This is a genomic window from Lewinella sp. (assembly GCF_050633125.1).
In the GTDB taxonomy this organism is placed as follows: Bacteria; Bacteroidota; Bacteroidia; order Chitinophagales; family Saprospiraceae; genus Lewinella.
Genome location: NZ_JBOEFX010000020.1, coordinates 1 through 57,671 on the forward strand (window position 1 = coordinate 1; position 57,671 = coordinate 57,671).

A 57,671-nucleotide genomic window follows, 5' to 3' on the forward strand; every position below is an offset into this window, starting at 1 on the left:
TGACCTCTTGCATGCCATGCAAAAAAGTACTTGATAACTTTTTGATTATCAATAATTTAAGGCTGAAGATTTCTTTACTGATTAAAGATTCTTTGCCATGATTAACATCTATTTGAGACTCGACATCTCCGTAAAGCTCAAGAATGGAAGCCACCCAATCGTCCTTATGGTCACCTGGGGAAGCAATGTAAGACGCAAAAGACTGAAAGGATTCTCTTGTAAAAAAGAATCCTGGGACTTTGAAGATCACTGTTTTCTCCACTCTGAGCGCAAAAACGAACTCCTGAAGGCCTACGAAAAGAAAGCGTGGAGAATTGCGGATTATCTGGACGAATGGGACTACAAACACTTTGTGAAAGAGTTGAACCGTTCAGAAGAACAGAAGGAACCTACATATAAAAAGCTGTTCGCATACCTTAGAGAACTGGAAAAATACTACTTCGAGAATGATCAAGTGGCTTATGCCAACGACTTTAAAGGACTCACCTCATTCTTGGAAAAGTGCTTTACCAGGGATATGCGATTGCAAGACTTTGGTGATCGTGAGCTAAATACTATCCTCAAGAAATTGGATGAGAGAGAAATCAAAGGATGGAACTATCTCAAGACACTAAAGACAGCCTTGTGTGAGGCGATGCAAAACGGATTCCTCAAACCAGAGGAGTGCCCAATAAAGACACAGTACTCACCAAGGGGCTATAATATCAATAAGCGTCACGCCAAGTCTTCATCTAAGATCAAAAAGAATAGAATCAAGGATATGACTGAGGAAGAAAAAGAAATGGTCGTAGACTTCTACCACACCGCTGATATTCCACCTACCCAAAAGAAACATCTCGCCTACTGGGTGTTGGGGTACAAGTTATTTGGAGTAAACTTCATCGACATTGCTCATCTCAAATGGGAAGATATCAACAATCAGTACTGGAAGTATAAAAGATCAAAAACGGGTGTCGGTAGTGCTAGCGGAAAGCCCGTACCTAAAGAAGCGATGGGAATCCTTAGAGAATACGACACGGGGGGTAAGTACATCCTCGATGTTCTCAATGGTTATGATGATAGTGCGGAACGCATCCACACCAGACTCCGTAACTACAGAGCAAACATGAGGCGAACGTTTAGAAACCTCTCCAAGCGCATCAATTTCACTGACGATAGATATATCACTTGGTATACGACAAGGTACACTTCCATCACTCTGACCATTGAAAAAGGTGTTGATCTTAATGTGGTCAAGACCTTAGCGGACCACTCTTCGATCAAGACGACTTCAAAGTATGTGGGTATCGTGAGGGATAGGGATAGGTTGAAGGAGGCTATGGATTTGTTGTAGCACCATGAACAATAACGTGTCTCTTGCCTGTTAAGTATATTGGCTCTTTGTAACTTTGGTTGTTAATCTATAAATGGATTGCTAAAATCTAATCACCGGTATTGTGACTTACTTCTAAACTCTACTATATGGCCTTAGAACAAGCCCATCAAGGCTATTATTATCAAGACATTCTTTCTGCTTATTTAGTAGCTGAAGCTTTGGCAAACGGTAAGGATGAAAATAAATTTTTCTTTGATCAAAAGAAAACACCTAAAGGACAGGAAGATAAATTTGATGACATTTCTATAGAGACCGCAGGGCAATTTCAAAACTTTCAAGTCAAGTATAGTAATAATCAAAGCAACCATATATTCACTAAAAGCGATATTTCATCATCTGCTCAATATGACCTAGCACTTCATGACTTGTATAGATCATGGGTGCATTTACATCAATCTAGTAGTGAATTCAGGTTGTGTCTCGCCTGGGATCACCCTAAACCCAATGATAAAGTCAACAAAGTTCTTGTCACTTGTGATCCATCCCTGTCTCTTATTTCAGGCACAACCTGTTTTAAGGTGTCGATAGATAAGTTATGGGATAGAAAAAAGGGCATACCTACATCTTGGAAGGCATTAAGGAAAGCCGCTATTACAATCAATAGAAATGATTTTGAGATATTTCTCAATGATTTAATTATTGAGATAGGCTATCCCAAGTCTTCACTTTTACAAAGCGAGTTTTCAGGGCTTGAGAGCCTTTTATTCTCCGCTGTCAGAAAAATAGGGATAGGAACATATCCAAATGATCATCTCTCTGTCGATCATGTCGTACACAAACTTTGTAATCTCACACGCCACTATAGATCAACACGTCAAAATAAACCCATTTCAGTACTTGAACTAGCAAAGCAAGTAGGGATAGTTCTCACAAATGGGGCTATTGAGCAAAACTTTCCAGTAGAGTATGCAATGTTGGTGGAAACACCTGATCGCATTGAAGCAGTTTTAAATGCAATTCAATCGCAGAAAGGGGTAATAGTAAAAGCTGAGCCAGGGGCTGGAAAATCTTGGTTTATTTCCAATCTAGAAAAACACTATCGCAAACACCACCAAGAAACTACAGTTGTCAAACACTATTGCTACACGGAACTAGGTGATCCTCTACAATTAAGAAGAGTTACAGTCAATGCAATGTATGGTAGTCTAATTGATCAGTTAGTAATGACTGATGAAGAATTAAGAGGTTACAAAACGATGAGGTGGGGGTCCAACTTTGATGAATTAAATCGTTTACTCAAAAACATAAGCAGGCCAACGCTCATAATAATTGATGGAATTGACCATATCTGGAGAGTGTATCAGAGAAATAGAGGGGGACTGACTGAAGATGAAACTTCTATTCTTAAAGCATTAGCTATTCTTGATTTAACAAATAAAAATGTACAACTTTTAGTGGTTTCCCAGCCAATCCAAGAACTTGAATCTCTGAGTGATTTTGTATCAGTTGAGCTTCCACGTATTTCTAAGGCTTTTGTTCAAGCATTGTTAACGAAACATGCAATCTCTGATGTACAGCACGAAGAAACCTCACTTTCTCATTTGATTCATGAGAAGAGCCAGGGTAATGCTCTTTATACAAAGTATTTAGTTGATGAAGCAATTAAGCATCAAGGCAAAAACACTCTGCAATGGTTATTTTCATTGCCAGAATACACATATAATTTAGAAGCCTACTATAACTACTTATACGCCCAAATAGAAGAAGGAAAGAGTGTTCCATATGCGCTATGCGGAGCTGCATTTTTTCTTTCTTCTCAAGATTTAAAAGAGATCACGGGTTGGGGAGATATTGTCAATGATCAGATTGCTATGCTTCGTCCTGTTCTCAGGTATGCAGCACCGTATGGTGGATATATGATCTATCACGAAAGTTTTAAACGCTTTATCGTTGAGAAGCTAAAGGAACAAGGAGCAGATACAGAAAAAATAATGTACAGTCCTCTTATTCAGTGGTTAGAAACTAAGGACTTCTTTGAGTCCAAAAAAGCTTATGCACATCTTCTAAAACTCTATTTTGAAGTAGAAGATTATGCTGTAATATCAGATTTCATTAACGAAGATTTTATTACAAAATCGTTAATCAATACTCAGCCTTTTTCTTTGGTAACGTCAAACTTTAAACTCCTCTCCAAGAGTTTAGCAATAAGTAGCACCTTTCAAAAAGCAATCATAATCAATGAGTTATCAAAAGTAATATGGGAGCTTGAAAATCATGCTGGCTATCTCAATTACCTAATTGCTGTAAAAGACTTAAAAGGTAGACAAGCAATGTATTCTCTCTTATCATACGACACCCAACAACTTGCCTCTCAATCTGATATTCAGAATATTTTAATTGAGGAGGCATATGCTGGTGAGACTGATATACCGTGGTCTCTTGTTCCTAATAAGGGTAGTATTCCTAAAGAAAAGTGGATGTATACGATTGTGAAGGCATTGAGTATTGGTGACTATAAAACACTTGAACACTACTACCAGACTACCTCGGAAAAACCGGAATACAGTAGTTTTCATGAATCCTTATTAGAAGAGTTTCAGAAGTGGATCTACCATTTTGGAGATGAATGGGTAGATCATGTTCCCTCCTACCTAAAATATCTCGAAAGGAGAATCGAAAATCCTGTAAACCCTTTAGAAGTAGTAAAGAAGATATTAAAGACAGAACATTTTCATCATAGCGAAAATTGGAAAGAAACCTTATTTCAACTTCGTTTGGGGATAAGGCAATGTAAAGAAGAAAAAAGTGATGAACTCATCAATGAAGTTATTGACCAATTAAGCAATCGCAACTGGTTCTTTAATTGGCTAATATACATGGTGAAAACGGTCGCTATAAAAGAAAACGAGTCTTATAGTGACGACGAAGTTCAAGAGGCATTCAGCTATCTTGTTAGAGATTTAGCCCCCTTCAAAGGAACGCCCCGTACCTGTGATCTCTTCGGACAGATAGCATTTATCCGTGATACCTTCAGAAGAGGCTTAGATTTGTGCTTAACGGATAAAAGTAAATCAATCTGCATACAGCTTTTAGAAAAGGTTACAGAAACCACAACCTCAATACAAAGAAGTTACTCTGGCCCATTGACTGTAGAAGCATTCTTAGAAATTGCGCAAGAATACCTTCCAGGAGATAAAGCTTTACTGAAGTATGAAGATTATTATGATCCTCTCGGCTCCAGAAGAGTCTACTCAGACCTTACGACGATTGCTTTTAATTATTGTAGGGTACTAACAAGAAACAAACGCATAGAAGAAGCAGAAGAAGCTTTTCTACAAGGAATAGAATACCTTACTGCTTATGGTTACAGAAAAGATCGCACACTGAGTGAGTTACTATATCCTTCGACTCCTTATCAGAAACAATATGGCACACTGAGTCCAACATGGTTTTTTGAGCTGTATAAATTATCAATGACTGTCACAAGTCATACTGATGGAAAATCAACACAAAGTTATCCAATTGAATGGTTCAATGAATTCGTAAAAGTATATCCAAAAGAAGGACTATCCTTTTTAATAGCAGAAACTTTAGAGTCTCCGGTTGCGAATTATCATCAAGAAACACAACTATATGACCTATTAAAAGACTGTGACGAAATGTTTGACGCTACCTCGTGGTTTTTACTGGTTAGAACTATCCCTATAGCCTCTAGCGAGACTATATTACACCTGGCATTAGACAAAATACATAAAATTGATCAATCTATTAAAGATACTTATCTAAATTGGGTCAAGACACTTCCAGAGCTTGCCGGAGTTGAAAGGCATGCTAAGTTTTCAAAAAGCATTGTAGAACGTTATAAAGAAGTTTTTGAAATTGAACTGGCAGAAAAGATCAATGCAGAAGAAGAAAAAGAAGAATCTTTAACTACGCCCCCAGAAGCAGATAATGATATTGTCGAACCTTTTCCTACAGAAAGCTTTCATGATGCTTTAGCATACTTAGAAAAGGAAAACTATAATTCAGAACAAGTTGAACGCATAAAAAAACTGTTAACTACATTATCTACTGAGGAGAGGAAACAGCTAATCCGTTCACTAGCATCAAGAAATGTTTCAAGAAGTAATAAAGATAAGGACCGCTGGTTAGAAAACCTTTTCGAGCATGGAACTGAAGATTGGATATACCTTCGTGTAACGCTTTTCGTGTATTTTACTGATGGATGGTTTCAAGGATTACATGAGGAAGAATATCTACAAGAAGCATATGATTTTAATCAAGAGAAAACGATTTCATATCTCAATGAGATTGTTGGAATTTATGTAAGTGATGGCAGAACTCAATCTATAGCAAAGAATCTTATTACTTCACTCGCAAACATAGGCGCAAAGGAGTCAATAGTACAGCCTTTGTTATTCTTGATAAAAAAAATTGTAACAAAGCGTCTTCCTGACACTGCAATAATTGAAGTGAAAGAGTCTCTGTATACAGGTCTTTTGTCATTCAGTCAATCCGAATTGGTAGTTGCACTTCTAATTTCCAGGTTTAAAACTCTTACTACAATAAAAACACAAAGTGTTATTTATGGATTGATATTTTTTTCAATTTATAAAAAGGAGTCTTTGCTCAAGCCAATAGAATGGGCTTTTAAGAATAATGCCTTTCTTCTTCCAATTCACAGAGCATTCCTTTTGCAAATTATGCTTGAAAATTTTGATCTATCAGAACTTCCCGACTCTCTTCTTGGAACTCTTATTAATATGTATCCAACTGGATATTTTTTGGAAGACAGAATCATTTATGACCTTCTTGATGGGAAACTAAAAAAAGAAAATGCACCAAATGTAATTGAATATCCTGCGGACCCGATAGATCATGTTTTTTTGTCTCACTACAATCCAAAATATACACTACTGAGAAAAGTAGGAATTTCTGAGAAAGGAGTGACAAATGCATTTAGGTATAAAAGAGATGAAATAATTGAAGAATACGGCGATCACTACTACGATAGAGTGGCTAAAGTGATGCCATATCTTGTACCTAATGCCGATGCAATCTATAGCATCGTAAATAGAAAATTTTACGATGAACTTTGGAGAGTCGCTGATTTATATTGCGAACCTTTCTTTTCTGGATTTCATTTTCTTTCGACGGAAACATCACTAATGGTATCCTCTCACGCACCAAGACCAAAAGAAGTGCCTAACCTCTCATCATTTGAAGAGGATTTTAGCGTTGTAAACGCTATTGAATCTGCTTTTACAAACAAATGGATCACTATAGCATCAATTGAAGAACAAATAACTGGAGAGAAGTATAGAGAAAAGGAATGTTACTCTACTATAACTTGTTATTGGTCTGGAGAATGTAAACCTGACAAGGAGACTTTCTTATACTCATTGACACCCATGACTGAAAGAGGGTTTGCTACGAAAAACCCTGTAATAAAGGATCAAATTGTATCCTATCTCAAAGTGACAGATTTCTTTGAGCAGGCTACACTTGTCTTCCTTTCTCCTTTCGTCCTAAGTTCACTGTCATTAAAAATAGATAACTCATTACACAATGGATTATGTTCTAAAAATGAGAAAGGTGAGAAAATCGTAATATTCAAAACGTGGAAAGAGAAGTATACTGGGAGTATTAGCAATGGAAATGAACACCCTTTCATTTCTGGTTGCTGTATACAGATTAGAGCCGATTACTATGAGAAACTCTTGAACTTATACCCTGAACCAATCTGGTACGTTAAAAAGAAAGCTTCGTTTAGACTCTAGATTAATGATCACATTATTTTCTTTCTTTAGCCATAATTTCATGGATGAAGGTTGAAGCAAAGCTTATCCAAACATTTAATTTAATAGAGCAAGTCAGGAGTTACAAAAAAGAAAGAATTAAATGCAACCAGAGCACACCACTCTCTCAATCTCTTGGAGGCATTGCCCAATGGTCAACTTTTCTGTGTCTATCACCATCTTGTTACTAGTAAAATCAATTTCTTTGAACACTTTGAAAGATTTCTCATAATAGCCAGTAATATAGGCACTACTTTTCTCTTTATGAGCCAGTTCCTTTCTGGTCGAGAGCCTCTGAAACACTGTCTCTAAAGGTGGTCGAAGTAAAATCATTTGTATACCATACTCCTCTACTCCTACAAACATGTCTTTTAAGAAAATGGACAGTAAATCGCGGGGAATGCCATCCTCCATTGAGTCAAGAATTGTATTTACTGGTCCTCTGTCAAAGATAGCCGTTTTGTTCATCGACCTCACTTCATGATCTAGTGCCAAGCTCAATCTAGCAACTCTATAGCTAAGTTTTGCTAGGGGAGAACACTGAATCCCATTCTTCCGATCTATCTCAAATAAATCGCCATAATAACGTGGTGAGTACTTGTTCAAAAGCTGAACATCTTGCTTGTACTTTGCGGACAATAGATTACTGAGTCCCGCCGATAATGTTGTTTTACCAGAGCCGTCAACACCTTCGATAAAAATTATTTTTTTCATATATTCCCTTATTGACTCAGTGTATTAACAAAAGAGAAAATGAAGCCTACTTACTTGATAGTTAATTTTTCCTACTTTTTTCAGTAGTTATTCTAATCGGATATATTTATGCTACTCTTTTAGATCTCTACCAAGAAAATGAGTATAATCCAAACAGTCACTACCGATCAATGAAAAACATTTGCATTAGTTATTCGAGACCAGCCAGATGAAAGAGGGGTAGGCATGCCAGAAAGGTATCGATTAGAACCCATAAAAGAGGCTGATACTTCAGAAAGGGTAGATCCCAATAATGAACATGACCTTAGCAAGGTTCTATAAGCTCAGCCACCCCCTCTTCTTTCACATCAAACAATGTCGATTGTGCCATACGTATCCATACCAAAGACTCTATCTAACTGGCTTCGCACAACAGCTTGGATGTCGGTAATTGCACTACTCCTGTTATGCACAGCAATATAAAATTGATCTGGCGGATACCGAGACACAACTTCGATTACTTCTCGAAGTCGAGTGCTAAAATAAATTTGCCTATCCATTGAGTCATAAACAATGAATTCTGTACTGTTCTGTAATTGATCTGAAGCAAAAGAATCAAGTGCCATTCTTTAATTATTGTGATGGTTAACGATTAATGTTTTTTTCTGAAACGCTTCTGTTTATCTTCCACTGCTATACCATACTCATGAACATAGTCATGTAGCAGACTGTGATACTCATCTAATTCATTCTGAAGTTCTAGCCTTATTTGCTCAATATTGCTACTAATTATCACAACCTTACGTTGCTTTTCTTCTCGATATGAATCTGGCTTTACCATATCTGAATTAGCAAAAAAGTCGATCACCTCTGTTTCTTGTTGAGTCATCTTTACTAAGCGCTCAATTGATTCTAATCTCCTCACGATAACGTCTTTCTTATCCTGAAGGTTCCTTGACTTTTTTCATATAGACATCTGGTATACTAATAGAGATAAAAGAGTAGCCTTTTATTACAAATAATGTGTTTATACTTTCTACAGAACAGATGGCATATCTCAAATCAGAATTTAATTATTCAGTCCTACAGACCGAGCTTTTTCTTCTTTTCCAGAAGCAGCCTCTCAGCATTATTATCGGCTTCAGCCGCTTGCTCCTTCTCTCGCTGTAAATTTGAGAGCTCCCTTTCCAAGGAAAGAACTTCATTATTAATGCTTTTAAGACGAGAGGTAGCACTCCTCTCTCTTATTTCAAGTACTTCTGCATCCTGTTTTTTTGTATAGTAATCATCAAGAAAACGCCTCCTCCGGTCCTCGAAACCGTAACTCTGTCGATACAAACGCTTGTTTGCTTCTAGATACTCTTTCTCTACTTCTATTTGGCTTCTGATTTTGTTTATATCAATCATAGACTCCTTTCTCTCAAGTCTGTCCCACTCATTTCCTAAATCCATGCTCTCTCTTTCTCTTCGTAACTCAAGAACACTCTCACGGATATCCAAGACAGTCTCTTTGCTTTGAAGAGAGTCATCTCGTAGGTCATACTCGTGAGAAAGGAGGTCATCCTTCTTTTTCCAGTACTCTTCTCTGTAGCGGTTCATGTTTTCTAACAGCCCCATCTCTCTACCAGAAAGCCTTACCTGCTCATCCTTTAATTGTCCCTTTTTGCTCTCTAAAACACTTTGCTCTTTGAGGATGGACATCTGTCCGTCTTGCAAGACTATTCTATGATCCAGAGACTGGATTTGTCGCTGCATCAGATGTATCTCTTGCATTTTATCTGCAATAGTTTGATCCAGATCGAACAGCTCTCTATGGTGACTAATACTATCTAAAGTTCTTTCGTTCTTATGAGTTAATTCACTAATCTCCATAGTATGCTGAAGGCGGTCTACCTCTTCCTCGTGAAGCCAGTCTTTTACGCGACCCTCATGTTGTAAGTTGTCTACTTCATTTTGATGAAGCATGTCTTTTACAGTCCCTTCGTGCTCCTTATAACTAAGTTTTTGACTCCAACCCTCCTCTTTCAGTTGCAACAAGGCCGTAACATTCTCTAGCTTTGTTTGAAAAAGCAAAAGAGTGTTATCCATCTTCTCGCGAAAGATTTTCATCATGGATTCTTGCTCTCTCTGGCTAAGGGAGACCTCTCTTTCTCTAGTCACCAACTCATGGTTATCCAAGTCTATTTCCCTCGCCTTCTTCTCTAACTCCTGCTCTTTCAGTTGCAGGTGGTAGAATAGTCTTGTATTGGTATTCATAAAGATATTTTTTATTCTTCGCAGATCGTTGTATGCCCTATTTAAAAGGGAATTCTTGTTTGATATACTCTGCTGCAATCTCCTTTGCCCGTCTCTCTATCTCTTCTCGATACTTTTGAGTAAAAAGGATAGCATACTCCTCTTCCATCCTGCTAGCCTTGAGCTCAGTAAGACGGACCTGTTGCAATAAAGCTTCTTCTTTCCTTGTGGCAGTATCTTTTAAAGCTTTAATCAACTGCTCATAACTATCCTCTAACTCCTTAAAGTTAGCTTTATACTTTTCCCCACTTTCTTCGGATTGTTGTTTCCCTTCCCTAATGAGTTGACTATTCCGATCTCTCAAACCCTGATTCTCCCTACGAAGTCTGCCGAGCTCCTCTCTCAGCTCATTATTGTCAATCTGAAAAGATTGATGCTGCTTCCTCATAATACCCCACTCCTCTTCCATTTTTTTAACATCCCTTTCTCTTTTTCTTACGTCTTCCCACGTTTTGTTAAAATGCTCACGATTTACCTTTGCCCAGAGTTCATCTAGAAGCTCATTTTGATCAAGCTTTTGGGAAAGCATTTTTACTTTTAAAACATTCTCAGGGTCAAATTTTAGAGCCTCGTTGTTACACTGTGAAAAGAGTTGGGACTTAAGATTCTTTTTGGCTGGGAGGTAGAAAGGGTTACTCTCCTTCTCTTTAGATGAGTAATTTCCAATATTTTGAATAACCTTATAGTTATGTCTAAGGTTAGCCACGGCTACTTGGAATAACTGGTAAAGTGCATTTAGGCTCTTAGTGTTTCCTTTATAGGTGTCGCTGTCCACACTCAAACCCTTACTCGATCGGGAAAAAGAGTCTTCTGTTCTTTTGATCCAAGTAGTAAGATGCAGACGTATTGACTCAGGGAGACCGTCTAGACTCACGCTTCTCATTTTTCCAATCACACCTTCATGTACAACATAATATTGATTGTCCATAGGGAACTACTTTTTGAGAACATTCGTTCTTGATACAAGTATAGAAAAAAATATATGTTTCGTACGAAACAAAAAAAAGAACTTTAATTTTGTGTCAAACTATTCACTAAAAAATGAATCTTCCTGGAAATTTTAACCCCAGTGCTGTTATTACAGAAAGTGAATTTTCCGAACTATTTGGCCAGTCTCAATACTTTGAGCTAGGACAAGTGACATCGCATGACACGGAAGATGTCATTAAGCTTGCAGACCTATGGGTTTCAAAGATGGATACCTTTATATACAAAGCACAAAGAAATAACGTTCCCCACTACCGTAAGGTTTTACTTCGTAAACGTGCATTTACCTATCATGAGTTCACGCTACTCTTCAAAGAGATACAAGAAGAAAAGTACAAAATTTACCCCATATTCCAATTTTTGAGAATTCCTTCATCGGATTATCTCACAGAGTTTCGCTTGGGCCTGGAGAGTACTCCTGAATGTTTTGTACAAGTTCTTTTGGAAGCCACTCGGGATTCGAACGGGGACGGCATTGGTTTTTTTTTACATAGGCTTAGAAATCGTATACCCGTAGGAGAACTCATGAGACACTGCTATATCAGCGGAGCAACGGGCTCAGGCAAGAGTGAACTTATGAGACTCCTCTTCTATAACTTGATAAAGAAAAGCCACAAAGGGAAAGGTAAGCAAGGAAAGTATTCACTTGTATTAATCGACCCTCATGGAGACCTTTCACAACAGGTTAAAAAACTTAAAACGCACATAAACAGCGATAGATTCATTTACTTTGAGCCGGAGCTCAAACCTGAATACTCGCCCGTAATAAACCCATTAGAAATTAATTCCTCTAACCCTCGCGCTGTCGTGACTTACGCACAGAATTTGGCGAAGGCAATAGAAGAAGCTGTAGGTGTTGATATGTCAGTCAATATGAGCGCATTACTAATCCCCTGCCTTTCTTTGCTACTCACAAGGAAAGGGTCTACACTCTTGGACCTCATAAGGCTCATGCAAGACGACCCAGCACTTATTAACGAAGGCTTAAAACTCCCTAATAATGCTCACAGGATGATATTCGCGAATTTTCGTGATAAGCATTATGCCAAGACGAAAACTAGCATCTTCACAAAGCTCCAATCTTTTCTCAATTATCCTGCATTCTACAATGCAACAATTGGTAAAAGCACAATCAATATAGGCAGAGCAATAAACTCTGGTAAAATAGTTGTCTTTAATCTTAGTCAACGCCTTTTTGGACCTGATGCCTCTCAAGCTTATGGTCGTTTTCTCATATCTATGATTAAAAGCCAGGTAACAATGAGAGGAGAATTCAGAAAACCGACATTTCTTTTCGTGGATGAATGCCAAAACTTCATATCACCTTCCATCAAAGACATCCTGGAACAGACTAGGAAATATGGGCTCCATATCATCATGGCTAATCAGTCAGTAGATAGATTAGGAGAAATTGAAAGTGTCGTACTCGGAAACACTTCGGTTAAGCTCGTTGGAAAAAACGATAGCATACAGACCATAAAAAAGATGAGTAGCATAACAGGAACAGATATCTCTGTGTTTCAGAAACTACGAAACTACCATTTCTACGTAAAAACCAGCTATAGCAAAGGACAAGTATTTAAAGTATCCGACGCTCTTCTGGTTGACAGTTCTCTTTCACTTTCATCTAGAGAGGAGAAAGAGCTAAACAAAAGAATGATTAGTAAGTACTACAGAAAAACAGTGAATGAAGCTCCACCTGATGAGACCGAAGTAAACAAGCCGAAATTTGACCTCTAACAAATAATAAAATGGTTACAGTACTCTCCCCTGGACAAACTTCAATCCTGAAAGCATTAGCTAGGTACAAGTTTTTAACAACCTCGCAAATGATCACTCTTCGCATCTCACAGCGTAAGAGCAATCTTTCCGTGATGTTGAAGCCACTAAAGGAGAGTAAAAGGGCGTTCATTGGTGAGATGAAGTTTGCCTTTGTGCCATCAAAAGGACGCCTAGAAAACTTCTATTACCTAAAACCTAAAGGTCTGAAGTTACTTCTGGAAAGTAATATAATGGAAGGACAAGAAGTAAGGATACCTAAGGGGAGGACCGTAATGTTTACTCAAGACTACTTCCATAGAAAATATACAATAGATTGCCATATCGCCTGCGACTTATCCGCGAAACAAGAAGGCATCCAGGTCCTCGAATTTGATAGATACTTTGACAAGACTGGAAACAATAGGACAGGAAAGAATCTTCAAGCAAGGACTAAAATTAAAATAGGTCGTGAATACCTTATTGCAGATGCTACTCTACTCCTCCAGAAAGGTGATGTTACTAGGCTATTTGCCTTTGAACTTTACAACGACAGGAACACCAAAAGAATAATCGCGCAACTCCAAAAACATCTAGAAGGAGTCAGAGACTCCTCTCTTTGCCGCAACTATAGCATTGAAAAGGGACATAGGGTCTTAGCGGTATTTAGTTATCCAGAAGTCATGAAGGCCGTAATGGAAAGAATAAAGAATCAAGATCTAAGTGACTTTATCCTCTTCTCTGGGCTAAAAGGTGCGACAAGCTACTTCTTCAAGAAGTGGAGTAACGCCCTTAATAAAGAGGTAGAAACCATCTAAGCAGGTTTTTAGAAGAGTAAATAAAGAGAAATGTTGGCCGTAAAAGCAGCAATCTCATTCCTACTTTAAAAAGGGTTAATAGCCTCCCCTCTTAGCCGCTTTGCTATAGAAAATAATCTTTACAGAACACCACCACCCTTACTCTCCCATAAACGAATCACTAGCAAAAAAAAAGGAGAACAAATGTTCTTGTAAAGAAAAGAGAAATAGTTAAGACTCCTCTACTCCCCTCTTTGCAGCTTTCTTAACTCTGCGGAGGGGAGACTAAAACTAGCCATTAAAAGTATTTTTTGAGACAGGAGCACTCCTCTACTCCCCCCACCCTAAGACAAAAAGGACACAATTAAGTGACAATTAAGAAAGAGAAAGAACAACAAACACTTTACACAGTACACGACTACTCAAACAAGCCATGCAGAAAACACTTAATTAACAGATTAAATAGATGAGAAAGGCGCTATTAATAGCTTTTTAATGAAAGAGTGAGCATTAATAAAGGGAGAATGAAGTGTTAATTAACAAAAAGCCTTGAATTATCAGACTTAATAAGGCATACTTAATTAAGGGAGGCAAAAAAGAGCAAATAAGTTGCTAATTGTGCCTTAATTGCGACATAGTCTGGTGTGTTAAAAAACACTATGCATAGCGCTTTTATTCTCCTGATAACCAAAGGTTGTTGTTTAATTTCTATTCATTTCTGATGATTCGTAGCAATGAGGCCATATTATTATTATCTACTTCTGCACCAACATTCTATAAGTGGGTAAAAAAGCTTTGAATTGATTTGGTAGTCAAAATTGACTCTAAAGGGAAGGCCAGCTATATAAGAGAGGAGGACCTCGAAGAAATGAGTGTAGCGATGGGTAAAACACTAGGAAATCAAAAAAGAGCTACATCTTCAAAAGAAAAAAGCAGAGTAGAGGAGCCCCCAAAAGAAAACCCAGACATTAAGCTCTTGAAAGAAATCAGCGAACTAAAAGTAGAAAAAACAACTTTGTCATCCAAAGTAGAGGAGTACTCAGGTTATGTTGAACTTTACAAACAGCAACTTGCTTCTCGTGAGAATAAAGTAGGTGAATTAGAACAAGAAAGGCAAAGTTTATATANNCATTAAGACTCAGGTGAGTAGAAGTACGTACCAGGTGCTTTTCTTCGCGATACTTGCCGTTACAATTATAACCTCAATTCTCATTGGATTTAATGTCATCCAGCTATGAGGTTAATTAATGATTAAAAAACGCCCTGAAATTGGCGTTTTCGCGCGAATGTGGTTGGGAAAGGCAGTGTTCTACTGCCTAAAAGGTAAATAGCCCTTTATTAAGTCTTTAAAACAAGTTTCTTGAAATGACAACAACACAAAAGTTAACCATTAGACTCTCTCTTATTGTTGTATTATTATTAGAAAACTTATGTTACTTATGTGACGAGTTTGGCCTTTATTGTTCAGGCTTTCCGGATCCAAAAGCACCATTTATAGGGCATAAAGCACCAAATTTAGGGTGGATAACTACATTTTCCTACCCCAAAAGCACCAAATTCAGGGTGTGGGAATTGGGATTAACGCCGGAAACAGGTGGTGCGAGCTTGTTTTTTTTGAAAGCTACATTATAAAGCGTCTGTAGTTTTAGTGTGTTGTTTATGGTGATGGCTAAGAAGAAGGCAATTGTGAAGAAGAGTAATCAATTAGTAAACGCTAGGTTTGACTTTACGGTCTTAGAGATAAGGCTTTTCACGTTGATGCTTTCACAGATCTCGCATGATGATGAAGATTTTGCTCTTTATAGAATTCCTATTCAGGAGTTCATTAAGACATTTAATATTAAGAACAAGAATATCTACAAGGAATTAGAAAGAACAACAGATAGTCTTATAAAAAAGATCATCAAAATACCAATAGAGGAGTGATGAGAGAAAAAGTTGTTTAAGACGTCTTTGGTTAATAGCTTCAAATACAATATAGATGGAACAGGAGTCATAGAGGCAACGTTTCATCCTGACCTAAAGCCATACCTCCTGCAACTGAAAAACAGATTCCTCATGTACGATATGAAACATGTGCTCAATATTAGTAGTAGTAATTCTATTCGTATGTATGAGTTACTAAAGGCGTTCGAGTGAATAGGGAAAAGAACATTCGATATAACTGATCTGAAGGAGATACTATGAGTCGAAGCAAAGTACAGTAACCGCTACTATAACTTCAAGAAAAGAATTATTCTACAAGCTCAAAAAGATTTGTCGGAGCATACTGATATCACTTTTACATTTAAAGAATCGAAAAAGCCAGGCACAAAAAAGGTTCAGAAAATAACTTTCTATATCACATCCAACAAGAGAAACTCTTGAGGTGAGGAAAAGTCAGTACCCGATGCTTCTCATGAAGGACTCTTTGAGAAGAGTAGTACTCCTGCTGCTGAGGTTCCTGTGTGGTTAAAAAGCTTAAAAAGGTATAAGTTCTCTCAGTCTGTCATTAATCATATAGCTAGTAGGTATGATGAAACGTACGTTACACAAACTATCAAGTTTTGTGAAAACTACTTCAAGAAGTCAGCGGTCCCTAACCCTGAAGGTTTTATTATCAAGGCATTGGAAAAAGAGTTCTACGCTGACCAAATAGAGGAGTGACAGAAAAAGGAAATAAAGAAGAAAAAAGAACAGGATCAATCTATTTCCAAAGAAGAGCATGAAAAGCTTTTCCACAATCACTTACAGCTCTTGGTAGAGAAAGCTCTCGCTGATCTTGCTTCTAATCAACACGCTGAACTTAAAAATGTCTTTTTGCGTAAAATGGAAGACAATAGCTTCTTTAAGACTGCACTTGATGCTTATGGTTTCGAGCACGCGCTTATCCAATGACAATGGAAGGTTTTTCTTCGTGAGGAATTATTGTCAGCGGAGGAGAGGAGTTTTGAGAAGTTTATGCACTCACAAAAAACTGAGTAATGTATCCTTATGTATAATTTATTGCGTTTTCTATGCATATCGTTACTATGTGTATAGTATTTAACTTTCTCTATGTATATAGAGCCATGCTCTCATTCAGTGAAATTGTAAAGAACTATAGCTTTGAAACAGTGCCTGTGCTTAAGCAGTTAGCAAAAACACATAGAGCACTAGGGGAACTTAAGTGAGTTTCTCAGACTATCCCCAATGATACAATTTTGATTTCTACGTTAGCCTTACAGGAAGCAAAAGAAAGCTCTGAGATTGAAAATATTATCACTACACAGGACGAACTATACCAAAGCAATGCTCAGAAAAAGAGGTTTGTTAGCCAACCAGCAAAAGAAGTGTACAACTATTCAGATGCTCTTTGGTACTGATATGAACATATCAAAAAGGGGAGTATCATAGCGACTAATGACATCATTGCGATACAGTCTATCATAGAGGAAAATGATTCAGGAATAAGAAAACAGCCGTGAACAGAGCTCAAGAATGATATAACAGGAGAAACGGTCTATATCCCACCTCAATCATACGAAGAGATACTATTTCTCATGAAGGAGCTGGAACAAGGAATGAATATCAATCATTGACTCGACCCTCTCATCTCTATGGCGTTGATCCATCATAACTTTGAAAGTATACATCCTTTTTATGATGCTAATGGCAGAGTAGGGCGTATTATTAACGTTCTCTATCTTGTAAAAGAAGGTCTTCTGGATAGCCCTATCTTGTATCTGAGCAGGAGTATTAATAGAAACAAGTCGGAATATTATAGGCTTCTTCAAGCAACTCGTGATCAAGGTGTGTGGGAGGAGCGAGTGATCTGGATGTTAGAAATGATAGAAGAAACATCAGTTCATACTACTACACTCATCAAATACATTAAAAGTCTTATGCTGAGCCAAAAGCATGAAATAAGAGAAAAGCTGCCAAAGGTGTATAGCCAGGATCTGCTCAACAATATTTTCAAGCACCCATACACTAAAATCCATTTTGTAATGGGAGATGTTTGATGTAGCCGTATAACGGCAACAAAGTACTTGGAGGAGCTTATCTCAATAGGAATCCTTCAAAAAATCAAGAATGGAAGAGAAAACTACTATGTTAACAGGGGGCTTTTTAACCTCCTTCAACAAATATCCTTATAGTACCTTGGTTTCTGCACTTCTCACTTTTCCGCTTGCTGTCGATACCAACTTCGTCACTGAGGGACAATTTGTTTAAAAAGCTCTATCGGTAAAAAACATTTTGTTCCTCCTGGCAATTAGTAGTACTTTTGGTGATTAAATAATCACACATAGTGAATACCAGTAGCATAAAGAAAATCATAGGAAAGCACTCTATCAATGGTCTTGAGAGTGGAATTATACGGCACTATCTCCAGCGGCGAGGCATCAGTGCTGAGGACTCTCACTTTTTGAGCTCCTATTTGGACCAGAGCGGTCATGATGAGAGTATTGAAAGTCATGAGCTTGATAAGCTAGGAATAGAGACAATCAAAGACCTTGAACACACTTTGGAGTTGCTTATTCCCAAAGAGGATCGAAAGCTCAACGGTGCTTTCTTTACACCTGACTATATTGTGGACCATATAATTGATGAGGTAGGGCCATCGGAAGACGATTTGTGTGCAGACTTAAGTTGTGGTTGTGGAGCGTTTCTATTGGGACTAGTGAGGTACTTCCAAAAAAAGTATCAGAAGACAATATTGGAGATTGTTTCAGAGAATGTTTTTGGTGCAGATATTCTTGAGTATAATATAAGACGGGCAAAATTGTTGTTGTCGATTTATGCTTTGGAAAATGGCGAGGTGCTGCGAGAGGAGGACTTCAATCTATTGCATATTGATTCGCTTAGGCACGTCTGGGAGAGGGAGTTCGATGTTGTGGTAGGTAACCCACCGTATGTAAAATATCAGGACCTAGACGATGAGAACAGGGAGTATCTCATTCATAACTGGAAGACAATTAAGGTTGGCACATTCAACATGTACTTCGCATTTTTCGAGTTAGGTTATCGTCTTTTGAAAGAGACAGGGAGGCTTGGTTATATTACACCGAATAATTACTTCACCTCATTAGCTGGAGAGTCTCTTCGTGTATTTTTTCAACAGCAAGAATGCATCTATAAGATTATTGATTTTAGTCATCACAAGGTTTTCGATGCCCAAACCTATACTACACTGACATTCATAAACAAAAAGAATAACAGAGAGATCCTTTTTGATAGGATAAATGGTAAATATAAACCAGAGGGTTTCTTGAAGAATGTAGATACTTCTCCGAATCCACTCAGCGCTTTATCGACAAAAAAATGGAGACTTCTCAAGTCGGAAGAGAGAAAGGTAATCCATGCTATTGAGAATGTGGGAACTCCGCTTTCAAGGCTCTTCAAGATTTATGTAGGAATAGCAACTCTCAAAGACCAACTCTTTTTCATCGACGGTAGCAGAGAAGAGGAGGGCTGTTATGTCAAAGATTTTGATGGAGTAGAGTATCACATAGAGAAGGACTCTACTCGTGCGATTTTCAAGATATCAGACTTCAAAAAAAGTAGTGACTTTGCTCAAAACCAGAGGAGAATTGTTTTCCCTTATAGAATCGTCAAGGGGAAGGGTGTTCCTCTTGAGGAAAGCGATATGGAGCGACTGTATCCCAAGACTCTAGCATATTTTCGTGTGGTCAGAGAGGAATTAAAGAAAAGAGAAAAGAAGGGCCAGAGTATAGACCCATTCTACATCTATGGGAGGTCACAAGGCTTGACCCGTACTGGAAAGAAGATTCTGACTCCCACATTCAGCCGCTATCCACGTTTTACTACCGTAGACGACGAGGAGGCTTTGTTTTGTAACGGCTACGGGCTTTTCTTCCAGGAACCAAGCGGTGGTCTGTTCGACCAGGAACCGATTACTAAGGTGGAGAATATTCAGGCTGTAGAAAAGATCCTCAATTCTTACCTGATGCATTACTATGTAAGCAAGACAAGTGTGTCAATCCAAGGTGGATACCCCTGCTACCAAAAAAACTTCATACAGAAGTTTTCTATACCATTCTTAGCGGCAAATGAGGTCTCTTTCCTCAACACCTGCACATCTCAGAAGGAAGTGAATGAGTTTCTGATCAAAAAATATGGCTTGGAATTAGATATTCCTGCGGATTACTACTTAGAGTATGAGGAAGTTGAATAATGTTGGAGCACACCCACCTCCTTTGTTCTCCGGTTCGTTAGGGAAACGTTCTTCGTAAGCATCAAGTAGCTTTCTAGAGAAGTTAGCCCAGTCTAGACCTTCGTAGGAGACTGTTGTGTTTGCGGGTAAGTAGCCGTCGTTTATTAGCTCTTGTGTGCTATGATATATCTTGGGAGGGTCTTGTCGGAAGTCAACGATGAGTAAGCACACTGATTCATATTTGTAGAGCTGCCCGTCTTCATCATCTCTGCTGTTGACCGCATGAAATGATTTTATGTATTTCTCCACCATATCGGTGCGCACACCCTTGAAAATACAGTGGTTGTTGTCAAATTCTTTGTCATCATATTCAGGTACTGCAATCATATATACCTCTCCTAGAACCATACGATTACACCTGTCGTGGAGGTTTTGCGCTTCTGAGGCAGTCCTTTCATACAGGGTGTCAAAGTTCTTCTGAATACTACTAATCTGGCTCCGAACATTGATAGAAATGGTCCGCTCAGTGTAATCGTACCCATAGGGATCTTCCTGGTCTAGGAGTAGTCCGTCGGTCATGATCTCTGGGGTTGGATTCATGTTTGGTACGATACAAATATCCTGATCTTTTTTTTTGAGCACTCCTGCGAGTTTCAGTTCAGGAGCGCGTTGTCCAAGTGCTGGGTGTATCTGGCTAGCATTTATTCCTTCCGAAATCATTTGGTGCTTCACTGCCTCGTGGATATTGAGAATAGGCCAAGAAGATCGTATCGCTGCTGTCTTTGCTTTTGAGCCGCCTTGTGCTACGGCGTTGTGTATAAGTTGTTTGAAATTTGTTACTGCCTGCTGTATCGTCATCTTTGTTGGGTTAGGGTTATGATACTCTATTTGGGTTAAGGTACGTAAAAATGATTGTTTTGTTTCGTACGATACAAGTTTCTAGATCTATCTAAACTTAGTTTTTATATTGGGAGAACTCTGTGTTGTTGCTTCTGTGTATAAACTTGTGTACATGCGATTCACCTTGTGAATGGTTATGTGATTACTAGTTTGTAGAGGTGTTTATCAACCATTTTCAATGAATACATTAGAACGTATAGAGAGAGCGTTGAAAAGGTCATTCTCACATACATGGATTTGTGATGGATGTGCTAGACACTAATACACTCATTGAGTGGTTTTTAGTTTGTAGGTATCGTGTATAATGGAAATAAAAGAACATCTCTTCACTCTTTTTGAAGAAATAAAGCATACAGAGGAAGGTGTTGAGTTCTGGTTAGGAAGAGAACTTATGGTAGTCATGTGATATAAAACTCGACAGAAGTTTTGAGACACAATAGAAAGAGCAAGATTGTCCTGTGAGAAGTGAGGTGGTATAGCAAGTGAGCACTTTTTACCGGCGCCGGTAAAAACCTCATGACCTCAGTGAGGGAGACCTAAAGAAGATTTTCTTCTTACGAGATACGCTTGTTACCTCATAGCACAGAACGGTGATCCCAGAAAAGAAGAAGTTGCTCAAGCGCAGAGATATTTTGCGACACAAACGAGAAGACAAGAACTGTATCAACAAAGAGTAAAGGAAAACAAGAGGTTAGTCGCGAGACAAAAACTTAAGGAGACAGAAGATAAAATTGAGGAGACGATTTATCAAAGAGGGATTTCTGAACCCAGAGAGTTTGCTACATTCAAAAACAAGAAGATTCAAGCGCTTTACCAAAGATCTGCTCGTGAACTCAAAGAACATAGGTGAATCCCCAGTCGTAGAGCACTTGCTGACTTCGATAGCGAAGTTGAGCTAAAGGCAAAAGATTTCATCTACGCTATGACTGACCACAATATTCAAGAAAAAAATATTGAAGGAAAAAGCTCACTAGAAGAGGAGCTGGTCCATAATGCAAAAGCAACAAGGAAGACCTTGTTGGAAAGGTGAATTATTCCAGAAGAGCTCCCACCGCAAGAGGATCTCAAGCAGATACAGAAGAGAAGAAAGTCAGAGAGAAAGAATCTAGAGGAAGACCAAGAGATGTTGGGGGAGTAGGCTGTTTCGTGTGAGTTGAATATCGTATTGGGGCCACTCAGTGAGTGACAAACAGGAGCTGAAACTCCTGTTCGGTGAAGGGCTAGTCTAAGCTATTGCCTCCATCAAGAACTAAGTTTCAGCTCGCTGAATTTGCAAGGCTCGAAGTGTCTGTCTCTTTCGATTCAGAATCACATCACACTCACTTGATTAAACTCATGTAAACTAAAACTGCCTCGTTCAGGGAAATCACCATCGACAAATCAAAAGAAAATACCATCCTCTGGATCAAACTCAGTTGCATACCACGTCCAATGACTTAGAACGTGGAAGAACTTAGCAACCACAAGGGGGTCTTTTTCGTTTTCTTGCGATCATACTCTCTCGAACTGGAGTAAAAGAGCTTTCGTGAGTAGCTTCATGGTAATGATGTATAAGAATAAAAAGACGGCACACTAGTGGCCGTGCATTGCAAAGATAGGGAGAAAAAATTGATGAAGTTAATGAGAAGTGCCTTGCGATGGTTGTTGTTATCTATAGTCTCATTCTAATTTACTCCATGCTAAAAGTCTATGACAGAAGAAATTCAAATCCTTATTTCGAAACTTCAACCCTTGGTAGATAGATGAAATATTTCAATTGATGAGGAAAAGATTCGTATTTCTTACCTCTGACTGAGGAACGGAGATAAGTCGTACAAATTAAGCGATCCAGAGGAGCAAGTAAGAGCAATTTATGTTGCAGAACTGGCAACCAAGTATCAGTATGATATGAAAAACATCTGACTGGAGGTGGAGATGCCTAAAAGGGTTCCTAATCAGCTTGCTGATCTTGTTATTTATGAGCCAGACAGCGACGAAAGATATTTTGTCATTGAATTTAAAAAATCAGACATATCAGATAACGAATTTGAGCAAGCTGTAAAGCAGTGAATTGGAAATGGAAGAGTACTAAAAGCACAATATTATGGAACCATTGCAGGTACAACAATGAGGTTTTTCGAAGAATCAAAAGACACCAAACTAGATGATGCTTTCTATTCTATCCCTGTCAAATACGGAAATCCTGAGACACGGAAATACACGAAATGATGACTTGTAGACTTGGAAGCTGTAACAATGGAGAATCTGGAAACAGCTCTCTCCAAAGCGCACCAGACAATCCGAAGGTGAGGGAAAAGAAATCCAGCAGAAGCTTTTGGTGAAGTTGCAAAAATAATTTTCATCAAAATAGCAGATGAAAAAAAATTGAGAAAAAGATGAGACCCATACGAATTTCAAAGAAAAAGAAACGAATCAACGAGTAAGCTCCAGATAAGAATAGATTCTATCTATGAAGAGGAAAGAAAAAAGGATCAGCAAGTATTTTCAGAAAAAATTAAGCTTGATGATAAAGAACTAGCTGCGGTAGTTGAACATCTTCAAAACCTTAACTTCAACAAAACAGATCTTGATGTAAAGGGTGAGGCATTCCAGAAATTTTTATGAAACTTTTTCAAAGGAGATTTTGGGCAGTATTTTACACCAAATCCAGCAACAATATTTTGTCTTGATCTCTTTGCCGACGAGATCAAGAATACAGACAAAGTACTCGACACTAGTTGCGGGAGTGGGTGATTCCTGCTCAAGGCCCTTGATGTTATGAGAGAAAAAGCAGAAGAATATTTTGATAAAGAAAGTACCGAATACTATAGATACCGGCATGATTTTGCTGAAAAATGATTGTTCGGGATAGAGATATCAGAATCTATCGCCAGAGTTGCCAAGATGAATATGATATTGCATGATGATGGTCATACCAACGTCATTAGTCATGATGGGTTAGAGCCAATCAGTGAAATGTGGAAGCTAAATCGTGAGTTTAAGGCAGACAACTTTGACTATATTTTCACTAACCCACCATTTGGTGCGGTGATCAAAAAAACAGAATCTGACTACTTGGAAAGCTTTGAGCTTGGGAAAAAATGATGACGTGTTAGAAATTCCCAAAAAACAGAGATCCTTTTTTTAGAAAGGATACGACAGTTTCTCAAACCGGAAGGGAAGACGGCCATTGTTCTGCCTGATGGGATACTTACCAATTCAAGTTTGCAATATGTGAGAGAGCGGATACTCGATCATTACAAGCTTATGTGAGTTGTTAGTCTACCACAAGATGCCTTCCGTTACTATGGTGCATGAGTCAAATCAAGTATTCTGATATTAGAAAAACGGTGAGAAACAAAGGAATCTGACTACAAGATATTTATGGCATCAGCAGATAAGATATGAGTAGATGCGTCAGGGAGACTATGCCATGATGATCTACCTCAGATTGCAGATCAATTTAAAAAATTCAAACAAGATCCTGTAAATTTTCAGTAGCCCCAGACGGTCAGGATCACTTGTTTACGATTGATCTGGGGCAGATAAAACTAAATAATTATAAGTTTGATGCAACATTGTATGTGAGTAAACATTTTCAATTAATACAAAGTATTTCAGAAAAAGCCTCAAAAAAACTAAAAGACTATATAATCAACATTTCTAGTTGAGCTACTCCAAAAAAAAGCAATACCATCCTGTATTCAAATGAAAAAGACTGAATACCTTTTTTAAGAGTCCAGAATATTACTGAAGAATGATTACACCTAGATGATGTGATTTACATATCAAAAGAAGTTCATGAATGACCCTTAGCAAGAAGTAAGGTAACTCCCTGATCTTTGCTTATTACAATCACTTGAAGATTATGAAGTTCGTGTGTTGTGCCAGAATGATTTGAAGGAAATATAAATCAACACTCAGTTGTTATGGATGTAGGCTGAAAAGAGACAGCAGAAATGCTTGCCACCTACCTAAATTCAAATGTCTGAGTAAAAATTATTGCCTCAAAAGCAACATGATGAACCCGCCCAGCATTAGATTACCAAGCGCTATATTCAATCCCAATTATTAAGAATACCGAAATAACTCAGATTATGGATACTGCACTTACTGCGAAGAAGCAAAAAGAATCTGAAGCCCAAGAATTACTAAATAGTATAGATGAGTATTTTATGCAGGAATTGGGGATTGAATATAAAGAAGCCGAGGAGAAAAAAGTGTTTGGAATACCATCAAGCCAACTTGAAACAGAAAATCTAAGTGTGTGATACTATAGCACATCTATATGAGATCTATGAATCAAGACAGTAAAATTATGAGTACTAGTAGATATCAACCCTAAAATAGAGGCAGTTATTTCTGATACTGTCCCTTATGTTGGATTACCTGATACTGATGATGGTCAGATTAAAAACATAGAAGAAAGGGCAAAATGAAAAGTTAATGGAAGTAGGTTAGCGAAAGTTAATGATATTCTTTTTGCTAGAATTGAACCAAGTATTTTTAATAAAAAATATATTTATATAGACGATCTTGAAAATCATGAATCAGTGTATGTTTCATGAGAGTTTCTGGTTCTCAGGACAAAAGGTGAAATAAATCAGAAATATCTTTATTATATACTGTTTAGAGATATTATATACTCACAATTTGCATGAATGACTACATGAAGCACCTGAAGGAGAAGGTTACCAACAAGTGCACTTGAAAACATTAAAGTTCCTCTACCCTCAACAGATGTACAAGACAGAATAGCCAATGAAATCGAATCACGCATGATGAGAGCAAAAGAACTCCAAAAAGAAGCAAAAAACATATATGAAAATGCAAAGCAAGAAGTAGAAAAAATTATTTTAGGATAGATTAGAGAAAATGAGATATATTCCTCAAGATTTTGATATTCATCGTGAATCAGACTCATCAGAAGTCAGTTTTTTAAGTATATTCGAATCATCAGCAGATCGAAAACAAATTATTTGTGATGCATATAATGTAAGTCATACATGAGATACTGAGTTTCAAGAACGAACGAAAGAACTAGTTGAAGATAAAAGTTACTTCTTACTACCCAGTGATGAAGAAATAGAAATCTTAAAAAATGGTGATTTGCTTGTGGAGTACACAATAGAGTTTATAGATGCCCTACAAAATGAAGATTTTAATGAGACAGAAACCACAGTAGATCGTTTTGTTGCTGATATGGTACAAAACACAAAATACACTCGATCGTTTGCAAACGGTATGTATCGAATGAACATGAAGTTTCTATATCAAGATATATATGATTTAGAAATACACCTAAGAAGCATACTCTCATATATATACATAAACGAATTTTATCCAGAACTAGAGACCTTTCACAAAAATTTAAAACAACCTCCGAGGGCACTCAAGCAATGAGAGAAAATGAGCTCTATAATAGAAAAGACAGCAGAAATTGGAGAGAATGTTTTTTTTAGATTTACTTTTAGCGACTATAGGATTATTCTAGAACCCAAAGATGTAAAGCTAAACGAGCTAGTTGACTTGATAAAATCGAAAGAAGGTTTTGATTCTATGAAAGAGTCTATTCTATGAAATACTATACAGCACGAAGGTTATAGAGACTTCATTGCAAGCATAAACGACGAACTTGAAGCAATTGAAAAGGTAAGGAATGCAATCATGCACTTTAGACGTCCTAGTAAAAAAGAAATGGAAAATTATATCCCATCTAGAGAAAGGCTTCTAAAGAAGATATCTTCCTTTGAATGAGGACCAGATTTATAAGATAAAAAAGACCCATGCTCTTCAAAAAGAACAAAACCACCTTATCCGAGATCAAAGAACTCAAGTTCGATCTTGAGAAGGATCTCCAAGAACTCGTCGAGGAAAATATTGATCAGGTGTTTTCTCTTCAGTTCGTAGCATCAGAATTTCAGCTCAATAGCCTGAGAATCGACACCTTGGCCTTTGACCAGGAGTCTAATGCTTTTGTTATAATAGAGTACAAAAGAGATAAGAGCTTTTCTGTTATTGATCAAGGCTATGCCTACCTATCATTGATGCTGAATAATAAAGCGGAGTTTATTCTTCTCTACCAGGAGAAAATTGGCAAGTTGATCAAGAAGGATGCAATCTCGTGGTCAGAGACCAAAGTGATATTTGTTGCCAACTCGTTTACCGCTCATCAGAGGCAAGCAATCAACTTCAAAGATTTGCCCATAGAACTCTGGGAAGCAAAGAGGTATACAGGTGATGTCTACTCATTCAGCCCAATTAAGGCAGGTAGGCACACAGAGTCAATTAAAACAATCTCGAAGGATGAGACAATCTCTAAGGTTTCAAAAGAAGTAAAAACCTACACGATAGAGGACCATGCTAAGCCCGGATGGAATAATTCCAGGGAACTCTATGAAGAGCTCAAAGAGCAGCTTCTAGATCTTGATGAGAGATTAGATGAGAATATAGTGAAGGCATATATCGGTTTTAAAATCGGAGCAAAAGTAGTTGTTGGTGTTAAGGTCCATAAGTCAAAGCTGGTTATAGAGTTTTTTAGAGTGAGACCGCAAGACCTTCAAGACCCAGAGGGACGCTTGAGGGAGATGAAGAATGCAATGAAGCACTACAATAAGTACGTTTCAATGATGGATGTTTCATCTAGTGATGATATCCAGTATGCGATGTTACTGGTAAGGCAACTTATCAAAAAGCTTTTTTCATAGTTAGGCTTGAGAATGAAGTGTATATTCTTGTTTAGAGATAAGATAGCCGCTTTTTAGTTTTCTAATCTTAGCAACATGTACTTAACCAAATCCCTCTTCGTCAACTTCACCACCTCACCACACCTCGCCCGACGAGCGATCCATGACAAAAAGTGAGTGTACCAACAGATACTCGATGCCAAATATGGTGCAATGGATGGCCTCGCTATCGGAGAAGAAGTAGAACAAGCTGCACTCAATCTTTTTTCTACCAAAGACATAACAACGGTGGACACGAGACAGCTAAATTTTGCTAATTGGCATCAGTCCTTCCATGACCAAACAATGAAACTCCTAGCAGAGGAGCCGGAAGTTCTCTACCAGCCTTGATTCGTCCACAATAAGTTGTTCGTAAAATCAGATTTTCTGGTCCTGAATGATGAATGAACCTATGATCTGTATGAGATAAAGGCCAAAAATAGCGTAAGGAAAAAGACTAAGGATGCACCGCTACTGGATGACATGCTTGCGGATATATCCTTTCAGCACTACGTTCTTTCTTATGTGTTGGGAGAGAAGTTTTCAGGGAGGTGCTATTTTCTCCATTTGAACAAAGAATATGTCAGACAAGGTGGTATCAACTATAGAGAGCTACTTATTACTGATGATGTGAGTGAAGAGCTGATGACTCATGATCACCTGGAAATGATGATTGAGGCATTGAAGGATATGTCTCCGATGGACAAAGAGACGTTAGACGAAAGATATCCTTATAACGGTGAAGATCATCTCACCTACTTTGGTGTACCGCAAGCAAAGTGATCCATTTGGAACATACCTCGTGTGTGGAGAAAGTTGCCTGACCTGTACGATGCAGGATTCAGGAATATAGATGACATTACTGATGAGGCGGTGATGGATTTGTACAATGCAAAGTGAGAACCGACAAAGATTTCGCAATATGTAGAGCTATGGAAGCAGGGTGAACAAACCATTGTTCACACACCCTCTGTTCGTCAACAGCTCAACGACCTACAATTCCCTCTCTACTTCTATGACTATGAAACTGTATCTGTTCCAGTACCTGTTTTTCAGTGAAGTTCACCACGGCAACAAGTAGTAGTACAGTACTCCTGTCATAAGATGGATGCTGCTGGCACTATCACCCATACAGAAGCGATAATACGCAATGGAGAAAACGACAATAGCCGTATCATAGAGCAACTAGTCAGTGACTTAGACCAATGAACAGGTGGAACGTATATCGTACGATACAAGTGATTTGAAAATAGTAGGAACAAGGAGCTTGCTATTCAATACCCAGAGTTTGCTGATGCACTAGAAGCAGTCAACGAAAACACCTTTGATCTGATGGAGGTGTTCTCCACTCTCAACTACTTTGATAGACGTTTCAATGGTTCTGCATCTATCAAAAAAGTCCTTCCTGTCCTGACTGATATAAGCTACGACAACCTCAATGTAGGCAATGGAGGAGTAGCAGCGTGACTTCTTGGAGATCTTGCCAAAGGAAAGCTAATAGAATCAGAAGAGCAGACTATCAAAGACTTACTTGAGTATTGTAAGCAGGACACTTGGGCGATGGTAGCACTTTATAAGAAGATACTAGAAAAGCTAGAGTAGAGATAAGGATGAAGACTATGCAAAACACTTAAGACCTCCTTAAGTGTTTTTTGTTTTCTAAGAATGTCATCACTGTCAAGCAGATCTGTAAGAAGTAAGATGATACGATCAAAATAAGAACGTTTGTTCTTGAAAATAAACATATAAATAATAGGCTCATGCGTCACCAAAAATAGAAGACGTATGAACAAAAAGACAAAAAACTCTCCCTTGCCGACACCAACAGAGGAGCAGTTTCAGGCCCTTAACAGAGCGTATCAGTATTTCAATAGCAAACTATTCGACGGCCTGCTGCCAGGGTGTATTCTTAACTTTTCACGGAAGAAAAACACTCATGGCTTCATGGCACCAGAAAGGTGGAGGAGAGTTGGAGAAGAGGAGTATTCTACTCATGAGATATCTCTAACACCCTTAACACTGTACCGAAAACCAATAGAGGTTTTTAGCACACTAGTGCATGAGCAAGTTCACTTGTGGCAATGGGAGTTTGGATCACCATCAAGGAATGGTTATCACAACACCGAGTGGGCAAACAAGATGGAACAAGTTGGCCTAATGCCTTCTTCTACTGGCAAGCCAGGAGGAAAACGAACTGGGCAAGGGATGACTCACTATATTATTCCTGGAGGGTTGTATGAGACCTACTTCAAGGAAATGCCACAAAAGTTTACTCTCCCTTTTGCTTCTTTGGAAGGCGACCTCTTTAAACGCCTTATCAGTGGAGGAGTAGAGGGTAAAGGAGAAACAGAAGACCCAAGGACAGCGCGGCTTAAAAAGCTCCGAACGACATCTAGACAGAAGACCAAGTATTCTTGTCCTTCTTGCAGCATCAATGTTTGGGGCAAGCCTAATATTCACCTTATTTGTGGTGGATGCGGAGTACCATTTAAGGTGGTAGAGTAAGTTAGAGGCGCACCGCTATGCTGGTGCGCTCATTTTTAGGTATACCTAAAAGAAGGCTATAGTTGTTTTTAATTGTCTTGTCCTAAACTAAGAAAGAGGCTATTCCTGTATCATTCGGCATTAAACGAGAGTTGCTCTTCATTCTCTAGCCTTTTTAGCACCCCATCCAAATCAATCCCATGATAATTATTAAGCTCAGGGTCTTCAGCTATGGCTATTTTTATCGGATAGTACAATTCGAGCCTTTCAAGCTTCTTATAAAGATCCTGCATCCTTTGCTTCATCTCATCAACTCAAATATATTGTCCACCAAGAATGTCGCTAGCGGCAGCATAGTTTCTTTCTTTCGTCTTCTCGACTAAGAATCACATCATTTTTGTCAGTCTTTCTGCTAACAATGCTACAAGCTTTGAAGTTTCGGTAGTCACTTCTGGACTATACAAACGGTCAATTAGCTGAATAATCTTTTTGTTTCTTTCTTGTGTAGGACTAGTATTAGCACTTTCGAATTCGTTCAATCCCATCCTGTTTTATATAAGGAGGCTAAAGAGCATCTAATGACTAATAATAGCTAGTGCATAAGCTTATTGCAAATACTAGAATAGAAATTATAAAGGTTGTGCTTTATCTATTGACTGTAATAGGATGAAAAAGTATTTCTTGCTATCTCTTACTGATGGAAAGATTTATCCTCAAGAGGCGATTGCACAGCTATCAGGGCACACCTGGAGGGTGATTGTCTGTAAGTAAAAAGAAAGGAGGAGCTATTGCTCCTCGATTGACCTAAAAGTGACAGTATCAAAAATTGCGTACTGGTGGTACCGCTTCTTGATGCTAATGGCCTTTTCTAGGCTATCAGTAGATGTTCCGATGTCTATGACAACAGTTCCATCGGGGTACGTTCGTCAGCCGATTGTGATGTTATCATAATACAACGAGTACAATCTTACTTGATCTGCCAACAAAGATAAGTTCCAATCAACATTGTCAGTAAATGCGACAACATACCTGTTGATGCGTTCGCCGTTGATTAGTTCTGTAAATCCTGTGAGATCAGCAGATCAAAGAATACTAGCAATCCTCCTTTCAAGGATATCCATTATATATTTGGATAAATAATAAAAAGTGCTTCAGTCAAAGCACTCTTTTATTACGCTCAAAGGATAGAAAAAGTTCGTACTCTTTACAAAAGAAGAGTATTCTAATAATAATAGAGGACTAGTATGGTTTAACTCCTCTACCCCGAGCAAAGAAATTTGAACAAAAAAAGAAAAAGAAGGAAAACTTTGTTGTGCAAGGTTGAAGGGGAGCGTGTTGTTTGTTTCTCCAGTTAAAGAATACTATTATTTTAAAGAAAAATAAAATAGTAGATGTATACAAGTACTATTTAAAAACACTTAATAATCAGTTAATTGTGACTTTCGTAGTTTATGATCAAAATTATGCTCTATTTTTTAGGGATAAAGCCTTAAAAGATTGAGGACAATGCTCCTCTTAGTTAACCACATCACTCTCAATGCACTTAAGAAATATTTTTTATTCCCAAAAAAAAGACCCTTGATCCAATTCAGGACCAAGAGTCATTTTTGCTACTTTTTGCCACAATCCTTTGCCACTTTTTGTATCTTAGTGCCAGTGATTCAGCCAAAAGCCTTGTGGAGAATACCGGAGTCGAACCGGTGACCTCTTGCATGCCATGCAAGCGCTCTAGCCAGCTGAGCTAATCCCCCCTTTCTCGTTAAATTATCGACGCTTTGTCGATAATGCGCTTAACGGGAGGCAAATATACGCTCTTCTTTGAAAAAGTACTATTTCTGTAAGAAAATTTATTTGGGGAGTAAAAACCGTTAGAGACAACACAAGAATATATTAACGTGGGCCAAACCTCACGCTAATTCTCACCACCCCATCAATTGCCTTAAAAAGGGAGTCAATTCAGCAGCAATCAGCGCATGTTCCTCCACGCTAGGGTGGGTATCACAACCACCCGTGTAAGATTTGGAGAAGAAGAATTTCGTTACCTTTTGATCGCCCTTCTCGTTTACTGCTGCTACAATACCCCGGAGATAATTTTGCAAAGTCTTGGTAAGGTGATCATCGGCCATCGGGCTGGTCAGGCAAATAATTTGAGCTTGAGGATGATGAGATCTTATGGTTTGAATGAATGACACATAAGCACTGCAAAAGGCCACGGAATCCTGGATGCCATCATTTTGCCCCAAGCAAATTGATACCACATCAGGTTGGTAATTGGCAAAATCCCAGTCTAGGCTGTCACCTCTCATATCAATATTGTCGTAAACTGGCGGCATCAATACATCCATTTCGCAACAGCTGCGGATCAGCCCTATCCCGGAAACAGAACTGAGGTGCCAGCTGGCCTCTAGGTTGCGAGCCGTTACACTGGCATAGCTGCTGTAGGCGCGGTGTTGGTCGTGCCATTTAGCCGTATGGCAAGGTATTTCTGATGCGTCAGCACTGGCTCCGCAGGTGATGGAGTTGCCAATAAATTCCATTTTTCGCTTAGGCTCAGCGGGCAAAGGCACCAGTTTTTTGCAAATAAGCCCTGCTATTGCCACCCAGCCAATATTGGCTTCCGTGTTTTTATACACTTGCAATTGATGGGGCCCGTTACCTAAATTGTCAAAAAACAAAGTGTCTCTTGCGGTTTTAGTTTGTCGACGGTATTCTACACCATCGATGACGATCTCTAGGTAGTTTTGATTACCCCATAGTTGCTGGTCTTCTACAATTATCCCACAACTTTTTCCTTTGAAAGCGGCTTCGATGTAGCTGGCAGGCTGGTAGAATTTGGGCAATCGCAGATCACTAAAATCAATGCGGCCAGTATATCTCAGCAAGGCATGATCCGCCGAAAAGAACGAAGTATTGGCTACAGCGTCCTTACTTGTTGCACAATTTGCCAAAACAAGGATAAGCCAACCTAACAAAATTACACTTGAAAAGAGCTTGTCGTTCATATGCTATTACTGCTTGATAATGACCAATGGCTGTAGCCCAACTTTTTGACCTTGCTGTACTCGTACCCAATACATCCCTGCTGGCAGGAGAGCAGGAAGGCGGAAAGCCTGGTTTTCTAAGGACAGTGATTTTAAGGACCTCCCTGCTTCGTCTAATAAATCTGCTTGAAGTGTAGCTGCTTCGATATTAGGAATGTCAAGGGAAATTTGACTTCCAGCTTTCGCTGGATTCGGGAAGACATCAAATGCTAAATTCTTTCTGACAGTTTTTGTGCCAACAGGCTCTCCTTCTGCTATAAAAGCAAGGTCCCACACGAATTGTGGCAAGGGGATGTACAATTTACTATTACTGGCCGTTGCTAGGTCGGTATACAACAGCGCTCCTGTTAGAGGTTCGAAAAAACTAACCGTATAGTTGGCTCCATTCGGGTAACCATCCATAACCAGTTCAGTCCCTACAGGTACAAACGAAGGTTCACCATTATTGGCTAAGTATTGATGATTGTAATCTTTGTTCAGAAGGTAGCCGGTAATAACAGATTTGTCTTGGGCTGAAAGGACATAGTCGTCTATTTGTGTTCCCAAATCACCAAAATTGTATGAAGCAATATTTATCCAGTCATCGCCTGTATTATCGACATTGATTTCGTGTGTGCCAGCCGGAACTACAATGGTATAGTCCGTGTCGGTTACCCCAGCTTGGTCCAGCACAATAACCCCGTCTAATCGAATGACTATCCGAGGGTTGGTGCTGAGTTCACTGCCCGTGCGAACGGTAAACTCACTGCCTTGAGGAAAGGTTACCGTGAAGGTTGGAGGGCTCCGGTAGATACCGTTCCAATTGCCGTAAAGAAAAAGGGCTAGTGCTGCATTGGCGGGTGATATTTCTCCATTTTCATCAATGGTGATCTCAGCGGTACCAATGGTTCCCCAGCCCAAGGTGGGGGCTATTGATAGTTCGGCAGGCGCTCCTTCAACATAGGCAGAGGTGGGCCGCATATTGGTTGCATCAAAGGGAATCAAATCGGCAACTTCAGCAACGCCAGTAAAATGATAATACAAATCGCGGGGATGGATATAGCTGTCCCACCACCAGCTCATGCCTGTACCCAAAGCACCACTAAATAGCCCACCCCAGATGGAATTATGCAGGTGTACGCCGTCGGGGTCCATATTTGTAAGGCTCCCACTTGCTCCCAGGCCAAATTCACCGTTCAGCGTTGGTTTATTAAAACTTGCCAGGAAATTCTGGTTAGCGGAAGATAAAGCCTTTTCAAGCTGTGGGACATTAAGGTAAAGGTGAGATTGGGTGAGATCGAAGTCAGGGTGCGACCACACATTTTCGTCGGTTGTGTCATCTCCGTAACTGGTGGTAACAATACGTTCTTGCGGATCAATTTCTTTTAAATAGGCCGCCATCTCAATATGCCAGTTTGCAATCGAATCTTTATAGAGCTCAAAATTGTCTGTCCACTTCACCTCATTAAAAAGCTCCCAGCAGAGGATGCTACGCGAGTAACCCCAGCGAGCTACGGTATAGCGATATCTGTTTTGGGTGACAGAACGAGCTTCCTCGTTTGTGAAGAAGTCAATGGTGTTTTGGCACATTCCTCCGTTGACAACATTATAGGGGCTATCGTTCCAGTTGGGGTTGACCTGGCTGGATACCGGGCCATGATGCTGTAGGGCCAGCATGACGGTGATGCCCCGCTCGGCACAGTAATCATAGAGCCAATCCTGGTAATAGCAGTTTGACTGCTTATACTTTCGCAATCCTTCAAAACCGTTCCCGTTTTCCCATTCGATGCCCAGGCCCCAATGGGCATGCCACAGGCGGATGAAATTTCCCCCGCCGTCTGCCAGGCCATCCAGCCAGCTTTTGTAGTTGGTGTAGGCATTGCTATTTTGCCAAGCCATGTTTTCACCTATTGGAATATACTGTTCTCCATCATCGTAAGAAAGGTAATTGGTAGAACTCGTGCGTACAAACCCGTGGTTTTGAGCCGACGAAACATTCTCTACCATGAATGTTTGGCTATCCGTTTGGCTGTTCCCCGTTGCATCCGCTATGGTGAGGTGAAAAGACCAGGTACCTGTTTCATCGGGTGCAAACCGTAGGCGGAATTCTCCAGCACCAATGGTGCTTAAACTACCGTTGCTTGTTTCCAATTCGTAATCCTGCATATAGAAGCCATCGACCGTAGTTGCGAGACCAGAAGGGGATACGAAAATGCCCTGTATGGCCACCTGCTCATAGTCGTAAGGGTTGTCATAAATAGCACTTACTTCCAACTTTAATTCAAACTTGTCGTAGAGCTCCACCACCGGAGAAAGTACCTCTACAAAGTGGATGGTTGGAGGTGGTGGAAGTAGGGGAGAGGCCACCGTTTTGGTGATTAAGGCTACACTACTCAATAATAGGAAAGAAAAATATTTTATTGTTTTCATTGGAAATGCTATAGGTAAATATTAATAGGTGGGTTCTGTCTAGTGTATTGTTCGGAATCCAGGATTGGGAAGGTACGAGAATAGGCAAAGATTCTACCTGCCTGTTTGCTGCAAATGTGAGGTGCGTGTGTAACGCTACCCTAGTTTTTGGGTGATATTGAAAAGAATACCCCCCTTATTTGTTCGGCAGGGCGCTCAATGGAAGAATGTTTTGAGTTTACCTTTGAACTCAGGATATCATTTTGATTACACCTCACTAAATAATAGTATTCATGGATATGAAACGTACAATCTACAGCCGACGCCACAGCTACAAGCTGCTGTTTGCGGTCTTGTTTATGGCTAGTAGTCTGAGCCTGAGTGCACAGCTACGAACCATTACAGGGACTGTGACATCAGACGATGGTGAACCACTTATTGGTGCGACCGTTTTAGCAGAAAACTCCACTAGCAGAGGTACTGTTACCGATGTTGATGGTCGCTTTTCGATTAGTGCAGATACAGGAGAAAAAATTCACTTTACCTATACAGGCTATCAGCCAGGGGTTCTTATGGTCACGACGGAAAGTACTTATGCAGTAGTGCTAGAAACGAATGCATCCTTACTTGATGCTGTCGTCGTTATTGGTTATGGTACAGCAAGGAAAGATGATCTTACCGGGGCTGTTTCTTCAGTATCTGGGGATGAACTCCGAAGTAGTGTCACTACCAATATTGATCAGGCCTTGCAAGGTAGAGTTGCCGGTGTACAGGTAACACAAAACTCTGGCCAACCAGGAGGGGCCGCCTCTATTCGTATTCGAGGCTCCAACTCAATTACGGGATCAAGTGAGCCACTTTATGTAATTGATGGTATACCGTTTCAGGGCGATGGAGCTTCGGTCTCCGGTTTCGACTGGGCTGGTGGTGCCAATGGCCAGAATAGAGTAAATCCGCTTTCTTCTATCAATCCTAATGATATTGTGAGAATTGAGGTGCTCAAAGATGCCTCTGCAACAGCCATATATGGTGCGCGTGCAGCCAATGGTGTTGTACTCATTACTACTCGTCGTGGGGAGAGTGGAGAGTCGAAAATATCTTACAATGGCTATTATGCTCAACAAACTTTACCGAATAAGCTTGAAATGATGGCCTTGCCTGATTATGCATCTTATCAGGTACAAATAGCTAATGACCTAGACCGTCAGGTCAATCAGCGTTACCTTGATCCTAGCCTTTTAGGGAATGGCACCAACTGGCAAGATGAGATATTTCGTGATGCAGGAATGCAAAGTCACCAGTTGTCTATTTCTGGTGGTAACGAGAATACCCAGTATGCTGTTTCTGGGGGATATTTTGGGCAAGACGGCATCATCGTTGGTTCTAACTTTGAACGATTGACAACCCGTGTCAACCTTGATACCAAGGTCAATGATTGGTTCAAAATAGGTGCCAGCCTTGCTTTCGCTGATACCGACGAGAAAATTACGCTTAATGATGGCGGAGACGGTGTGATTATGCAAGCACTGGTGATGCCTCCGGATGTTGCTGTAAGAGATATCAATGGGGAATTTGCCGGCCCTAGTAGCAACACTTCTGATATTAGCTACAACCCGGTTGGAGCAGCACTGCTACGAAACAATACGCTTAACCGTCAACGTTTGATGGCCAATGTATCTGGAAATATTCAGTTGATGAGCAACTTGGCTTTCCGTTCAGAAATTGGTTTCGATAACAATCACAGTCTCAACAAAGCCTTCCACCCTACCTACGACTGGGGCGTGTTAGAAAACAACGAAAACCAGCTTCGCCAGCGGGAAGAGAATAATTTCTTCTGGATTTGGAAAAACTACCTTACTCATGAAGCCAAGTTTGGTGAGAAGCACGGGTTGACGACAATGATCGGAACCGAAGCACAAAAATCGAACTGGGAAGGCACAACGATAACCAAGAAGCAATTTTCCAGCAACGATATTCAGGTGCTAAGCGAGGGCGACGATGAAACATCAAGTACCGATGGTTGGAAAGATGCCGCCTCCTTGGCTTCTTATTTTGGCCGCTTAAACTACTCTTTTGATAGCCGCTACCTGTTGACGTTCACACTTCGCGCCGACGGATCTTCTAAATTTGGGCCAAACAACAAATGGGGGTATTTCCCATCCGGTTCTTTTGCCTGGCGCGTGAGTAACGAAAAATTCTTGCAAAATGTAGAAGCTATCTATGACATGAAATTTCGTGTAGGCTATGGTGAAGTGGGCAACCAGGCCATCGCCAACTACCTTTATGGGTCTTCTCTGTTGACGGTTAATACGCCTTTTGGTACTGGTTACCGCCTGGAGAAAATCTCTAACCCTGATCTTAAGTGGGAAGCTACCAAGCAGTTTAATGCTGGTCTTGACTTGTCTTTATACCAGGGCCGTGTTGACTTTACGGTAGATGTTTACCAAAAGGAGACGACCGATATGCTGCTCCAGTTATCGATCCCCAGCTATTTGGGAGGAACCAACTACAATGATATCAGTGCTCCTTTTGCCAACGTAGGCAGCATGGAAAACAAAGGTTTCGACTTGTCACTTACCACTAGAAATATCGTTGGCAATAAGTTTAAGTGGACGACCAATCTTACTTATTCTCAAAACCGGAACAAGGTTTTGGGGCTAGATGAAGATTCCCGTATTTACTGGAGAAACCTCTACTGGTACAGTGAATTCCAAACAGCGACACGTACCGCTGTAGGCTCACCTGTTGGCATGTTTTATGGCTATGAGGTAGAAGGTTTGTTTGCTGATCAAAACGATATTCTTAACCACGCGGTTCAGGTTTCAGATGGGAATATTACCTCCGAAAACCCTAACGGCCGCAATTTGATGAACAAAACCCAAGGCGTTTGGGTAGGCGATGTGAAATACAAGGACCTCAATGGTGATGGTGTCATTGACGTCAATGATCAGCGTGTTATTGGTAATCCAAACCCTGATTTTACTTTTGGGTTTAACAACAACTTCAGCTATGGCCCTTTTGACCTGACCATTTACCTCAACGGAGCAATTGGAGGCGAAGTCCTCAATTACTCCAGGGTAATTATTGAAGGCCAAACCAGTGTATTTAACAACCAAGCTGCTACCGTAAAAGATCGTGCGCAGATTGGCTTGATTGACCCGGCAGGTGATGCTGATGATCCAGCAAATGTGTATCTGCTTAACCCTGGAACGGATATTCCACGACCAGCGACCAATGACAATAACCGGAACAACCGGATGTCGGATCGTTTCATCGAGGATGGCTCTTACATTCGTATCCAGAATGTTCGTTTCAGCTATACGCTTCCAAAGCGGTTGACGCAAAAATTCCATGTTGAGCATATGAAGTTCTACGTGAATGCTCAAAACCTATACACTTTCACTAATTATTCTGGCTACGATCCTGAGATTGGTTCTTTCAATCAGGACCCCTTGTTACAGAACGTTGATATGGGCCGTTACCCTTCTCCACGCCTGTACACCTTTGGGGTTGATGTAGACTTTTAGAGACCAATTGTTCAAATTTTAGCAGTCTCCTTAAGTGATAGGCTGACAAAATCAATATAAGATGAAACCATTATTTCGAAATATAATATTAACGCTGGCGGTCTTTGCGGTAGCAAGCTCATGCCAGAAAGAGTTCTTGGAAATTGAACCTGTTGATCGTCTTACCGCCGATGGCTTTTTCAAAAGTGAAGCGGAAATAAAAGCTGCAACAGCTGCTTTGTATGGTTATCCCTGGTTTGACTATAACGATAAGTTTGCCTGGTGTGCAGGTGATGCCATGGCCGGTGACTTATTACATACCTGGGACCAGGAAGGCCAGTTTTTCCTATTCTCTTTTAATTCTGGTAACGCTCACCTGTCCACTGGCTGGAAAGGGTTATTCAGGGTTGTTTCCTACGCCAATTCCATTATCAACGATATGCCTCGCGCAGCGGCAGGTAATGTAGATCAGCGTGTGATTGATGAAGCACTTGGTGAAGCTCGGTTTATCCGTGGAATGGTTTACTACCTTCTTGCTGAATATTGGGGAGAGGTGCCTATTGTTGAAAATTCAACAGCCATTGTGGTAAGCAATGATTTCTTCTTACCGAAGAATACACGTAGTAGTGTACACGAGTTTATTCGTCGTGATTTAGAATTTGCTTCTCAAAATTTGCCAGCATCAGGCACACCCGGAAGAGTGACAAAGTGGTCGGCATTAACCTTGTTGGCGAAACTACACTTGACTATCGCTTCAGATTTGAGCAACCCCAAATCGGCAGAAAATTTCGATTTGGCTAAGCAGTTTTCCCAAGAAGTTATTACTCAAAGTGGTTTGAACTTAATGCCGAATTACGCGGATATTTTCAAGTATGAAAATAACAATAATGAAGAATCATTATTCGCATTACAGTGGATGGAAGGTGCTTATGCACTGGGGAATAGCCGTCAGGCCAACTGGGCCCGAAGCAGCCTCATTACTGGAAACACAGAAGCCTGGGGGGGGGACAAAGGGATGACCTACGATTTCCTTCAGCAGGTAGAAGGAGGAGATAGGCGACAACCAGCTATTTACATGTCGCATGGTGACCATTATCCTGAAATTCGTACCCAAGATGGAGGCTATACCTATTCTATTGTTCATCGTGATCCTAATGATCCGAACACCATTTTGGAAAATGCAGCGCCTACCTTGAATAACTTGAAAAAGTACATTATTGGCAGTAGTGTTGATACCGACGGAGGTGTTTCTACCGGTCAGGCAACACGTATTAACAGCATTTTGGTACGCTTGGCAGAGGCTTATATGGTTTATGCCGAAGCTACCCTTGGTGGGCAAAATGTTACAACAGATCCTACGGCACTAGAGTATTTCAATGCTATTCGTACACGGGCAGGCTTGTTACCAAAGCAAAGCCTGACGTTCCTGGATATCATTAAGGAAAGAAGGATAGAGTTTGCCTTGGAGGGAATCAACTGGTTTGATATCAAGCGCTATTCTTACCGAAGTTCAAGTGAAGCGTTGGCCTACCTTAATGGTATGGAACGCGAGGTTACTTACTACCGTGACACGGGAGAAGGTGCTGCCGATGAAAACACTATAGAAGGTTATATTGAGAACCCTCCAAGTGTTCCTATTTCTATCAATGAATCACAATTTTGGTTACCCATTCCTTCTGCAGAGGTCGTATCTAACCCAATGTTAGGCCCTGATGAACCAGCAGTGGATTACGACTTCAATTAAAAGAGAGCAAAAAAAACCAGGCGGCGAGTTCTGATTACTTAACACCTGGCTTCTTCTTTCTCCATTTGGAAAGCAAAAAAGTCAACAATGAAAATTTTAAATAAATCAACCCTCTTATTTGCATTTTGTCTGATGCTGGTTGCCAACTTTACGACCTCCTGTTCAGAAGACGATATGCCTGGAGCGGTTACCGATGTTGGTAACCCTGAAATATTTTTTATTCGATCGACGGAACCCACCGCAGCTGATTCTCTCTTGACGGGAGCCTTTATGGGTGGGCTGATTGCAATTGTAGGTCAGGATTTACAGCATACTGTTGAAATCTGGTTCAACGATCAACCTGCATCATTGAACCCTGCCTACATTACATCAGAGACCATTCTGGTGAATGTACCTAGTAGTGTGCCCGTAGAAGTGAACGATAAAATGCGATTGGTTTTTGCCAATGGTCAAGAGCTGCTCTACGATTTTAAAATCAACGTTCCGTCTCCGATTGTTACCAAAATAAAGAGCGAATATGTAGCCACCGGGGACATGGCCATCTTGACGGGAGATTTCTTCTTTGAACCCGTAACGGTAACTTTTTCCGGAGGTGTTGAAGCACAGATTGCGAGCCTGGATAAAACACAGTTAGCAGTCATCGTTCCGGAAGGAGTGGAGCCTGGGCCGATTAGTATCAGCACTAATTTTGGCGTTGCTGTTTCTGATTTTCTTTTCCGAGACGACAGAAACGTGGCCTTGAACTATGACGACAGGGTTAGCCGTTCCTGGAATTCACCCATTGGTACCGATTTGGCTAATGGTGGTTTTGCACCATGTGATAATGGCTATACTTACTTTAAAATGCAAGGTGTAGGTGCCTGGCAGTGGGTGAATGAGCTTAACATGTTTTACGATGCAGCCGACGCAGAAACCGGACGTGGCAATATCCCCATTTTTCCAAGCACTGCAAGTGTCAATGATTGGGGGCTTCGTTTTGAAATCAATGTGGCTTTCGATTGGCGTGAAATTCCGCTGGAAATATTTTTCGGGGATTTTGCATCAGGCCCGGCTAATTGTGGCAGGGATGTTCCAGAACCTATGGTGCGCTGGAGCCCTTGGGAAGCTAATGGCCTCTTTGTGACTGATGGCTGGGAGACGGTAACCATTCCGTTGACAGCATTCAATATTGACAAAGATGGAAATCCGGCGGAATTGGACGACTTGTCTCCATATACCAATATGGGCATCATGTTCTTTGGTGATGCATCGAGTACACATGACGTGAATATGGCGATCGATAATGTACGTGTTGTCAAACTATAATTTTAACCAGACTTCTTTTCCTGTCGGATTCAGTCATTGCTTTGGCAGTACTCAAATCCGACAGGATTCCATCAGAATAAATAAAAATTATGAATAAATCATATAACCTGTCAGCACTGGTGTTGCTACTTGTGATGGCGTTGGGAATAAGCCTGTTTAATGGCTGTAAGAAGGACGATGATGAACCAGGTGATGCTAACCGTGTCGTGCTGAGCGCATTTGGCCCTTCACCTGCTTTGCGTGGTGGTGAACTAACGATTATTGGTAAAAACCTCGACCGTGTTTCAGCCGTGGTGTTACCAGAGAATGTAGATGTTACTTCGTTCACGACACATACGCCTACGTTAATAAAATTGACTATTCCGGAAGCTACCCAAGAAGGTAAAATTATCCTGGAATCTACGGATGGTGATATTATTTCTATTAGCGAATTGACCATCTCGGAGCCGATAGAGATTACCTCTTTTAGCCCGGAAACCGTTCGACCTGGCGATCTGGTGACCATTAATGGTGATTACCTGAACCTCATTACCAGCATTGTATTTGGTATAGATCAAGCCTTAGGTGATACTGCTTTTGTGAGCCAGTCTAAAGAGAAAATTGAGATTGTTGTACCAGAGATGGCACAAAGTGCGCCCCTGTTATTGCTGAGTCTGGCAGAAGGAGGAACCATGCCGATTGTTGTGGAAACAGAGACTCCATTACTCGTGACTACACCAGTAGCAACGTCAATGTCACCTAACCCGGTGAAGGCGGGTACATTGCTTACCATCACAGGAACGGACTTGGATTTGACGGAGAAAATTTTATTTCAAGGTGTTGATGATGTAACCGTTTTTGAAAGCCAAAGTGCGACTACTATTGAAGTGATGGTGCCTGACAATACCCATGATGGTACGGTTCATTTAGTACCTGCTTCATTGATACAAGTACCGATTGAAACAGAACTGGAGATGCTCGTGCCTCAGATTACTGGCTTTTCACCGAATCCTGCGAAAAATGGAACAGATATCACTGTTACAGGCCAAGACCTTGATCTCGTTGTGAGCGTTACTTTTGGTGGCGATCAATCGGGCTCCATTCAGGGCGGAGGCTCTGCTACCGAAATTACGGTTAACGTTCCTTTAGGTGCGACCGAAGCGGCCATTACTTTTACTACAAATGCAGACAAGAGCGTAGTTACCGGCAATGTACTAGCGCTTGTTGAGCCTCAAGCGGCAACCGTTAGTCCGGCGAGTGCTGCGTTTGGTGATGAAATTATTATCGAAGGTACCGATATGGACTTGGTTAGCAGCGTCATTTTTAGTGGTGATGTCCAGGTAGATGTGAATAGTGCTATGGCTAACATGGTTTCAGTAGATGTCCCAATCGGAGCAGTTTCGGGGCCATTGACATTAGTTATGCCAAATGGTACGATGATATTGCAAACAGTAGAACTGGAACTTCTGGTGACTACAAATGCGGTGATCACAAGTATGCCGGCAATGGCTGGCCCTGGCGATATGATTTCCATTGTAGGTACAGACCTTGATGAAATCAATGAGGTAATTTTCCCAGGTGATGTTACTGCTACTATGTTTGGGCAGAAGACGTCTACCTTGATTGAAGTTTTCATTCCTTTAGGAACTATGACTGGCGTTGGAAATATCAAGTTCATCACCTTTGAGGGGCAAGAATTCTTTTCTCCGGAAATTAATATTCAGGGCGTAGACCCTGTAGCTGACCCAAGTTTGGTCTTCTTTGATTTTGATGCCCTTGGCTCATGGTGGGGGGATACAGGAGCAGTTGAAAATGACCCTGCTTTATCTTTAGATGGCTCCAGTTATTACAGAGTCAATGCGTCACTTTCCGGTTGGACTGGGGCTTTCTGGCGGAATGGCTCTGATAATTTCCCTGGTGCAGCTATTGGTACCAATGTTGATGATTATGTTTTAAAATTTGATATCAATGTTTTAGAGCCGATTACTGGAGGGGTTTTCCATTGGCGATTAAAAGACGATGGTTCTGAAGGTTTTTGGCATCGTTGGGCGCCGTGGGCAGATTCGGGCTCTTTTAGTACCAATGGTTGGATTACTGTAACCATTCCTTTGAATGAGTTTACCGATGATTACGGATCGGGATCAACGACGATCGCTGACCTTAATAATATTACTTCTGACTTTGGCTTAGCCTTCAATGAAGGCGACTCTCAAGTGAATGTTTGTATTGATAATGTTCGCTTTGAACTTCAATAGAATTAATTAGCATACAAGTTAGGCATGAGTTGCTCTGGATTTTGATGATCATCAAAATTCGGGGTAACTCATGCCCTTGTCGCGCTGAATTATTCGGATAATCACTAAGGAACAGCACGAAAATAAAAAGCGATTTGGCTACGCCGCTACTTCGTGGTCGCTTCGCGTCTACATGCGTGGTTGTTTCCCGTGATAGTTGAATAAGTGCTTCATTTTAAGTGTTTTAACTGTTTGGAAAACTTGAGGAAAATCGCAGTTTATTTTCTGCGCAATACTAATATCATGAGACTGGTTTTTATTCTTTTAATGCTCATCGTCACCAATAGCTTATCGGGTAGTCCCGAGTGTGCAAAGTTGTTGGGTGACGAAAATGACTTCAAGTCAGTTAGCTTATCTGATCCTGATGCTACCCGACAAACGCGGGCACTTTATGCCAACTTGAAAAAGCTGTCAGTTGAGCACATCTTATTCGGCCACCAAGACGCTTTGGCTTATGGGGTGAATTGGAGGAAAGAATCATCAGCTATTCGTTCTGATATCAATGATGTTTGCGGCCAATTCCCTTCTGTTTTCGGATGGGATGTAAGCAAGCTCGGAACCACCGATTACAATATAGACAGCGTCTATTTCAATGATATGCGCAACTTGATTATCGAGGCTTATAAGATGGGAAGTATTAATACCATCAGCTGGCACGCAGATAATTTTGTTACACAGGGAGACTCATGGGATGTTGGCGAAAATGTAGTTGCAGCCATCTTGCCCGGCGGTGTCAAGCATGAAGCTTATAAAGCCAGGCTCGACCTATTAGCTGATTTTTTCAAAAGCCTCCATACAGGTTTTCTTTTCAAGCGTTATGTTCCGGTCGTTTTCAGGCCTTTTCATGAACATACCGGAGGTTGGTTTTGGTGGGGGCAGCCTCACTGTTCGCAAGAAGAATATAAAGCACTGTGGAAATTTACGGTTACCTATCTTCGAGATATCGGTAATGTGCACAATGTACTTTACTGTTATTCTCCCGATATTTTTACAGATAAACTCCACTACTTGGAGTGTTATCCGGGAGATAAATATGTAGACATTCTGGGCTTTGATGATTACCACGATGTAAACCCGCTCAACGACCCTTCTGAACTTACCCGACGGCTAAGAATACTGGTTGATATTGCTGATGAAAAAGACAAAGTAGCAGCATTTACGGAAACAGGGTTGGAGGCGATCCCCGAGGATAATTGGTGGACAGACCGCCTTTTACATTACATTACTGCCGACCCGGTGGCCAGCAGAATTGCCTGGGTGTTGGTTTGGCGAAACGCCCGCCCTACTCATCATTACGCACCTTACCCAGGGCATACCAGTGTGCCTAATTTTCTTGAATTCTGCCAAGACTCCATCATCATGATGGCAGACCAAACTCCTAAACTTTATAAAGCTAAACAAAGGGCTGCTGCACGAAAGAAACAACAAGCGCTCAACCCTTAAATTTTTCTATCTACTTCTCACAACCACTTTAATAAAGTTTCATGAAGTTATCTACCATTGACATAACCATTATTATTGCCTACTTGCTGGCAACTGTAGTCATCGGCTTAGTGCTAAAGAAGCAGGCAGAAAAAAACAAGCAAAGCTATCTGCTGGGAGGAAACTCCATTCCCTGGTATATGCTTGGTTTATCGAATGCCTCGGGGATGTTCGATATATCGGGCACGATGTGGCTAGTGACACTTTTGTTTGTATATGGCCTTAAAAGTGCTTTTATACCCTTCCTTTGGCCCGTTTTTAATCAAATTTTCCTAATGGTTTTCCTCTCCATCTGGCTGCGAAGGTCGAATGTAACAACGGGAGCAGAGTGGATCAATACACGGTTTGGTATAAAGCGAGGCGCTCAAATGTCGCATACTGTGGTCATTGTCTTTGCCATTATTATGGGCCTTGGTTATCTAGCTTATGGCTTTATCGGCATAGGGAAATTCGTAGAGATATTCGTTCCCTGGGAAGTGGTATCTGCTTATGTTCCTTTTGGTGTAAGTGCCGAGTATGTGCCACACTTTTACGGGATTATTTTCACGCTTTTTGCGGTTTTCTATTCCCTTTTGGGGGGGATGCTGAGTATCGTTTGGGCCGATGTGATGCAGTTTGCCTTAATGGCCATTTCCAGTATTGTGGTTGGCGTTATTGCCATGAATGCCTTGGCGGCTAACGAGCTACTGGTACCTGATGGATGGTTGACGCCCTTTTTTGGTAGCCACCTCGATCTGGATTGGTCGACGATTATACCGGAGGTCAATGAAAAGATTAAAAGTGATGGTTACAGTTTATTCTCCCTCTTCTTTATGATGATGATTTTTAAAGGGGTATTGGTCAGTTTAGCTGGCCCCGCTCCTAACTATGATATGCAGAAGATTCTGTCTACCAAATCTCCGCGTGAAGCCGCCTTAATGAGTGGATCGGTTAGCCTTATTTTGATGCCTATCCGCTATGTAATGATTGCTGGCTTTGGGGTGCTAGGTTTAATTTATTTCAATCGCCTGGATTTGATGGTGGGCGGCAATATTGACTTTGAACAAATTCTGCCTTCGGCCATCAGTGAGTTTATCCCAATAGGCTTTTTGGGTTTATTACTGGCGGGCTTGCTAGCGGCTTTTATGTCTACTTTTGCGGGCACGCTCAACGCTACCCAGGCTTACATTGTCAATGATATTTACCTCAAATACATCCGGCCTGATGCAGAGAATAGCCGCATTAAGTTTGTCAATTACGGCGCGGGATTAATCATGGTTGCTATCAGCATAGTGCTGGGTTTTTTCGCCAAGGATGTCAATGATCTTCTTCAATGGATTGTTTCCGGGCTTTATGGCAGTTATGTGGCCGCTAACTTACTCAAGTGGTACTGGTGGCGATTTAATGGCAATGGTTTCTTTTGGGGGATGATTGGCGGACTGGTGCCGGCACTTTCATTCCGGTTTATTTTCGATGGTGTATTAGATTTATACACGTTTCCGCTGATGTTGCTCATCTCTGTCATTGGTTGTGTGGCAGGTACTTACACTGCGCCAGCAACGGATGAAGAAACGTTAAAGAAGTTTTACAAAAATGTCAGACCATGGGGTTTTTGGAAGCCTATCCGTGAAAAAGTCATGGCGGAAGACCCCACTTTTGAACCCAACAAGGACTTGAAGAAGGACGCTTTCAATGTTGTGGTTGGGGTGATTTGGCAAACTTCACTAGTGATTTTTCCTATCTACCTTGTTTTGCTTCAGCTTGTACCAACGCTGATTGCGCTCGGCATTGCAGTTGTTTGCACGCTGATTCTCAAGAAGACTTGGTACGATAAATTGCCGGTGGATAGGATTTAAATTTTAAAATGAATTCCACTTTATAATGATAGCATTTGATCAAAAAATACGTCAACTTTTTGCTAGCCAAGCACAGCTGTTAAGCCGTGTCAATGAGCCTCTAGCGGATAGCAATGGGATTTACCAACGCTGGAAATACCCTGTTGTTACCGCCAGCCATGTGCCAGTTTATTGGCGATACGACCTTGACGAAAAGTCCAATCCTTTACTGCTGGAACGACAAGGGATTAACGCCACTTTTAACGCTGGCGCAATGCTGTGGAAGGGCAAGTTCCTGTTGGTGGTTCGGGTAGAAGGCAATGATCGTAAGTCGTTTTTTGCCATAGCTGAAAGCCCTAATGGTATAGATAACTTTCGCTTTTGGGATTATCCGGTCACGATGCCGGAAGTAGCAGACCCCGACACCAATGTGTATGATATGCGTTTGGTGCAGCATGAAGATGGTTGGATTTACGGCCTTTTTTGTTCAGAGCGTAAAGATTTGAGTAATCCGGATACTTCGGCGGCAGTAGCCAGTTGTGGTATTTCCCGCACCAAGGATTTGGTCAACTGGGAGCGTCTGCCGGATTTGATTAGCCATGCTGGTCAGCAGCGCAATGTGGTTTTACACCCGGAATTTGTGAGTGGTAAATACGCCCTTTATACGCGCCCGCAAGACGGATTTATTGAGGTAGGTGGTGGCGGCGGTATCGGCTGGGGACTGACCGACAGTATGGAACATGCCGAAGTGCCTCAGGAGACCATTGTCGATGGAAAAATCTATCATACCATCAAAGAATTGAAAAACGGGCAAGGGCCGGCACCTATCAAAACCAGTAAAGGATGGTTGCATTTAGCACACGGTGTAAGGAATACTGCTGCGGGCTTGCGCTACGTCTTGTATATGTTTATGACTAGCCTGGAGAAACCTTGGGAAGTAACCCATGCGCCAGCAGGCCATTTTATAGCACCAGCAGGCGAAGAACGCATTGGAGATGTGAGCAATGTTGTATTTAGCAATGGCTGGATAGCCAAGGATAACGGAGAAGTATTTATTTACTACGGTTCTTCCGATACCAGAATGCATGTGGCTACGACGACAGTAGACCGCCTGATTGACTATGTGTGCAATACACCCGAAGATGGCTTGCGTTCGGCAGCAAGTGTCAAAGAAAGGTGCAAGCTCATTAGCGGTAATTTGGAGATCATAAAGAGTTTGAGATTATGAACAAAGCACCCTCTTCTTTTGCATCGTTCAGTTCAATCAGCTTGCAACTCAAGGTAGAGTTTCAGGAAGAGCTATACCGTATTTTGAATTGGTGGATAAAGTATATGCCTGATCAAGAGTATGGTGGGTTTATTGGGCGGGTAGATGGATTTGGAAAGGCATTTCCTACAGCAGACAAGGGGGTTATCTTGAATACACGGTTGCTTTGGACATTTTCTACAGCTGCAGAATATACCAAGGATGTCATCCAGCGGAATATGGCGCACCGTGCGTATGAATACATTTGTACATTCTTTTGGGACGAGCTTGAAGGAGGTGTCTTTTGGATGCTCGACCACAAGGGGAATCCTATCGACGGGCAAAAACAAATTTATGCGCAAGCTTTTGCCATTTATGCCTTTTCTGCATATTACAAACTAACGGGCAACAAGGATGCTTTGGATAAAGCTACGGAGTTGTTTTGGCTCATCGAGCGATACAGTTTGGATACCACCAGCAATGGCTATTTAAGTGCTTTCGCACGAAACTGGACACCAATGAGTGATATTCGCCTCAGCGCAAAAGACGAAAATGAGGCGAAAATTATGAACACTCATTTACACGTTTTGGAGGCGTATGCCAGTTTTTACCAAGTACATCCGTTTATGGCGTTAGGCGATGCTCTCGAAAATTGCCTGGCTATTTTTGAAAAGAAGTTTTTTCAAAAAGAAAGTAGAAGTCTTCAGATATATTTTGATGAGAATTGGAATCCTAAGGGAGATCATATCTCTTATGGTCATAATATTGAGGCCAGTTGGCTACTACAGGAGGCTGCCGAGATACTTGGAAGAGCGGAAACTATCAAGCGTATAGCTCCTATTTGCAAGGTTATGGCAGAAGCGGTCTACGAAGAAGCGCTGGAAGGCAGTGGTGCTATCAACTACGAAGCGACCCCCGAGAGCGGTATTATCGATTATGATCGGCATTGGTGGGTGCAGGCAGAAGGGGTAATTGGTTTCTGGAACGCCTTTGAGTGTACCAATGACCCCGCTTATGTAGAGGCCAGTGTTAATGCCTGGACGTTTATCAAGCAGCAAATACTGGACAAGGATCAGGGAGAGTGGCATTGGCGGGTGGATAAGAAAGGGGAGGTTGTTTTCTCAGAAAACAAAGCTGGCCCGTGGAAAGCTCCCTATCATAATGTTCGAATGTGTATTGAAATGCTTAATCGCTTGGCCAGCTAATGCCAATCAGCTAACTTTAAAACCAATCAAGTTATCTAATGTCGCTAAATTTCCTTTGATGTCGCAACGTTTTTTGGGGCCGATAGCTGTACTTCTTGTATGTTTCCTATCGCCATTTTTCAGTTATGCTCAATATCATAAACACGACTTGCGTTTCACCAGGCTTACGGATGAAATAGGCTTTTTTAATACGGGTATCAATGATATTCTTGAAGATAGAAAAGGCTTCGTTTGGGTTGCTTCCTGGTCTGGATTAGCAAGACACGATGGCTATAAAGTTGAGCTGTTTCGGCAGCAGCCTGGTAATGTAAATGGCCTGAAAAGCAGTAAAATAACGACCCTTTTTGAGGACAGCAAAGGTAACCTATGGATAGGCAGTAGCTATACAGGGTTTTATCGCTTTGACAGGGAACGCGAGGCATTTGAGCAGTATGCCAACGACCCCAATGATATGAATAGCCTAAGCAATAATAATGTTTCGTCTATTATTGAAGACGAGGCTGGTATGCTTTGGATTGGTACCGAGCAGGGGCTCAATCGCTTTGATCCTACGACAAAGCAATTTCTACATTATAAGCATGACCCCAGTGACCGGCGTAGCCTGAGCCACAATTTTGTGTATTCTATTGCTCAAACAGCCGACGGTTCTCTGTGGGTGGGAACGGAAGAAGGGCTCAATCGCTTGGTTGAAAAGGATGGCAAGGAATATTTTGTCCAGTATGATTTAGCACCTCCTTCCTTGTCGAATGATATTTATTTGGCCCACAATTTTATCTATAGGCTCATACCTTCAGAATACCACCCGAATACGATTTGGGCATGTACAAGTGTCGGCTTAAAGAAGATTCAATTCAGTGAGGATTTTCAGGAAGGTATTGAAACAACGATCTATGATAACAATATCGACAGCTCTTCGGGGTTAAGCCATCCCCATGTTCGCGATTTGCTGGAGGAAAGTGCCGAGAGTATCTGGATCGCAACCATGAATGGTTTGAATAATTTGAATTTAAAAACAGGGGCCAATCGTCAATTTTGGGCACAACCTAATACACCTGATCAGCTGAGCAGTAATTTGATCCACTGCATATCTAGTGATAGGTTGGGGAATATTTGGCTGGGATTAGACAAAGGTGTTAATCGGATAAATTTAGCAGAGTCATGTTTTTATGGGGTCTATCTCCAATCATCAGAACAGGCCAACAATGGTAGCGTAAGTTCTCTTGTAAGGAATGAAGCAAAAGACGGACTGTGGGTTAGCACCAAGGGGGAGGGCTTATTCTATTTACCGCTTTTGCGAGGGAAGGAAGAGTATCAAATTGCACAGAATTATCGCTTTTCGGCGCAAAAAATGGGCGAACTATCTGATTTTATCTCTGAGCTATTGATCGATCAGCAAGGTTGGCTTTGGGTGGCAACCGATGGCGCTGGTGTTTTTAAGATCAAAGAAAATGCAATAGGTACTACCGGCCGATGGCTCACAAACTTTGAGCAATTCACCAAAAGTGATTACCTCCGTGACGATTATGTACAATCGATACTAGAAACACAAGATGGTAACATCTGGATTGGTTATTGGGACCAGAGCCTTACCAAATACTCGCCAACAGAAGGCACTTTTAAACATTTTGACACGAGTAAAGATTTATCGATCAATTTCAAAGAATACCCCATCGTTCACCTGGCGGAAGAAGTGAAAGACGATCATACTTTTTTGTGGGTAGGTACAAGGGGAGACGGTGTCTACAAGCTTCGTTATCAAGCAGAAAGTGAGGAGTTGGAGTTGATTGAGCATTTCAACTATAGTGATGCAAGAGAAGGAAGTATTAGCAATAATTTTATCAATGATCTCTTTATCGACTCTCAAGGGAAGATTTGGATAGGTACGGACAGTGGCCTCAACTTGCTAAAGTCAGATACTGACCAGTTTTCTGTCTTCTTTGAGGAACATGGATTGCAGAACAATACGATCCAGTCTATACTCGAAGACGAAAGCGGTAAAATATGGGTGAGCACGCATAAGGGGGTTTCCTCTCTTGCGTTTACAAAAGAAGGCTTGGAGGTCAAAAACTATGATCGTACGAATGGCTTGCTGGATAACTATTTCAATGACGAATCTGCTATTCTAACGCCCGATGGTTCTTTGGTTTACGGGGGGGTAAATGGCATCTCAATCATAGAACCCAGCCACATTTTTGCTGATACTTATGCACCGAAGATTTCCATATCAAGGCTCTTTTTATCCAACCAGTCTGTCCCGATTGGACCAATGAAAGATGGCCGGACAATTTTGGAAAAGAGTATTTCAGAAACCAGTCATTTGGTGCTTCGGCATAGCGATAATATGCTGTCCTTTGAGTATACAGGGCTTTATTTCGGAGCTTCTTCTAGTTTGAGCTATGCCTATAAGCTGGATGGATTCGATACTGATTGGGTCTATAAGGATGCTGCTTCCCGAACAGCACATTACACAAATTTGCCGCACGGTAATTACACTTTTTTAGTAAAAGTTGCCAGTAAAGAAGGAATATGGAGTGAGCCTGCCCAGATAGAGGTGACCATTACACCTCCTTTTTGGTTGACTTGGTGGGCTTATATCCTTTATGTACTGCTTTTTGCAGGGTTGGCCTACACTGTATATAGGACAATCAAACTGCGCTCGGACCTACAGCATAGCCTCTTGTTGGAACGATTGGAAAGTGATAAACTGAAAGAAATTAATCAGCTAAAGTTGCAATTTTTTACCAATATTTCTCATGAGTTGCGCACACCACTTACATTGATTATCAGTCCGTTGGAAGATTTGCTGGAAGGCTCTTTTGAGAATGCTGAACGGCATCGCTTATTTACGCGTATGCACTTCAATGCAAACCGGTTGCTGTCTATGATCAATCAGCTTTTGGATATTCGTAAGAGCGAAGCGGGCCTTTTGAAACTGAGGGTGACTCAAGGCAATATTGTCATCTTTGTTAGAGAGATATGGGATTCCTTTAGGAATTTGGCGACTCAGCGGAAAATAGATTTCAATTTTCATACAGAAGAACAGGAAATACTTGCCTGGTTTGATTATGATCAACTGGAAAAAGTCCTCTTTAATCTGCTTTCCAATGCGTTTAAGTTTACGCAGGATGGCGGCCGCATCAGCATAAATATTACGCAAGAGCACGCGAATGAAGAAATATGTATTAAAGTAGAAGACGAAGGCATAGGTATTCCCGAAAATCAAGTTGAGAACATCTTTGATCGCTTTTACCAGGTGGAGCAATCCCGAAAATGGGCTCGTAAAAGTGGTACGGGTATCGGGCTTTCGTTAGCTAAAACAATTATAGAAAAGCACAATGGGCGTATAACTGTTCAGAGTAAAGAAGAGGTAGGAACTGCTTTTTTTATTTTTCTGAAAACAGGAAGCACCCATTTTGCCCCTGCCGAAATTTTATCAGGAAGTGCATCTGATGAACTCGCCAGTACTTTTGTAGTGTCAGATATGGGAAGTGCTGAAGCTTCAATAGAGCCCGTTGAGGTAATAGAAAATGAGGTAGATTTCGATGATGAATTTCCTACAATCTTGATTGTGGAAGACAATGCTGACATCCGAAGCTACCTGAGGTCCAATCTCCAGGCCGATTATAATATCATAGAAGCAGCTGATGGTATAGAAGGTATGAACCTAGCACTGGCCAACCCCCCAACACTCATTCTTGCCGATATTGCTATGCCAAAAATGGATGGTATAGAGCTCTGTTCGGCCATAAAAACGAACCCCATAACCAGTCATATTCCTTTTGTGCTATTGACGGCCCGCACCTCTCTGGTATTTAAAATAGAGAGCTTGACCTATGGCGCGGACGACTACATCACCAAGCCGTTTAATATGAGGTTGCTATCGGCTCGGATCAAAAACCTAATTGATGGGAGAAAGGCATTACGGCAGCGTTATTCAAAATCAATAGACCTGCATCCTTCCGAAATAAGCGTCAATTCTTTGGATGATGAGCTGATCAGCCAACTCAAAAAAGTAATAGAAGACCACATTGATGACGGTGATTTTTCTGTCGATCAATTAGCTTCCTCTTTGAACATGAGCCGTATGCAACTTTATCGAAAGTTGAAAGCCATTATTGGCAAATCGCCCATCCAGCTTATTCGCGGATTTCGACTTCAACGAGCGGCACAATTACTCAAAACAGGCCAGTATAATGTTGCAGATGTAACCTACATGGTTGGCTATGTAGACCTTCGGTCGTTTCGGAAACAGTTTAAAAAAGAATTTGGGGTAAGCCCGTCAAGCTATCCGGAAGACGACGATTCCAATGACTTGGATTAATTATCTAAAAAGACAAATAAAATGAAAATCAACTTTTTCTTCCTGGCATTATTACTGTTTTGTGAACTGATGCCAATATCTGCCCAAACTGCTACTGTTGATATTACAGAGCGTGCCGATTGGTGGAATGTACAATGGATTGCCGATTACGAAGCAAGTGCTGATCTTACGCCATTGCCTTTTATAAAAGTAGAGGGAAACCACTTTGTTGACGAAAACGGAGCAACCGTTATTTTTCGCGGCTTATCAATCTCTGATCCGGATAAGATCGAGAAAGATGGCCACTGGGGAAAAGCTCATTTTGAAGCCATCAAAAGCTGGGGTGTCAACTTGGTTCGGCTACCTGTTCATCCGGTTTCCGTTCATCAACGTGGCTTGGAAAACTATATAAAACTGCTAGATGATGCCGTACGGTGGTGTACCGAATTGGGCATGTATGTGATCGTCGATTGGCACAGCATTGGCAACCTGAAAATGGAAATGTTTCAGCATCCGATGTATCGGACCACTAAAGCCGAGACCTATGAGTTTTGGAAGGTTATCGCTAGGCATTATAAAGGTGTACCTACCGTTGCTTTTTACGAAGTATACAATGAGCCTACCGTTTTTGATGGAACGTTGGGGCATTGCAGTTGGATGGAATGGAAAACCTTGGTAGAGGATATCATCGATATCATTTACGCTCACGACGAAGCCGTTATTCCATTGGTTGGCGGGTTTGACTGGGCCTATGATTTACGCGATATTCGTTTCAATCCTATCGCCCGGCCAGGGATTGCTTATGTGACCCACCCTTACCCAGGTAAATGTGACCCACCACGCGAAGCACACTGGGAAGAGCACTTTGGGTTTTTAGCCGAAGATTATCCCATTGTAGCTACCGAGCTGGGCTATTACTTTGAAGGAGAGCATCACTTGATCGAAGACGGTGAGTACCGAGAAGCCATCATGGCTTACTTTGCAGAAAAAGGCATCTCCTGGTGTGCTTGGGTTTTCGATCCCAATTGGCATCCACAACTCATCAAAAACTACCAATATGAGCCTACTCATTCCGGGGAGTTCTTTAGAGGGGTGATGCTGGAGTTGAATAAGTAGTAATATAAGTCGTCCCAAATTTTAGTCTTAGTCAAAATTTGGGACGACTTATGCTCAATGAATAATAAGCTGCCTTGTCTGCACTTGAGTATCCGTCTTCAAGACGAGTTCAAATATTCCCACCCCAAAATTTAGGGGAATGGCCATGTTGCGTTCTGTCATTTCTTTTTGAATGACTAGTTGCCCGTTAGGCGAATAAAGCAATATTTGTATAGGGCTTTCTGTCGTTTTTTCTAGCCTGAGAAGGTCAGTAGCTGGATTTGGATAAACCTTAACACCAATGGAAGCACCAGGGGAGGTAAGGTCAGTCGTTAGGTCGTTGCCGATTTTTATCACTTCCAAGTTGTTGTTTAGTGCTATGGTATCCACAATAACCTCATCGCCGCAGTCTATCGTTATCTTGTATTTTCCTTTAAAGCCGCGAAGGCCATAAGTTCCTTGATCGTTGGTGGCCCCCGACTGCTCGGTCCACCATTCGTCGAATACCATGTCAATGAAGGTTTGCCCGGCGGGTTTTATACTCCAGTCTTCGTAGAACATAGGGGCATTGTTATGCCAATGCGCACCGTCCCAAAATCCCCACATGAGGAAACCGTCGGTGCTGGGGTGGCTAAAAATAATGGTCAGGAAGTCGCGGAGGTAAGTCGCTGCCAAGTCGTCGCTGACAGCCTCGTTGGTGTCGTACTCTGTGATTTTTGCGGTTGTGCCAAAAGTAGTGTAGAAATCGTCCAAGATGCCATAAACATCATAGATAGAAGTAGGGAATCCTCCAATGTGAGCCTGGAAGCCAATGCCATCCAACTGCACACCGGCGTCTACTAATTCTTGTGCAAATTGCTTTTTAAGGTCGTAATTACCTCCACCAGTGTTGGCCTGACTGATTGTTACGTAGTCGTTGATGTAGGTTTTCGTATCAGGATCAAATTGCTCCAATTGATTGAAAATATCAACATAAATTTCTCTACCTGTCGGGTAGCCGGGTTGCCCTTGAAAGGCGTACTCCAAATCGCGATTGGTGGTAATTTCATTCAATACATCCCATTCCGGAATGTTGCCAGCAAGGCCGGGGTAGGTGGTTATTTCTTCAATATGGTCATTGAGTCGTTGCTGGATATAAGGGAGGTTGTTTTGGTTGGCTTCCAGATCAGGGGGGAGGTTGGACCAGCCTGGCCAAACAAGGTTGTGTCCTCTGAGTTTTATGTCTCTATCCACAAGCCATTGTACGGCATTCACTGTTTGGGCAGGCGTAGTGATCCAGTTTTGTTCCCAGCTAGGCCATTTTATTGCGTTTTCAAAAACAACACAATTGAAACCATGCCCTTCTCCATCCAAGTTGGTGAGTTTATCAGCGTAGGTATCATTATGGCTGTTGTTATTGGCAAATAGCCGTGTGACAATCGCAGAGCCAAAGCCATATTGATGCTGCAACATCTCTACGCTTATCTGAGCGCCCGAAATAGGGGTGCCATCTTCTTCTAGCACACGAATAGTAAGGTCTGCTTTCCGGAGGCTTTCAATACGGTCAGCAGCTTCCGACCGCCAGGGAGCATCCTCTTCCCAGCCACCATACTGGTCATTGTTTACTTGGTTGGGTAAGTCTTCTACCCCTACGGAAGTACCATAATCCAAAACAGCCATGCCTCCAACTTCGATGATCTGTTCCTGCCACGCCAGGTGCATACCAAAGTTTATATCACCGGGCTGATAGGTTTGTTCAGCATCAAAAGGAATGAAGTATTGGGTCCATTGGCCGGAAAGATCAAAGGTCAGGTAAACTTCCTTTTCATAAGTAGAGGAATTTTCAGCAAAGAGACTTACCTGTCCATCAGGCCCACTGTTACTTTGTGCCCGCAACCAAACAACCATGAGGGCTGAACTGCCAGCCTGTATCGTTTGTGTGTTTCCTATACTGTAACCAGCATCCCACTGGTTGGCTCCAGCAGCGTTAACTGTAATACTGGTCTTTTGTGAAAAAAACTGATCACTAATTGGGGATGTGTTTTCGCTAACATTTCCATAAGCAGAGGCAGCCGCTATGGTGCTAGCTTCAGTGTTAGGGATCGCCCAATTTCCAGAGGGAAGATTGTATTCACTTTGTAATTCTGCTTGTAAGTTTAAGTGGTAATCATCTTGCCCTTGTGTGATTGTTGAAAGAAAGAGCAGTGTGATTCCAAAAAGCAATGGGTGTCTCATGAGGTTCTCTTTTGTTGTAGTCTTCCAAGTCAGAATTCACAAATATTGGGCTGGCAGACTATAGGTTCTTTATTGAAGTGCGTAGTATCATTAAAGATAATTTAATTCTACGCGGATAAACCAAAATTACAGCGCAAGGCAGAGCGTGCAGTGTGGTGAAACGCCCAAATTAGGGGGGTGTTTGATACTAT

The 57,671-nt window shown here is 41.0% G+C and carries 30 protein-coding genes, 1 tRNA gene and 6 pseudogenes; 26 read left to right on the forward strand and 11 right to left on the reverse strand.

Annotated features, from left to right (window positions below):
* The first annotated feature begins 97 nt into the window (after window positions 1–97).
* Together ACRBG0_RS04970 and ACRBG0_RS04975 are read left to right on the forward strand one after the other, a co-directional pair.
* The gene (locus ACRBG0_RS04970; RefSeq protein ID WP_431485804.1) at window positions 98–1,333 is read left to right on the forward strand and encodes a tyrosine-type recombinase/integrase; all 1,236 of its coding nucleotides are present in this window, start codon (window positions 98–100) and stop codon (window positions 1,331–1,333) included.
* 128 nt (window positions 1,334–1,461) lie between these two features.
* Entirely contained in the window at window positions 1,462–7,095 is a 5,634-nt protein-coding gene (locus ACRBG0_RS04975; protein ID WP_431485805.1) for an ATP-binding protein, read from the forward strand.
* A 117-nt stretch (window positions 7,096–7,212) separates the two neighbouring features.
* Here ACRBG0_RS04975 and ACRBG0_RS04980 read toward each other — a convergent pair whose 3' ends face one another.
* From ACRBG0_RS04980 to ACRBG0_RS04995, 4 genes are all read right to left on the reverse strand, one after another.
* A complete protein-coding gene (locus ACRBG0_RS04980) occupies window positions 7,213–7,827 on the reverse strand; it encodes a hypothetical protein (protein WP_431485806.1) in 615 nt (204 codons plus the stop codon).
* A 631-nt stretch (window positions 7,828–8,458) separates the two neighbouring features.
* Window positions 8,459–8,731: a hypothetical protein gene (locus tag ACRBG0_RS04985; protein ID WP_431485807.1), complete on the reverse strand. Its 273-nt coding sequence runs from the start codon at window positions 8,729–8,731 to the stop codon at window positions 8,459–8,461.
* A gap of 158 nt (window positions 8,732–8,889) precedes the next feature.
* Window positions 8,890–10,062 carry a hypothetical protein gene (locus ACRBG0_RS04990; RefSeq protein WP_431485808.1) on the reverse strand — a complete coding sequence of 391 codons (1,173 nt, stop codon included), beginning with the start codon at window positions 10,060–10,062 and terminating at the stop codon, window positions 8,890–8,892.
* 37 nt (window positions 10,063–10,099) lie between these two features.
* Complete coding sequence (locus ACRBG0_RS04995; RefSeq protein ID WP_431485809.1) at window positions 10,100–11,029, reverse strand: hypothetical protein; 930 nt, start codon at window positions 11,027–11,029, stop codon at window positions 10,100–10,102.
* Between the two features lie 113 nt (window positions 11,030–11,142).
* Here ACRBG0_RS04995 and ACRBG0_RS05000 point away from each other — a divergent pair, with 113 nt between their 5' ends.
* The 7 genes and pseudogenes from ACRBG0_RS05000 to ACRBG0_RS05030 all read left to right on the forward strand — a co-directional run bounded on the left by ACRBG0_RS05000 (window position 11,143) and on the right by ACRBG0_RS05030 (window position 19,800).
* Entirely contained in the window at window positions 11,143–12,828 is a 1,686-nt protein-coding gene (locus ACRBG0_RS05000; protein WP_431485810.1) for a type IV secretory system conjugative DNA transfer family protein, read from the forward strand.
* Window positions 12,829–12,839: 11 nt separating this feature from the next.
* Entirely contained in the window at window positions 12,840–13,664 is an 825-nt protein-coding gene (locus tag ACRBG0_RS05005) for a hypothetical protein (protein WP_431485811.1), read from the forward strand.
* Window positions 13,665–15,008: 1,344 nt separating this feature from the next.
* Window positions 15,009–15,275, forward strand: coding sequence for a hypothetical protein (locus ACRBG0_RS05010; protein WP_431485812.1), 267 nt, complete (start codon window positions 15,009–15,011; stop codon window positions 15,273–15,275).
* A 33-nt stretch (window positions 15,276–15,308) separates the two neighbouring features.
* Window positions 15,309–15,782: pseudogene (locus ACRBG0_RS05015) on the forward strand (replication initiation protein).
* 69 nt (window positions 15,783–15,851) lie between these two features.
* Window positions 15,852–16,010: pseudogene (locus ACRBG0_RS05020) on the forward strand (replication initiation protein); the annotation flags it as partial.
* A gap of 683 nt (window positions 16,011–16,693) precedes the next feature.
* Window positions 16,694–17,761: pseudogene (locus ACRBG0_RS05025) on the forward strand (Fic family protein).
* 152 nt (window positions 17,762–17,913) lie between these two features.
* Entirely contained in the window at window positions 17,914–19,800 is a 1,887-nt protein-coding gene (locus tag ACRBG0_RS05030; protein WP_431485813.1) for an HsdM family class I SAM-dependent methyltransferase, read from the forward strand.
* On the opposite strand, the gene ACRBG0_RS05035 is transcribed toward ACRBG0_RS05030, so the two are convergent.
* Complete coding sequence (locus ACRBG0_RS05035) at window positions 19,777–20,637, reverse strand: hypothetical protein (protein ID WP_431485814.1); 861 nt, start codon at window positions 20,635–20,637, stop codon at window positions 19,777–19,779. The two genes, ACRBG0_RS05030 and ACRBG0_RS05035, sit on opposite strands and share 24 nt — an antisense overlap.
* Window positions 20,638–22,059: 1,422 nt before the next feature.
* Window positions 22,060–22,155, reverse strand: a pseudogene (locus tag ACRBG0_RS05040) (DUF2958 domain-containing protein); the annotation flags it as partial.
* 1,362 nt (window positions 22,156–23,517) lie between these two features.
* Here ACRBG0_RS05040 and ACRBG0_RS05045 point away from each other — a divergent pair.
* The 7 genes and pseudogenes from ACRBG0_RS05045 to ACRBG0_RS05075 all read left to right on the forward strand — a co-directional run bounded on the left by ACRBG0_RS05045 (window position 23,518) and on the right by ACRBG0_RS05075 (window position 29,888).
* Window positions 23,518–23,931: pseudogene (locus tag ACRBG0_RS05045) on the forward strand (HsdM family class I SAM-dependent methyltransferase).
* An 824-nt stretch (window positions 23,932–24,755) separates the two neighbouring features.
* Window positions 24,756–24,929, forward strand: a complete 174-nt coding sequence (locus tag ACRBG0_RS05050) for a hypothetical protein (RefSeq protein WP_431485815.1) — start codon at window positions 24,756–24,758, stop codon at window positions 24,927–24,929.
* Window positions 24,930–26,444: 1,515 nt separating this feature from the next.
* Window positions 26,445–27,365, forward strand: a complete 921-nt coding sequence (locus ACRBG0_RS05055) for a DUF5655 domain-containing protein (RefSeq protein WP_431485816.1) — start codon at window positions 26,445–26,447, stop codon at window positions 27,363–27,365.
* A gap of 156 nt (window positions 27,366–27,521) precedes the next feature.
* A complete protein-coding gene (locus ACRBG0_RS05060; protein WP_431485817.1) occupies window positions 27,522–27,734 on the forward strand; it encodes a hypothetical protein in 213 nt (70 codons plus the stop codon).
* 132 nt (window positions 27,735–27,866) lie between these two features.
* Window positions 27,867–28,166 (forward strand): hypothetical protein, encoded by a 300-nt coding sequence (locus ACRBG0_RS05065; protein WP_431485818.1) that lies wholly within the window; start codon window positions 27,867–27,869, stop codon window positions 28,164–28,166.
* Window positions 28,167–28,457: 291 nt separating this feature from the next.
* Window positions 28,458–28,850, forward strand: a pseudogene (locus ACRBG0_RS05070) (DUF2779 domain-containing protein); the annotation flags it as partial.
* 318 nt (window positions 28,851–29,168) lie between these two features.
* On the forward strand, window positions 29,169–29,888 hold the full coding sequence (locus ACRBG0_RS05075; protein ID WP_431485819.1) for a SprT-like domain-containing protein: 720 nt from the start codon (window positions 29,169–29,171) through the stop codon (window positions 29,886–29,888).
* A gap of 110 nt (window positions 29,889–29,998) precedes the next feature.
* On the opposite strand, the gene ACRBG0_RS05080 is transcribed toward ACRBG0_RS05075, so the two are convergent.
* The 4 genes from ACRBG0_RS05080 to ACRBG0_RS05095 all read right to left on the reverse strand — a co-directional run bounded on the left by ACRBG0_RS05080 (window position 29,999) and on the right by ACRBG0_RS05095 (window position 35,317).
* Window positions 29,999–30,172, reverse strand: a complete 174-nt coding sequence (locus ACRBG0_RS05080; RefSeq protein ID WP_431485820.1) for a hypothetical protein — start codon at window positions 30,170–30,172, stop codon at window positions 29,999–30,001.
* A 1,372-nt stretch (window positions 30,173–31,544) separates the two neighbouring features.
* A tRNA-Ala gene (locus tag ACRBG0_RS05085) sits at window positions 31,545–31,618 on the reverse strand.
* Between the two features lie 168 nt (window positions 31,619–31,786).
* Complete coding sequence (locus tag ACRBG0_RS05090; RefSeq protein WP_431485821.1) at window positions 31,787–32,869, reverse strand: SGNH/GDSL hydrolase family protein; 1,083 nt, start codon at window positions 32,867–32,869, stop codon at window positions 31,787–31,789.
* Between the two features lie 6 nt (window positions 32,870–32,875).
* Window positions 32,876–35,317 carry a DUF5060 domain-containing protein gene (locus ACRBG0_RS05095; RefSeq protein ID WP_431485822.1) on the reverse strand — a complete coding sequence of 814 codons (2,442 nt, stop codon included), beginning with the start codon at window positions 35,315–35,317 and terminating at the stop codon, window positions 32,876–32,878.
* A 278-nt stretch (window positions 35,318–35,595) separates the two neighbouring features.
* On the opposite strand from ACRBG0_RS05095, the gene ACRBG0_RS05100 reads away from it, so the two are divergent.
* The 10 genes from ACRBG0_RS05100 (at window position 35,596) to ACRBG0_RS05145 (ending at window position 55,287) form a co-directional block, all read left to right on the forward strand.
* On the forward strand, window positions 35,596–38,823 hold the full coding sequence (locus ACRBG0_RS05100; RefSeq protein ID WP_431485823.1) for a SusC/RagA family TonB-linked outer membrane protein: 3,228 nt from the start codon (window positions 35,596–35,598) through the stop codon (window positions 38,821–38,823).
* Window positions 38,824–38,884: 61 nt separating this feature from the next.
* Complete coding sequence (locus ACRBG0_RS05105; RefSeq protein ID WP_431485824.1) at window positions 38,885–40,546, forward strand: RagB/SusD family nutrient uptake outer membrane protein; 1,662 nt, start codon at window positions 38,885–38,887, stop codon at window positions 40,544–40,546.
* Between the two features lie 87 nt (window positions 40,547–40,633).
* Window positions 40,634–41,851, forward strand: coding sequence for a glycan-binding surface protein (locus tag ACRBG0_RS05110; RefSeq protein WP_431485825.1), 1,218 nt, complete (start codon window positions 40,634–40,636; stop codon window positions 41,849–41,851).
* A gap of 89 nt (window positions 41,852–41,940) precedes the next feature.
* A complete protein-coding gene (locus ACRBG0_RS05115; protein WP_431485826.1) occupies window positions 41,941–44,085 on the forward strand; it encodes a glycan-binding surface protein in 2,145 nt (714 codons plus the stop codon).
* Between the two features lie 282 nt (window positions 44,086–44,367).
* Complete coding sequence (locus ACRBG0_RS05120; RefSeq protein WP_431485827.1) at window positions 44,368–45,567, forward strand: glycoside hydrolase family 26 protein; 1,200 nt, start codon at window positions 44,368–44,370, stop codon at window positions 45,565–45,567.
* Between the two features lie 41 nt (window positions 45,568–45,608).
* Window positions 45,609–47,441 carry a sodium:solute symporter family protein gene (locus tag ACRBG0_RS05125; RefSeq protein WP_431485828.1) on the forward strand — a complete coding sequence of 611 codons (1,833 nt, stop codon included), beginning with the start codon at window positions 45,609–45,611 and terminating at the stop codon, window positions 47,439–47,441.
* Window positions 47,442–47,466: 25 nt separating this feature from the next.
* The gene (locus ACRBG0_RS05130) at window positions 47,467–48,648 is read left to right on the forward strand and encodes a glycoside hydrolase family 130 protein (protein WP_431485829.1); all 1,182 of its coding nucleotides are present in this window, start codon (window positions 47,467–47,469) and stop codon (window positions 48,646–48,648) included.
* Window positions 48,645–49,871 carry an AGE family epimerase/isomerase gene (locus ACRBG0_RS05135; protein WP_431485830.1) on the forward strand — a complete coding sequence of 409 codons (1,227 nt, stop codon included), beginning with the start codon at window positions 48,645–48,647 and terminating at the stop codon, window positions 49,869–49,871. Before ACRBG0_RS05130 ends, ACRBG0_RS05135 begins: the two co-directional genes overlap by 4 nt.
* Before the next feature lie 58 nt (window positions 49,872–49,929).
* Window positions 49,930–54,192, forward strand: a complete 4,263-nt coding sequence (locus ACRBG0_RS05140; RefSeq protein ID WP_431485831.1) for a hybrid sensor histidine kinase/response regulator transcription factor — start codon at window positions 49,930–49,932, stop codon at window positions 54,190–54,192.
* 21 nt (window positions 54,193–54,213) lie between these two features.
* Complete coding sequence (locus ACRBG0_RS05145; RefSeq protein ID WP_431485832.1) at window positions 54,214–55,287, forward strand: glycoside hydrolase family 5 protein; 1,074 nt, start codon at window positions 54,214–54,216, stop codon at window positions 55,285–55,287.
* Window positions 55,288–55,341: 54 nt separating this feature from the next.
* Here the strand turns inward: ACRBG0_RS05145 and ACRBG0_RS05150 are convergent, their stop codons facing one another.
* On the reverse strand, window positions 55,342–57,480 hold the full coding sequence (locus ACRBG0_RS05150) for an endo-1,4-beta-xylanase (RefSeq protein WP_431485833.1): 2,139 nt from the start codon (window positions 57,478–57,480) through the stop codon (window positions 55,342–55,344).
* Window positions 57,481–57,671: the final 191 nt, after the last annotated feature.

Coding starts and splice junctions, on each gene's coding strand:
- ACRBG0_RS04970 (WP_431485804.1), top strand. CDS start 98: ATGATTAACATCTATTTGAGACTCGACATCTCCGTAAAGCTCAAGAAT.
- ACRBG0_RS04975 (WP_431485805.1), top strand. CDS start 1,462: ATGGCCTTAGAACAAGCCCATCAAGGCTATTATTATCAAGACATTCTT.
- ACRBG0_RS04980 (WP_431485806.1), bottom strand. CDS start 7,827: ATGAAAAAAATAATTTTTATCGAAGGTGTTGACGGCTCTGGTAAAACA.
- ACRBG0_RS04990 (WP_431485808.1), bottom strand. CDS start 10,062: ATGAATACCAATACAAGACTATTCTACCACCTGCAACTGAAAGAGCAG.
- ACRBG0_RS04995 (WP_431485809.1), bottom strand. CDS start 11,029: ATGGACAATCAATATTATGTTGTACATGAAGGTGTGATTGGAAAAATG.
- ACRBG0_RS05000 (WP_431485810.1), top strand. CDS start 11,143: ATGAATCTTCCTGGAAATTTTAACCCCAGTGCTGTTATTACAGAAAGT.
- ACRBG0_RS05005 (WP_431485811.1), top strand. CDS start 12,840: ATGGTTACAGTACTCTCCCCTGGACAAACTTCAATCCTGAAAGCATTA.
- ACRBG0_RS05010 (WP_431485812.1), top strand. CDS start 15,009: ATGACAACAACACAAAAGTTAACCATTAGACTCTCTCTTATTGTTGTA.
- ACRBG0_RS05035 (WP_431485814.1), bottom strand. CDS start 20,637: ATGACGATACAGCAGGCAGTAACAAATTTCAAACAACTTATACACAAC.
- ACRBG0_RS05050 (WP_431485815.1), top strand. CDS start 24,756: ATGGATACTGCACTTACTGCGAAGAAGCAAAAAGAATCTGAAGCCCAA.
- ACRBG0_RS05055 (WP_431485816.1), top strand. CDS start 26,445: ATGCTCTTCAAAAAGAACAAAACCACCTTATCCGAGATCAAAGAACTC.
- ACRBG0_RS05065 (WP_431485818.1), top strand. CDS start 27,867: ATGCTTGCGGATATATCCTTTCAGCACTACGTTCTTTCTTATGTGTTG.
- ACRBG0_RS05075 (WP_431485819.1), top strand. CDS start 29,169: ATGAACAAAAAGACAAAAAACTCTCCCTTGCCGACACCAACAGAGGAG.
- ACRBG0_RS05080 (WP_431485820.1), bottom strand. CDS start 30,172: ATGAAGCAAAGGATGCAGGATCTTTATAAGAAGCTTGAAAGGCTCGAA.
- ACRBG0_RS05090 (WP_431485821.1), bottom strand. CDS start 32,869: ATGAACGACAAGCTCTTTTCAAGTGTAATTTTGTTAGGTTGGCTTATC.
- ACRBG0_RS05095 (WP_431485822.1), bottom strand. CDS start 35,317: ATGAAAACAATAAAATATTTTTCTTTCCTATTATTGAGTAGTGTAGCC.
- ACRBG0_RS05100 (WP_431485823.1), top strand. CDS start 35,596: ATGAAACGTACAATCTACAGCCGACGCCACAGCTACAAGCTGCTGTTT.
- ACRBG0_RS05105 (WP_431485824.1), top strand. CDS start 38,885: ATGAAACCATTATTTCGAAATATAATATTAACGCTGGCGGTCTTTGCG.
- ACRBG0_RS05110 (WP_431485825.1), top strand. CDS start 40,634: ATGAAAATTTTAAATAAATCAACCCTCTTATTTGCATTTTGTCTGATG.
- ACRBG0_RS05115 (WP_431485826.1), top strand. CDS start 41,941: ATGAATAAATCATATAACCTGTCAGCACTGGTGTTGCTACTTGTGATG.
- ACRBG0_RS05120 (WP_431485827.1), top strand. CDS start 44,368: ATGAGACTGGTTTTTATTCTTTTAATGCTCATCGTCACCAATAGCTTA.
- ACRBG0_RS05125 (WP_431485828.1), top strand. CDS start 45,609: ATGAAGTTATCTACCATTGACATAACCATTATTATTGCCTACTTGCTG.
- ACRBG0_RS05130 (WP_431485829.1), top strand. CDS start 47,467: ATGATAGCATTTGATCAAAAAATACGTCAACTTTTTGCTAGCCAAGCA.
- ACRBG0_RS05135 (WP_431485830.1), top strand. CDS start 48,645: ATGAACAAAGCACCCTCTTCTTTTGCATCGTTCAGTTCAATCAGCTTG.
- ACRBG0_RS05140 (WP_431485831.1), top strand. CDS start 49,930: ATGTCGCAACGTTTTTTGGGGCCGATAGCTGTACTTCTTGTATGTTTC.
- ACRBG0_RS05145 (WP_431485832.1), top strand. CDS start 54,214: ATGAAAATCAACTTTTTCTTCCTGGCATTATTACTGTTTTGTGAACTG.
- ACRBG0_RS05150 (WP_431485833.1), bottom strand. CDS start 57,480: ATGAGACACCCATTGCTTTTTGGAATCACACTGCTCTTTCTTTCAACA.